The organism is Streptomyces mesophilus (genome assembly GCF_011044995.1).
Lineage (GTDB): Bacteria > Actinomycetota > Actinomycetes > Streptomycetales > Streptomycetaceae > Streptomyces > Streptomyces mesophilus.
Map to the genome: position 1 here is coordinate 1 of NZ_JAAKZW010000031.1, position 47,693 is coordinate 47,693.

The 47,693-nt window shown below is 69.2% G+C and carries 46 protein-coding genes, 4 tRNA genes and 1 pseudogene; 10 read left to right on the forward strand and 41 right to left on the reverse strand.

The features are described from left to right. Positions 1 to 387 precede the first annotated feature (387 nt). Positions 388 to 786 carry a M48 family metalloprotease gene (locus G6045_RS41390; protein ID WP_235967803.1) on the forward strand — a complete coding sequence of 133 codons (399 nt, stop codon included), beginning with the start codon at positions 388 to 390 and terminating at the stop codon, positions 784 to 786. Here the strand turns inward: G6045_RS41390 and G6045_RS11345 are convergent. The 10 genes from G6045_RS11345 to G6045_RS11395 form a co-directional block, all read right to left on the reverse strand. Then, positions 765 to 4,664: a DNA-directed RNA polymerase subunit beta' gene (locus tag G6045_RS11345; protein WP_165331758.1), complete on the reverse strand. Its 3,900-nt coding sequence runs from the start codon at positions 4,662 to 4,664 to the stop codon at positions 765 to 767. The two genes, G6045_RS41390 and G6045_RS11345, sit on opposite strands and share 22 nt — an antisense overlap. 97 nt (positions 4,665 to 4,761) lie before the next feature. Beyond that, positions 4,762 to 8,244 carry a DNA-directed RNA polymerase subunit beta gene (rpoB, locus tag G6045_RS11350; RefSeq protein WP_165331759.1) on the reverse strand — a complete coding sequence of 1,161 codons (3,483 nt, stop codon included), beginning with the start codon at positions 8,242 to 8,244 and terminating at the stop codon, positions 4,762 to 4,764. 579 nt (positions 8,245 to 8,823) lie between these two features. Next, positions 8,824 to 9,207: a 50S ribosomal protein L7/L12 gene (gene rplL / locus G6045_RS11360; protein WP_165331760.1), complete on the reverse strand. Its 384-nt coding sequence runs from the start codon at positions 9,205 to 9,207 to the stop codon at positions 8,824 to 8,826. A 114-nt stretch (positions 9,208 to 9,321) separates the two neighbouring features. Beyond that, on the reverse strand, positions 9,322 to 9,852 hold the full coding sequence (gene rplJ / locus G6045_RS11365) for a 50S ribosomal protein L10 (protein WP_165331761.1): 531 nt from the start codon (positions 9,850 to 9,852) through the stop codon (positions 9,322 to 9,324). Between the two features lie 371 nt (positions 9,853 to 10,223). Next, on the reverse strand, positions 10,224 to 11,171 hold the full coding sequence (locus G6045_RS11370; protein WP_165331762.1) for a hypothetical protein: 948 nt from the start codon (positions 11,169 to 11,171) through the stop codon (positions 10,224 to 10,226). Positions 11,172 to 11,310: 139 nt separating this feature from the next. Beyond that, entirely contained in the window at positions 11,311 to 12,039 is a 729-nt protein-coding gene (rplA, locus tag G6045_RS11375) for a 50S ribosomal protein L1 (protein ID WP_165331763.1), read from the reverse strand. An 86-nt stretch (positions 12,040 to 12,125) separates the two neighbouring features. Further along, entirely contained in the window at positions 12,126 to 12,560 is a 435-nt protein-coding gene (rplK, locus tag G6045_RS11380; RefSeq protein WP_165331764.1) for a 50S ribosomal protein L11, read from the reverse strand. 166 nt (positions 12,561 to 12,726) lie between these two features. Beyond that, complete coding sequence (nusG, locus tag G6045_RS11385) at positions 12,727 to 13,584, reverse strand: transcription termination/antitermination protein NusG (protein WP_165331765.1); 858 nt, start codon at positions 13,582 to 13,584, stop codon at positions 12,727 to 12,729. An 86-nt stretch (positions 13,585 to 13,670) separates the two neighbouring features. Further along, entirely contained in the window at positions 13,671 to 13,958 is a 288-nt protein-coding gene (gene secE, locus G6045_RS11390) for a preprotein translocase subunit SecE (protein WP_165331766.1), read from the reverse strand. Positions 13,959 to 14,065: 107 nt separating this feature from the next. Further along, positions 14,066 to 14,138, reverse strand: a tRNA-Trp gene (locus tag G6045_RS11395). 215 nt (positions 14,139 to 14,353) lie between these two features. Here G6045_RS11395 and G6045_RS11400 point away from each other — a divergent pair. Continuing rightward, positions 14,354 to 15,577, forward strand: a complete 1,224-nt coding sequence (locus G6045_RS11400) for a pyridoxal phosphate-dependent aminotransferase (protein WP_165331767.1) — start codon at positions 14,354 to 14,356, stop codon at positions 15,575 to 15,577. Positions 15,578 to 15,695: 118 nt separating this feature from the next. Next, the gene (locus G6045_RS11405) at positions 15,696 to 16,715 is read left to right on the forward strand and encodes an adenosine deaminase (protein ID WP_165331768.1); all 1,020 of its coding nucleotides are present in this window, start codon (positions 15,696 to 15,698) and stop codon (positions 16,713 to 16,715) included. Between the two features lie 51 nt (positions 16,716 to 16,766). Here G6045_RS11405 and G6045_RS11410 read toward each other — a convergent pair whose 3' ends face one another. After that, on the reverse strand, positions 16,767 to 17,357 hold the full coding sequence (locus tag G6045_RS11410; protein ID WP_165331769.1) for a TetR/AcrR family transcriptional regulator: 591 nt from the start codon (positions 17,355 to 17,357) through the stop codon (positions 16,767 to 16,769). 132 nt (positions 17,358 to 17,489) lie between these two features. Here G6045_RS11410 and G6045_RS11415 point away from each other — a divergent pair, with 132 nt between their 5' ends. Beyond that, the gene (locus G6045_RS11415) at positions 17,490 to 18,131 is read left to right on the forward strand and encodes an NAD(P)-dependent oxidoreductase (RefSeq protein ID WP_165331770.1); all 642 of its coding nucleotides are present in this window, start codon (positions 17,490 to 17,492) and stop codon (positions 18,129 to 18,131) included. A gap of 87 nt (positions 18,132 to 18,218) precedes the next feature. On the opposite strand, the gene G6045_RS11420 is transcribed toward G6045_RS11415, so the two are convergent. The 10 genes from G6045_RS11420 to G6045_RS11465 form a co-directional block, all read right to left on the reverse strand. After that, complete coding sequence (locus G6045_RS11420; protein ID WP_165331771.1) at positions 18,219 to 19,388, reverse strand: serine hydrolase domain-containing protein; 1,170 nt, start codon at positions 19,386 to 19,388, stop codon at positions 18,219 to 18,221. Positions 19,389 to 19,459: 71 nt separating this feature from the next. Then, a complete protein-coding gene (locus G6045_RS11425; protein ID WP_165331772.1) occupies positions 19,460 to 20,881 on the reverse strand; it encodes a tetratricopeptide repeat protein in 1,422 nt (473 codons plus the stop codon). Positions 20,882 to 20,976: 95 nt separating this feature from the next. Beyond that, entirely contained in the window at positions 20,977 to 22,032 is a 1,056-nt protein-coding gene (locus G6045_RS11430; protein ID WP_165331773.1) for a UDP-N-acetylmuramate dehydrogenase, read from the reverse strand. A 68-nt stretch (positions 22,033 to 22,100) separates the two neighbouring features. Then, entirely contained in the window at positions 22,101 to 23,555 is a 1,455-nt protein-coding gene (locus G6045_RS11435; RefSeq protein WP_165331774.1) for an MFS transporter, read from the reverse strand. A gap of 135 nt (positions 23,556 to 23,690) precedes the next feature. Then, positions 23,691 to 24,245: a TetR/AcrR family transcriptional regulator gene (locus G6045_RS11440; RefSeq protein ID WP_165331775.1), complete on the reverse strand. Its 555-nt coding sequence runs from the start codon at positions 24,243 to 24,245 to the stop codon at positions 23,691 to 23,693. 111 nt (positions 24,246 to 24,356) lie between these two features. After that, positions 24,357 to 24,785, reverse strand: coding sequence for a MaoC family dehydratase (locus G6045_RS11445; RefSeq protein WP_165331776.1), 429 nt, complete (start codon positions 24,783 to 24,785; stop codon positions 24,357 to 24,359). Positions 24,786 to 24,787: 2 nt separating this feature from the next. Next, on the reverse strand, positions 24,788 to 25,240 hold the full coding sequence (locus G6045_RS11450) for a MaoC family dehydratase N-terminal domain-containing protein (protein ID WP_165331777.1): 453 nt from the start codon (positions 25,238 to 25,240) through the stop codon (positions 24,788 to 24,790). 109 nt (positions 25,241 to 25,349) lie between these two features. After that, positions 25,350 to 25,514: a 50S ribosomal protein L33 gene (rpmG, locus tag G6045_RS11455; protein WP_003948671.1), complete on the reverse strand. Its 165-nt coding sequence runs from the start codon at positions 25,512 to 25,514 to the stop codon at positions 25,350 to 25,352. 85 nt (positions 25,515 to 25,599) lie between these two features. After that, positions 25,600 to 25,672 (reverse strand) — tRNA-Met (locus tag G6045_RS11460). A 32-nt stretch (positions 25,673 to 25,704) separates the two neighbouring features. Then, positions 25,705 to 25,777, reverse strand: a tRNA-Thr gene (locus G6045_RS11465). A 243-nt stretch (positions 25,778 to 26,020) separates the two neighbouring features. Between G6045_RS11465 and G6045_RS11470 the strand changes: the two genes are divergently transcribed. Both G6045_RS11470 and G6045_RS11475 read left to right on the forward strand, forming a co-directional pair. Beyond that, entirely contained in the window at positions 26,021 to 27,271 is a 1,251-nt protein-coding gene (locus G6045_RS11470; RefSeq protein WP_165331778.1) for an amidohydrolase family protein, read from the forward strand. A gap of 284 nt (positions 27,272 to 27,555) precedes the next feature. Further along, a complete protein-coding gene (locus G6045_RS11475; RefSeq protein WP_165331779.1) occupies positions 27,556 to 28,215 on the forward strand; it encodes an NAD(P)H-binding protein in 660 nt (219 codons plus the stop codon). A gap of 66 nt (positions 28,216 to 28,281) precedes the next feature. Here the strand turns inward: G6045_RS11475 and G6045_RS11480 are convergent, their stop codons facing one another. Genes G6045_RS11480 through G6045_RS11495 form a run of 4 tightly spaced genes read right to left on the reverse strand, consistent with a single transcriptional unit; the run spans position 28,282 to position 30,181 of the window. Continuing rightward, entirely contained in the window at positions 28,282 to 28,551 is a 270-nt protein-coding gene (locus G6045_RS11480; protein WP_165331780.1) for a DUF3817 domain-containing protein, read from the reverse strand. 2 nt (positions 28,552 to 28,553) lie between these two features. Next, positions 28,554 to 29,009 carry a hypothetical protein gene (locus G6045_RS11485; protein ID WP_165331781.1) on the reverse strand — a complete coding sequence of 152 codons (456 nt, stop codon included), beginning with the start codon at positions 29,007 to 29,009 and terminating at the stop codon, positions 28,554 to 28,556. Continuing rightward, positions 29,006 to 29,410, reverse strand: a complete 405-nt coding sequence (locus G6045_RS11490) for a hypothetical protein (RefSeq protein ID WP_235967801.1) — start codon at positions 29,408 to 29,410, stop codon at positions 29,006 to 29,008. The genes G6045_RS11485 and G6045_RS11490 overlap by 4 nt, the downstream gene beginning before the upstream one ends. Positions 29,411 to 29,452: 42 nt before the next feature. Further along, positions 29,453 to 30,181, reverse strand: a complete 729-nt coding sequence (locus tag G6045_RS11495; RefSeq protein WP_206343615.1) for a DJ-1/PfpI family protein — start codon at positions 30,179 to 30,181, stop codon at positions 29,453 to 29,455. A gap of 286 nt (positions 30,182 to 30,467) precedes the next feature. Between G6045_RS11495 and G6045_RS11500 the strand changes: the two genes are divergently transcribed. Further along, a complete protein-coding gene (locus G6045_RS11500; protein WP_165331782.1) occupies positions 30,468 to 31,406 on the forward strand; it encodes a GlxA family transcriptional regulator in 939 nt (312 codons plus the stop codon). A 59-nt stretch (positions 31,407 to 31,465) separates the two neighbouring features. Here the strand turns inward: G6045_RS11500 and G6045_RS11505 are convergent, their stop codons facing one another. Continuing rightward, positions 31,466 to 32,488, reverse strand: coding sequence for an NAD(P)-dependent alcohol dehydrogenase (locus G6045_RS11505; protein WP_165331783.1), 1,023 nt, complete (start codon positions 32,486 to 32,488; stop codon positions 31,466 to 31,468). 103 nt (positions 32,489 to 32,591) lie between these two features. Here G6045_RS11505 and G6045_RS11510 point away from each other — a divergent pair, with 103 nt between their 5' ends. After that, entirely contained in the window at positions 32,592 to 33,305 is a 714-nt protein-coding gene (locus G6045_RS11510; RefSeq protein ID WP_165331784.1) for a TetR/AcrR family transcriptional regulator, read from the forward strand. Between the two features lie 100 nt (positions 33,306 to 33,405). Here the strand turns inward: G6045_RS11510 and G6045_RS11515 are convergent, their stop codons facing one another. The 4 genes from G6045_RS11515 to G6045_RS11530 all read right to left on the reverse strand — a co-directional run bounded on the left by G6045_RS11515 (position 33,406) and on the right by G6045_RS11530 (position 35,558). After that, a complete protein-coding gene (locus G6045_RS11515) occupies positions 33,406 to 34,056 on the reverse strand; it encodes a DUF998 domain-containing protein (RefSeq protein ID WP_165331785.1) in 651 nt (216 codons plus the stop codon). A gap of 114 nt (positions 34,057 to 34,170) precedes the next feature. After that, positions 34,171 to 34,371 carry a hypothetical protein gene (locus tag G6045_RS11520; RefSeq protein ID WP_165331757.1) on the reverse strand — a complete coding sequence of 67 codons (201 nt, stop codon included), beginning with the start codon at positions 34,369 to 34,371 and terminating at the stop codon, positions 34,171 to 34,173. Between the two features lie 401 nt (positions 34,372 to 34,772). Next, positions 34,773 to 35,360, reverse strand: coding sequence for a hypothetical protein (locus G6045_RS11525; RefSeq protein ID WP_165331786.1), 588 nt, complete (start codon positions 35,358 to 35,360; stop codon positions 34,773 to 34,775). A 116-nt stretch (positions 35,361 to 35,476) separates the two neighbouring features. After that, positions 35,477 to 35,558 (reverse strand) — tRNA-Tyr (locus G6045_RS11530). Positions 35,559 to 35,771: 213 nt separating this feature from the next. Between G6045_RS11530 and G6045_RS11535 the strand changes: the two genes are divergently transcribed. After that, on the forward strand, positions 35,772 to 36,260 hold the full coding sequence (locus G6045_RS11535; RefSeq protein WP_165331787.1) for a YajQ family cyclic di-GMP-binding protein: 489 nt from the start codon (positions 35,772 to 35,774) through the stop codon (positions 36,258 to 36,260). A gap of 108 nt (positions 36,261 to 36,368) precedes the next feature. Here G6045_RS11535 and G6045_RS11540 read toward each other — a convergent pair whose 3' ends face one another. Then, positions 36,369 to 36,641, reverse strand: coding sequence for a GlsB/YeaQ/YmgE family stress response membrane protein (locus G6045_RS11540; RefSeq protein ID WP_165331788.1), 273 nt, complete (start codon positions 36,639 to 36,641; stop codon positions 36,369 to 36,371). A 139-nt stretch (positions 36,642 to 36,780) separates the two neighbouring features. Here G6045_RS11540 and G6045_RS11545 point away from each other — a divergent pair, with 139 nt between their 5' ends. Continuing rightward, positions 36,781 to 38,082, forward strand: coding sequence for an APC family permease (locus G6045_RS11545; protein ID WP_165331789.1), 1,302 nt, complete (start codon positions 36,781 to 36,783; stop codon positions 38,080 to 38,082). A 60-nt stretch (positions 38,083 to 38,142) separates the two neighbouring features. Here the strand turns inward: G6045_RS11545 and G6045_RS11550 are convergent, their stop codons facing one another. From G6045_RS11550 to G6045_RS40860, 10 genes and pseudogenes are all read right to left on the reverse strand, one after another. After that, entirely contained in the window at positions 38,143 to 38,544 is a 402-nt protein-coding gene (locus tag G6045_RS11550) for a YccF domain-containing protein (protein WP_165331790.1), read from the reverse strand. A gap of 195 nt (positions 38,545 to 38,739) precedes the next feature. After that, complete coding sequence (gene htpX / locus G6045_RS11555) at positions 38,740 to 39,603, reverse strand: zinc metalloprotease HtpX (RefSeq protein ID WP_165331791.1); 864 nt, start codon at positions 39,601 to 39,603, stop codon at positions 38,740 to 38,742. Positions 39,604 to 39,803: 200 nt separating this feature from the next. Further along, positions 39,804 to 41,348, reverse strand: a complete 1,545-nt coding sequence (locus G6045_RS11560) for an NADH-quinone oxidoreductase subunit N (protein ID WP_165331792.1) — start codon at positions 41,346 to 41,348, stop codon at positions 39,804 to 39,806. Continuing rightward, the gene (locus G6045_RS11565) at positions 41,345 to 42,943 is read right to left on the reverse strand and encodes a complex I subunit 4 family protein (RefSeq protein WP_165331793.1); all 1,599 of its coding nucleotides are present in this window, start codon (positions 42,941 to 42,943) and stop codon (positions 41,345 to 41,347) included. The genes G6045_RS11560 and G6045_RS11565 overlap by 4 nt, the downstream gene beginning before the upstream one ends. A 3-nt stretch (positions 42,944 to 42,946) precedes the next feature. Further along, positions 42,947 to 44,962, reverse strand: coding sequence for an NADH-quinone oxidoreductase subunit 5 family protein (locus G6045_RS11570; protein ID WP_165331794.1), 2,016 nt, complete (start codon positions 44,960 to 44,962; stop codon positions 42,947 to 42,949). Beyond that, positions 44,959 to 45,342 carry an NADH-quinone oxidoreductase subunit NuoK gene (gene nuoK / locus G6045_RS11575; RefSeq protein ID WP_165331795.1) on the reverse strand — a complete coding sequence of 128 codons (384 nt, stop codon included), beginning with the start codon at positions 45,340 to 45,342 and terminating at the stop codon, positions 44,959 to 44,961. The genes G6045_RS11570 and nuoK overlap by 4 nt, the downstream gene beginning before the upstream one ends. Continuing rightward, entirely contained in the window at positions 45,342 to 45,959 is a 618-nt protein-coding gene (locus G6045_RS11580) for an NADH-quinone oxidoreductase subunit J family protein (RefSeq protein WP_408056326.1), read from the reverse strand. The genes nuoK and G6045_RS11580 overlap by 1 nt, the downstream gene beginning before the upstream one ends. Then, positions 45,956 to 46,519 carry a NuoI/complex I 23 kDa subunit family protein gene (locus G6045_RS11585; RefSeq protein WP_165331796.1) on the reverse strand — a complete coding sequence of 188 codons (564 nt, stop codon included), beginning with the start codon at positions 46,517 to 46,519 and terminating at the stop codon, positions 45,956 to 45,958. The genes G6045_RS11580 and G6045_RS11585 overlap by 4 nt, the downstream gene beginning before the upstream one ends. Further along, entirely contained in the window at positions 46,519 to 47,487 is a 969-nt protein-coding gene (locus G6045_RS11590) for a complex I subunit 1/NuoH family protein (protein ID WP_165331797.1), read from the reverse strand. The genes G6045_RS11585 and G6045_RS11590 overlap by 1 nt, the downstream gene beginning before the upstream one ends. Then, positions 47,484 to 47,693, reverse strand: a pseudogene (locus G6045_RS40860) (NADH-quinone oxidoreductase subunit C); the annotation flags it as partial. The pseudogene G6045_RS40860 and the gene G6045_RS11590, both read right to left, overlap by 4 nt.

Here is a 47,693-nt window from a genome sequence, read left to right on the forward strand (position 1 = left end):
CCCCCGAGCCCCGGCCGCCCGCCGCACCCGACGACCAGGACTACCAGCACCAGCCCGGCAACCGGGTCCGCTACAAGACGTACCAGCGCGGCACCGACGCCACATCCGTCGGCCAACTGGCGCTCCACGTCCCGGGGTTCCTCATGAGCCTCATCGTGGTGGTGATGGTCTCCGCGATCCTGAACGCGCTCATCGGCCTCCCGTACTGGCTCCCGACCCTGGCCTGGCTCACCTCCGGCGCGCTGGTCTTCCACCGCCCCAGCGAGGACCGCTTCGCCCGCTGTCTCCTCAAGCTCAAGCGCCCTCTCCCCCAGGAACGCGCGCGCCTGGAACCGGTATGGCGCGAGGTGACGGTCCCGGGCAGGTGTCGACGGCCGCCGCTACGAACTGTGGACCGAGGAGAGCCAGGACCTCAACGCATACGCCGCGGCAGGCCATACCGTCGGCGTCTCCCGGTTCGCCCTGGAGAACCTGCCGAGCGCCCAGCTCGCCGCCGTACTGGCCCATGAACTCGGCCACCACACCGGCGGCCACGCCTGGTCCCTCACTGCTCGGCTACTGGTACTCGCCGGCCCTCAGCCGGCCACGGTGCTGCACACCATGCACGGCATGGACCAGCAGGCCCGCCACCAGGCCGCGCTCGCCGCCGGCAAACCAGTCGCCGAGCCCGGCGGACACCAAGCCCGGCGGACGCCGAGCCACAACGCCGAAGGGCGCCTACCCCGCCGAAGCGGGGTAGGCGCCCTTCAGTTCAGACGTACGCCTTACTGGTTGTACGGACCGTAGTCGTAGTCCTCCAGCGGAACGGCCTGGCCGGAGCCCGTGCCGAACGGCGAGTAGTCGATGTCGTCGTAGCCGACGGCCGAGTACATCGCGGCCTTGGCCTCTTCGGTCGGCTCGACCCGGATGTTGCGGTAGCGGGACAGACCCGTACCGGCCGGGATGAGCTTACCGATGATGACGTTCTCCTTGAGGCCGATGAGGCTGTCGGACTTGGCGTTGATCGCCGCATCCGTCAGGACTCGGGTCGTCTCCTGGAAGGAGGCGGCCGACAGCCAGGATTCCGTCGCCAGCGAGGCCTTGGTGATACCCATCAGCTGCGGACGGCCGGAGGCGGGGTGACCGCCCTCGGTGACCACACGACGGTTCTCGGTCTCGAACTTCGAGCGCTCGACGAGCTCGCCCGGCAGCAGCTCCGCGTCGCCGGACTCGATGATCGTCACGCGGCGCAGCATCTGCCGGATGATGATCTCGATGTGCTTGTCGTGGATCGACACACCCTGGCTGTTGTAGACCTTCTGGACTTCGCCGACCAGGTGGACCTGGACCGCGCGCTGACCGAGGATCCGCAGCACGTCGTGCGGGTTGGTGGCACCGACGGTGAGCTTCTGGCCCACCTCGACCGCGTCGCCCTCGCCCACGAGCAGACGGGCACGCTTGGAGATCGGGAATGCCGTCTCCTCGCTGCCGTCGTCCGGGGTGACCACGAGCTTCTTGGTCTTCTCGGTCTCCTCGATACGGACGCGACCCTTCGCCTCCGAGATCGGGGCGACACCCTTGGGCGTACGAGCCTCGAAGAGCTCGACGACACGGGGCAGACCCTGGGTGATGTCGTCACCGGCCACACCACCGGTGTGGAAGGTACGCATCGTCAGCTGGGTACCGGGCTCACCGATGGACTGGGCGGCGATGATGCCGACCGCCTCACCGATGTCGACCAGCTTGCCGGTGGCGAGCGAACGGCCGTAGCAGAAGGCACAGGTGCCGACCGCCGACTCACAGGTCAGGACCGAGCGGGTCTTGACCTCCTCGACGCCATTGGCGACCAGGGCGTCGATGAGCACGTCACCCAGGTCGACGTTGGCCGGCGCGATCACCTTGCCGTCGATGACGACGTCCTCGGCGAGCATGCGGGCGTAGACCGAGGTCTCCACGTCCTCCGTCTTGCGGAGCACGCCGTCCTCGCCCTTGACGGCGATCTTCAGCTTGAGGCCGCGGTCGGTGCCACAGTCCTCCTCGCGGATGATCACGTCCTGCGAGACGTCCACCAGACGACGGGTCAGGTAACCCGAGTCGGCGGTACGCAGGGCGGTGTCCGCCAGACCCTTACGGGCACCGTGAGTGGAGATGAAGTACTCCAGCACGGACAGGCCCTCACGGAACGACGCCTTAATCGGACGAGGAATGGTCTCGTTCTTGGCGTTGGACACCAGACCACGCATACCGGCGATCTGACGCATCTGCATCATGTTTCCTCGGGCACCCGAGTCAACCATCATGAAGATGGGGTTCGTCTTGGGGAAGTTCTCATTCATCGCCTCGGCAACCTCGTTGGTCGCCTTGGTCCAGATGGTGATGAGCTCCTGCGTGCGCTCCTGCTTGGTGATCAGGCCGCGCTCGTACTGCTTCTGGACCTTCTCGTCCTGCGCCTCGTAACCCGCGACGATGGCCTTCTTGGCCTCGGGGACGACGATGTCGGAGATGGCCACGGTGACACCGGAGCGGGTGCCCCAGTAGAAACCGGCCGACTTCAGGTTGTCGAGCGTCGCCGCCACGATGACCTTGGGGTAGCGCTCCGCGAGGTCGTTGACGATCTCGCCGAGCTGCTTCTTGCCCACCGAGTAGTCGACGAACGGGTAGTCCTCGGGCAGCAGCTCGTTGAAGAGCGCGCGGCCCAGGGTCGTCCGCAGCCGGAAGGTGTCACCGGCCTGGTACTCCGGCTCGCCTTCCTCGGCGACCGGCGGCACCCAGCCACGCGGCGGGATGGTGCCCACCGGGAAGCGGATGTCGATGGACGACTGCAGCGCGAGCTCGCCGGCGTCGAACGCCATGATCGCCTCGGCGACGGAGCCGAACGCACGGCCCTCGCCCTTGGTGTCACGGAGATCGCCGTCGGTGGTGAGGAAGAACAGACCCAGGACCATGTCCTGCGTCGGCATCGTCACCGGACGGCCGTCGGCGGGCTTGAGGATGTTGTTCGAGGAGAGCATCAGGATGCGCGCCTCGGCCTGCGCCTCCGCGGAGAGCGGCAGGTGCACGGCCATCTGGTCACCGTCGAAGTCCGCGTTGAACGCGGTGCAGACGAGCGGGTGGATCTGGATGGCCTTGCCCTCGACCAGCTGCGGCTCGAAGGCCTGGATGCCGAGGCGGTGCAGGGTGGGAGCACGGTTCAGGAGAACCGGGTGCTCGGCGATGACCTCTTCGAGGACGTCGTACACGACCGTGCGGCCGCGCTCCACCATGCGCTTGGCGCTCTTGATGTTCTGCGCGTGGTTCAGGTCGACCAGGCGCTTCATCACGAACGGCTTGAAGAGCTCAAGTGCCATGGCCTTGGGCAGACCGCACTGGTGCAGCTTCAGCTGCGGACCGACGACGATCACGGAACGCGCGGAGTAGTCCACACGCTTACCGAGAAGGTTCTGACGGAATCGACCCTGCTTACCCTTGAGCATGTCGCTCAGGGACTTCAGCGGGCGGTTACCGGGACCGGTGACCGGGCGACCACGACGACCGTTGTCGAAGAGGGCGTCAACAGCCTCCTGAAGCATGCGCTTCTCGTTGTTGACGATGATCTCCGGAGCGCCCAGGTCGAGCAGACGCTTCAGACGGTTGTTGCGGTTGATCACACGGCGGTACAGGTCGTTCAGGTCGGAGGTCGCGAAGCGGCCACCGTCCAGCTGCACCATCGGACGCAGGTCCGGCGGGATGACCGGGACGCAGTCCAGGACCATGCCCTTGGGGCTGTTGTTCGTGGTGAGGAACGCGGAGACGACCTTGAGGCGCTTGAGCGCACGGGTCTTCTTCTGGCCCTTGCCGGTACGGATGATCTCGCGGAGGCGCTCGGCCTCCTCGTCGAGGTCGAAGGTCTCGAGACGCTTCTGCAGCGCCGCGGCACCCATCGAACCGTCGAAGTACGTGCCGAAGCGGTCACGCAGCTCGCGGTAGAGCAGCTCGTCGCCCTCGAGGTCCTGGACCTTGAGGTTCTTGAAGCGGTTCCACACCTCGTCGAGACGGTCGATCTCGCGCTGCGCACGGTCACGCAGCTGCTTCATCTCGCGCTCGGCACCCTCGCGCACCTTGCGGCGCACGTCGGCCTTGGCACCCTCGGCCTCGAGCTCGGCCAGGTCGGTCTCGAGCTTCTTGGCACGCGCCTCGAGGTCCGAGTCACGACGCTGCTCGATCTGCTGACGCTCGACGGAGACGTGCGCCTCCAGGGACGGCAGGTCGCGGGTACGACGCTCCTCGTCCACGAACGTGATCATGTACGCGGCGAAGTAGATGACCTTCTCGAGGTCCTTCGGCGCGAGGTCGAGCAGGTAGCCAAGGCGCGAAGGAACGCCCTTGAAGTACCAGATGTGAGTGACGGGAGCGGCAAGCTCGATGTGGCCCATCCGCTCACGACGCACCTTGGCGCGAGTGACCTCGACGCCACAGCGCTCACAGATGATGCCCTTGAAGCGGACACGCTTGTACTTGCCGCAGTAGCACTCCCAGTCCCGGGTGGGACCGAAGATCTTCTCGCAGAAGAGCCCGTCCTTTTCCGGCTTGAGCGTGCGGTAGTTGATGGTCTCGGGCTTCTTGACCTCGCCGTGGCTCCACTGACGGATGTCGTCAGCGGTGGCCAGGCCGATCCGGAGCTCGTCGAAGAAGTTGACGTCGAGCACTATGCGTCAATCCCTCTCAGGGTTGTGTCTCAATCAATGGTCTGTACGGGGTCCGGGGTTCCGCCACCCGGCCGGCAGCCGGGTGGCGGGTGGCCCGTCAGACCTCTTCGACGCTGCTCGGCTCGCGCCGGGACAGGTCGATACCGAGCTCTTCCGCAGCGCGGAAGACGTCCTCGTCGGTGTCGCGCATCTCGATGGACATGCCGTCCGAGGACAGCACCTCCACGTTGAGGCAGAGCGACTGCATTTCCTTGATGAGCACCTTGAAGGACTCGGGAATGCCCGGCTCGGGGATGTTCTCGCCCTTGACGATGGCCTCGTAGACCTTCACGCGGCCGGTGACGTCGTCGGACTTGATCGTGAGCAGCTCCTGGAGGGCGTACGCGGCGCCATAAGCCTCAAGCGCCCACACCTCCATCTCACCGAAGCGCTGGCCACCGAACTGCGCCTTACCACCCAGCGGCTGCTGAGTGATCATCGAGTACGGTCCGGTCGAACGCGCGTGGAGCTTGTCGTCGACCAGGTGGTGCAGCTTCAGGATGTACATGTAGCCGACCGAGACCGGGTCCGGGAAAGGCTCTCCCGAACGACCGTCGAACAGCTGGGCCTTGCCGGACGGCTGCACCATGCGCACACCGTCACGGTTCGGGATGGTGTGCTCGAAGAGACCGGAGATCTCGTCCTCGCGGGCGCCGTCGAACACCGGGGTGGCGACGTTGGAGCCGGCGGTGACCTCGTCGGCGCCGATGGCCTTGAGGCGCTCCATCCACTCCTCGGAACCCTCGACCTTCCAGCCGCGGCTGGCGAGCCAGCCGAGGTGGATCTCGAGGACCTGGCCCGGGTTCATTCGGGACGGGACACCGAGCGGGTTGAGGATGATGTCGACCGGGGTGCCGTCCTCGAGGAACGGCATGTCCTCGACGGGCAGGATCTTGGAGATGACGCCCTTGTTGCCGTGACGGCCGGCGAGCTTGTCACCATCGGTGATCTTGCGCTTCTGCGCCACGTAGACACGAACCAGCTGGTTCACGCCCGGCGGCAGCTCGTCGCCCTCTTCACGGTCGAAGACGCGGACGCCGATGACCTTGCCGATCTCACCGTGCGGCACCTTCAGCGAGGTGTCACGGACCTCACGGGCCTTCTCACCGAAGATCGCGCGCAGCAGGCGCTCTTCCGGCGTCAGCTCGGTCTCACCCTTGGGCGTGACCTTGCCGACGAGGATGTCGCCGGCGACGACCTCGGCACCGATCCGGATGATGCCGCGCTCGTCGAGGTCCGAGAGGACCTCCTCGGAGACGTTCGGGATGTCCCGGGTGATCTCCTCCGGGCCGAGCTTGGTGTCACGGGCGTCGACCTCGTGCTCCTCGATGTGAATCGAGGAGAGGACGTCGTCCTGCACGAGGCGCTGCGACAGGATGATCGCGTCCTCGTAGTTGTGACCCTCCCACGGCATGAACGCCACGAGCAGGTTCTTGCCGAGGGCCATCTCGCCCTCTTCGGTCGAGGGACCGTCGGCGAGAACCTGGCCTTCGATGACGCGAGCGCCCTCGTCGACGACGACCTTCTGGTTGAAGGACGTGCCCTGGTTCGAGCGGGAGAACTTGGCGATGCGGTACGTGGTGTACGTGCCGTCGTCGTTGGCCACCGTCACGTAGTCGGCGGAGACCTCCTGGACGACACCGTCCTTCTCGGCCTTGATGACGTCACCGGCGTCGACCGCACAGCGGTACTCCATGCCGGTGCCGACCAGCGGCGCCTCCGCCTTAATCAGCGGGACGGCCTGGCGCATCATGTTGGAGCCCATGAGCGCGCGGTTGGCGTCGTCGTGCTCGAGGAACGGGATCATCGCGGTCGCGACCGACACCATCTGGCGCGGCGAGACGTCCATGTAGTCGACGTCGTCGCCCGGGATGTAGTCGATCTCGCCGCCACGACGGCGGACCAGAACGCGGGACTCCTCGAAGTGGAAGTCGTCCGTCAGCGGCGCATTGGCCTGCGCGATGACGAATCGGTCCTCCTCGTCGGCCGTGAGGTAGTCGACGTCGTCGGTGACGATGCCGTCGACAACCTTGCGGTACGGCGTCTCGATGAAACCGAACGGGTTGATGCGGCCGTACGAAGCGAGCGAGCCGATCAGGCCGATGTTCGGGCCTTCGGGCGTCTCGATCGGGCACATGCGGCCGTAGTGCGAGGGGTGCACGTCACGGACCTCGAAGCCGGCCCGCTCACGGGACAGACCACCGGGGCCGAGGGCGTTCAGACGACGCTTGTGCGTCAGCCCCGACAGCGGGTTCGTCTGGTCCATGAACTGGGACAGCTGCGACGTACCGAAGAATTCCTTGATCGACGCCACCACGGGGCGGATGTTGATCAGGGTCTGCGGCGTGATCGCCTCGACGTCCTGGGTCGTCATGCGCTCACGCACGACGCGCTCCATACGAGCCAGACCCGTACGGACCTGGTTCTGGATGAGCTCGCCGACGTTACGGATACGACGGTTGCCGAAGTGGTCGATGTCGTCGGTCTCGACGACGATCTCGCGGCCCGAGGCACCGACGGTCTCGGTCTCACCGGCGTGCAGCTTCACCAGGTACTTGATGGTGGCGATGACGTCGTCGGTGGTGAGTACGCCGGCGTCCAGCGGCTCTTCGGCGCCGAGCTTCTTGTTCACCTTGTAGCGGCCGACCTTCGCGAGGTCGTAGCGCTTCGGGTTGAAGTAGAGGTTCTCGAGCAGCGTCTGCGCAGCCTCACGCGTGGGCGGCTCGCCCGGACGCAGCTTGCGGTAGATGTCGAGCAGCGCGTCGTCCTGGCCCTGGGTGTGGTCCTTCTCCAGGGTGGCGCGCATCGACTCGTACTCGCCGAACTCCTCGAGGATCTGCTCGGTCGTCCAACCGAGAGCCTTGAGCAGGACGGTGACGGACTGCTTGCGCTTGCGGTCGATGCGGACACCGACCATGTCGCGCTTGTCGATCTCCATCTCCAGCCAGGCACCCCGGGACGGGATGATCTTGGCGGAGAAGATGTCCTTGTCGGACGTCTTGTCGATGGAGGAGTCGAAGTAGACACCCGGCGAGCGGACCAGCTGCGAGACGACGACACGCTCGGTGCCGTTGATGCAGAAGGTGCCCTTGCTCGTCATGAGCGGGAAGTCGCCCATGAAGACCGTCTGGGACTTGATCTCGCCGGTCTCGTTGTTGGTGAACTCGGCGGTGACGAAGAGCGGGGCCGCGTACGTGAAGTCGCGCTCCTTGCACTCGTCGATCGAGTTCTTCGGAGGCTCGAAGCGGTGGTCGCGGAAGGTCAGCGACATCGACCCGGAGAAGTCCTCGATCGGAGAGATCTCCTCGAAGATCTCCTCCAGACCGGACTTGGTGGGGACGTCCTGACCTGATTCCAGAGCGGCCTCGACCCGACTCTGCCAAGCGGTGTTGCCGAGCAGCCAGTCAAAGCTCTCGGTCTGCAGCGCGAGCAGGTTGGGAACCTCGAGGGGCTCCTTGATCTTTGCAAAGGAGATGCGCAGCGGGGCGGTGCTGGCGCCGTTGTTCGTAATCGCGGTCGAGGCAGTGCGCGAGGCGGCCAAGAGGGGGTCCTTCCGAGGGCTCGGACTCACTACGCGCGTACCGGTCCCAGGCTGAACGCGTCGACAGAAAACCCCAGGTCAGGGAAGGTCGGCCGACGAAGCTCAAGCATGGGCATGCCCCTGGTGACGGGCAGGAGGCAGCTAACAGGCAGCGCAAAGGGTCAGTGTAGCCACTAGGCCCACTGATGTCCAGTGCGGGTTTTCGACCGACCCACGAACACCTCGAATGCTGCTGTTGTGGCGCCCCCGGCAGACCCCTCGCCGGTGGACGCATATCCACACTGCCCAGTTCGTCTTCGATCCATGCCTCGGATCCGGATCGATGTGACGACGCGTCCTGAGAATTGCGCGCTGCGTGCGGTTCGTCAAGGCCCCCTGTCCCGTGGAGATCGTCACCGGGAGCCTTGGGGGGCCTGGGAGAGCACAACGAAGATCACCATACTCGGCCGCACCGCCAGCGCAAGGCAACCGTCACAGGAACGCCGAAGGGCGACCACCCATATGGGTGATCGCCCTTCAGTGTCTGCGCGTTACAGCCCTGGGGCCGTACTACGCGAAAGAGTCAGACGACTCGTGAAGTCACTTGACCTCGACGGAGGCGCCGGCAGCCTTGAGGGACTCGGCAGCCTTGTCAGCGGCCTCCTTGGCGACCTTCTCGAGGACCGGCTTCGGGGTGCCGTCGACGAGGTCCTTGGCCTCCTTGAGACCCAGCGAGGTCAGCTCACGCACGACCTTGATGACCTGGATCTTCTTGTCACCGGCGCCGGTGAGGATGACGTCGAACTCGTCCTGCTCGGCCTCGGCCTCGGCAGCGGCGGCCGGGCCCGCGGGGCCGGCAACGGCGACGGCCGCGGCGGCGGTGACGTCGAACTTCTCCTCGAAGGCCTTCACGAACTCGGAGAGCTCGATGAGGGTCATCTCTTCGAACTGCGCGAGGAGGTCGTCCTGGGACAGCTTCGCCATGATGGCGTCCTTCCACTAATTCGGCTGGTGCCGGAGTGTTGTTGAGTGGCGGGCGTACTTTCGGGCCCGCTGTGACCGCCGCCCTGATGGGCGTCAGTCATGACGCGAGCCGAATTACTCGGCACCGCCCTGCTCGGCCTGCTTGGCACGAAGCGCTTCCGCGGTGCGGACGAACTTCGACGGGAGCGCCTGGAAGACCTGAGCAGCCTGAGTCTGCTTGCCCTTCATGGCACCCGCCAGCTTGGCGAGCAGAACCTCGCGGGACTCGAGGTCCGCAAGCTTCTTGATCTCGTCGGCGGACAGCGCCTTGCCATCAAGGACACCGCCCTTGATGACGAGAGCGGGGTTGTCCTTGGCGAAGTCACGCAGACCCTTCGCCGCCTCGACCGGGTCACCGGTAACGAAGGCAACGGCCGTCGAGCCCTTGAGGTGCTCGTCCAGCGCAGAGAACCCGGCCTCCTGGGCCGCGATCTTGGTCAGCGTGTTCTTCACCACTCGGTACTGAGCGTTCTCGCCGAGAGAACGGCGGAGCTGCTTGAGCTGCGCCACGCTGAGTCCGGTGTACGAGGTGACAACAGCGGCGTTGGAGTTGCGCAGGTCGCGCGTGATCTCCTCGACAGCTGTGACCTTCTCGGTCGTCGCCATGAGCCTCGGCCTCCTTCCGGGGTGATGATCCTCGACTGACCTTCCGATCAGTCGCGTTCGCCGGACCGCCTGAATCAGGCACTTGGAGAAGGGGGCTCTGCACAAACAGGTCTGTACAAAACGAAACGCCCCGGCGCAGGCGCACGGGGCGTGAACTCAACCGGACGAAGTCCGGGAGTGCATTCCACAGTCACCTGCGCGGGTCGTCCGCTTACGCGGATCCTTCGGCCGCCGCACTCCCTGACGGGGGCACAGCAACGACCAGCGGTCTTTGGCTTCCTCGGAAGAGTACGCGAACGGATGCTTGTCGAGCAAATCGGGCCAGGAGCATCTACGATGCGCCCGGGCCGCTGCCTTACTGGAGCGTGGAATCAGCCTTCGAGGCCGCCCTCTTCCAGGCCGAGACCCTTGAGCTCCTCGAGCATCTTCAGGACATCGAAGGTCTGGGACGCCGGCGGCACCTCGACCTCGGCCTTGGCCCCGTAGTCGGAGAACGTCTGGTGGATCTCGACGGTGCCCTCCGGGGACTCCATCCCGACGTCCATCTTGACCGGGTAGCCGTCCTTGTTGACCCAGACCTCGGTGTCGTAACCCTCGATACCGGACTTCTCCATGTTCTTCAGGAGCTCCTCGCGGTCCTTGCCTTCGAGGAAGTCGAGGGAGTCGTTGGACTCCAGCATCTCCGCGACCGTCAGCTTGCCCTTGTAGTGGTCGGCCTTCTGGCCGGCCACCGTCTCGGTGCCGAGGTGCTTGAGGTTCTCGGACTCCAGGAGCAGGGCCATCTGCCGGGCCGGGTCCTGGTTCATGTTCTCCATGCCGCCCGTCAGCGCCTTCTGCAGCTGCGGGTCGGCGCCCTCTTCGGCCATCTTGTCGGCCATGGCGCCGAAGTCCATCTTCATCCAGCGCTTGCCGTCCATCTCGGCGAGCGCGGCTTTGCCCATGTCCATGTACATCACGTTGTCGCGCATGACCACGCGCATCTGCTCGGGCGCCTCCGGGTCCCCCGCGGTGAGCGCCGAGCCCGACATCGTCATGTCCAGGACGGTCGGGTCCCAGCCCATGACACCGGACATCTTCATGTCGCCCCCGCCGTCCAGGCCGGCCGGCATCGACATGGTCATCTCGACCTTGGCGGACTTCGCCTCGGCCGTCTTCTCGTACGCGGCCGTCAGCGTCTTGATCGCCGTCGTACGCGACTGGAACTTCGGCGCCTTGTCGGCGGCGGCCTTGCCGTCCGTCCCCGAGCTCTGGCAGCCGGCCACGGCGACCAGAGCGGCGGTGGATACGGCGGCCAGGCCTATGCGCTGGTACGTCCTCATCGGTGCAACCCCCCAGTGGTGCTTGTGAGTAGACAGTCAACGTAGCCGAGGCCACCGACACGTAGAAACGCAAAAACCCGGCACCGACAGCTCCGCAGAGCTGCCGATGCCGGGCAATGACCAGCTGTGAGCTTCAAGCTCAGACCGCGGCCGGGTCCTCCTCGGTGAGGAGGTTGCGGGTGCGGTTCGGGTCGACCGGAATGCCGGGGCCCATCGTGGTGGCGATGGCGGCCTTCTTGATGTAGCGACCCTTGGCGGCGGACGGCTTCAGACGGAGGATCTCCTCCAGGGCCGCGCCGTAGTTCTCCACCAGCTTGGTCTCGTCGAAGGAGACCTTGCCGATGATGAAGTGCAGGTTCGAGTGCTTGTCGACGCGGAACTCGATCTTGCCGCCCTTGATCTCGTTGACCGCCTTGGCGACGTCGGGCGTCACGGTGCCGGTCTTCGGGTTGGGCATGAGACCACGCGGGCCGAGGACGCGGCCGAGACGGCCGACCTTGCCCATGAGGTCCGGGGTGGCGACGACCGCGTCGAACTCGTTGAGGCGGTTGCCCGCCGCGATCTCGGCGATCAGCTCGTCGGAGCCGACGATGTCGGCGCCCGCGGCTTCCGCGGCCGCAGCACGGTCACCGGTCGCGAAGACCAGGACCCGGGCGGTCTTGCCGGTGCCGTGCGGGAGGTTCACGGTGCCACGGACCATCTGGTCGGCCTTGCGCGGGTCGACACCCAGGCGGAAGGCGACCTCGACGGTGCCGTCGAACTTGGTCGCGGAGGTCTCCTTGGCGAGACGGACGGCCTCGAGCGGGGCGTAGAGCTTCTCCCGGTCGATCTTGGCGTCCGCAGCGCGGAGAGTCTTGCTGCGCTTCACATCTACTCCTGAGGTTCAGGGTTGGAGTTCGTGGTGCGGACCAGCGCTGGCCCTACCACTACTTCAAAGGTCTTACGGGGGTGAGGTCAGCCCTCGACCGTGACGCCCATGGAACGGGCGGTGCCCGCGATGATCTTGGACGCGGCGTCCAGGTCGTTCGCGTTCAGGTCGGCCATCTTGGTCTCGGCGATCTCGCGGACCTGCGCCAGGGTGATCTTGGCGACCTTGGTCTTGTGGGGCTCGCCAGAGCCCTTCTCGATACCGGCGGCCTTGAGGATCATCTTCGCGGCCGGCGGCGTCTTGGTGATGAAGGTGAAGGAACGGTCTTCGTAGACCGTGATCTCCACCGGGATCACCCAGCCACGCTGCGACTCGGTCGCGGCGTTGTAGGCCTTGCAGAACTCCATGATGTTGACGCCGTGCTGGCCCAGCGCGGGGCCGACCGGCGGAGCCGGGTTGGCGGCACCGGCCTGGATCTGGAGCTTGATAAGCCCCGTGACCTTCTTCTTCTTGGGAGGCATTGCTCTCTCCGGGTCCTAGTGAGAGTGAACTGCCCACATCCGATCATCCGGATGGAGGCATACCGCACAACGATAACGGGTATCCATGCGCAGCTAAAAACCGAGCAGGTCAGACCGGCTTTGGCAGCCCGATCTGACCTGGTCGGAAGCGTGGGTCGAGAAGAAGCTAGTTCTTCTGGATCTGGTCGAAGCTCAGCTCGACCGGGGTCTCGCGGCCGAAGATCTCGACAAGGCCCTTGACCTTCTTCGAGTCGGCGTTGATCTCGTTGATCGTCGCCTGCAGCGTCGCGAACGGGCCGTCGGTGACGGTGACCGAGTCGCCGACCTCGAAGTCCAGAACCTGGACCTCGACCTTGCGCTGCGGAGCGGGCTTGCCCTCGGCCTCGGCGGCCTCGCGGGCGGCCTTCTCCTCGGCCTCCGGGGCGAGCATCTTGACGATCTCGTCCAGGGTCAGCGGGTACGGGTCGTAGGCGTTGCCCACGAAGCCGGTGACGCCGGGGGTGTTGCGGACGACGCCCCAGGACTCGTTGGTCAGGTCCATACGGACGAGCACGTAACCAGGCAGCTTGTTCTGCTTGATCGTCTTGCGCTCGCCGTTCTTGATCTGGGCGACCTCTTCCTGCGGCACCTCGGCCTGGAAGATGAAGTCCTCGACGTTGAGCGAGACGGCGCGCTGCTCGAGGTTGGTCTTCACGCGGTTCTCGTAACCGGCGTAGGTGTGGATCACGTACCACTCGCCGGGCAGCGTGCGCAGTTCCTCGCGCAGGGCGGCGATCGGGTCGACCGGCTCGACGGGCTCCTCGTCGGCGACGTCCTCGGCGGCGGCCTCGTCGGCCTCCGTCTCGGCGACGGCTTCGGCTTCGTCCTCGACGTGCACGGCCGCTTCTTCGGCGGACTCGCCGGCAGCGGCGTCGGCAGCTTCGGCCTGGTCCGGGTCCACGGAGTCCGCCGCCTCGACGATGTCGAGCTGGTCCTCTACGGACTCGATCGACTCGCTGGCGTCGTTCAGGTTCGGGTCAGACACGGTGGCTGCTTCTTCCTGGCTACAAAATGGGGGTGGAACGCGCGAAAGGGACGCCGAAGGTAACGGCGTCCTTGTCGCTGTGGCTTCTAACCGAAGATGTACTTGACGGCTTCGGAGAAGCCATAGTCAATCACGGTCACCAAGCCGATCATGATGACAACGAAGACAATCACCACTGTGGTGTATGTCGTCAGCTGGTTGCGAGTCGGCCAGACAACCTTGCGGAGTTCGGCGACGATCTGGCGGTAGAAGATCGCGAGACGGCCCAGGGGGCCCTTCTTGCCTCGCTTGCCGCCCTTACGAGCCTTCTTCTTGGACTCGGTCGCCTCGTCCGGGGCATCAGGCGTGTCGATGGAGCCCACGGCGTCCGTCACTCGTATTCACCTGATTCCGGGTCGTGGCCGTGCCGCGCCCGGGAGAGCCGCACGGCGGTGCTTTGCAGTACGTACATGCGCACACATCCTGGCGATGGAGTGTGTAGCAGGGCCGGAGGGACTTGAACCCCCAACCGCCGGTTTTGGAGACCGGTGCTCTACCAATTGAGCTACGACCCTTTGGGTTCCCCCCAACGTACCGCATCCCAACAGTCGCACGGGGTGCGGTAGGTGGGAGCGGCCTGTGAGGGCCAACGAGGGATGAGTGTACGTGGTCCGGGCCGTGCCGTCGAACAGGTACCTGTCCGCTGCCCATCAGACACCTGTCCAGGGGCGATGTCCGCTCCTCGGAACTCATGTGCTCGGGGCTGTGCGGGTCTGGAACGATGGGGCGCATGAGCGCTGCAACCCCACCCACCGAACGCCGTATCTCCCGCAGGATCGGAGCGATCTCCGAGTCCGCGACCCTCGCCGTCGACGCCAAGGCCAAGGCCCTCAAGGCCGCCGGCCGGCCGGTGATCGGCTTCGGCGCCGGTGAGCCGGACTTCCCGACGCCCGACTACATCGTCGAGGCCGCCATCGAGGCCTGCAAGAACCCGAAGTACCACCGGTACACGCCGGCCGGCGGGCTGCCCGAGCTCAAGGCCGCGATCGCCGCGAAGACGCTGCGCGACTCGGGTTACGAGGTCGAGGCCGCCAACGTACTGGTCACCAACGGTGGCAAGCAGGCGATCTACGAGGCCTTCGCGACGATCCTGGATCCGGGCGACGAGGTCATCGTGCCGACCCCGTACTGGACGACGTATCCCGAGTCGATCCAGCTCGCGGGCGGTGTCCCGGTGTTCGTGACCGCGGACGAGACGACCGGCTACCGGGTCTCCGTGGAGCAGCTGGAAGCGGCCGTCACCGAGAACACCAAGGTGCTGCTCTTCGTCTCCCCCTCCAACCCGACGGGCGCCGTCTACACCCGCGCGCAGGTCGAGGAGATCGGCCGCTGGGCCGCCGCCAAGGGCCTGTGGGTCCTGACCGACGAGATCTACGAGCACCTGGTGTACGGCGACGCCGAGTTCGCGTCCCTGCCGGTGGTCGTGCCCGAGCTGCGCGACAAGTGCATCATCGTCAACGGTGTGGCCAAGACGTACGCCATGACCGGCTGGCGCGTGGGATGGGTCATCGGCCCGAAGGACGTGGTCAAGGCCGCGTCCAACCTGCAGTCGCACGCCACCTCCAACGTCTCCAACGTCGCGCAGGTGGCCGCCATCGCCGCCGTCTCCGGTGACCTGTCGGCCGTCGACGAGATGAAGACCGCCTTCGACCGGCGCCGCCAGACCATCGTGCGGATGCTCAACGAGATCGACGGCGTCCTGTGCCCCGAGCCCGAGGGCGCCTTCTACGCGTACCCCTCGGTGAAGGGTCTGCTCGGCAAGGAGATCCGCGGCAAGCGCCCGGAGACCTCCGTCGAGCTCGCCGCGCTCATCCTGGACGAGGTCGAGGTCGCGGTGGTGCCGGGCGAGGCCTTCGGTACGCCGGGTTACCTGCGGCTTTCGTACGCGCTCGGTGACGAGGACCTCGTCGAGGGCGTCTCGCGGATCCAGAAGCTGCTCGCCGAGGCGCGCTGATCCACTCATGGCCTACGGGCCCCCGGCTTCGGCCGGGGGCCCGTTTGTTCGTTCGGGCAAGTACTCGTTGGTGGAAAGCGGCTACCGGGACGCCTGGTGCGTACGGCAGGATCTTCAGATGGAGCGTGTACGTGACGTACGGCTGTTGCCGAAGGCCCATCTGCATCTGCATTTCACCGGGTCGATGCGGCCCACGACCCTGCTCGAACTCGCCGACAAATACGGGGTGCATCTGCCCGAGGCGCTCACCGGCGGAGAGCCGCCGAAGCTGCGGGCGACCGATGAGCGCGGGTGGTTCCGGTTCCAGCGCCTCTACGACATGGCGCGGTCCTGTCTGCGGGAGCCCGAGGACATTCAGCGCCTGGTCAGAGAGGCCGCCGAGGAGGACATCCGGGACGGGTCCGGGTGGCTGGAGATCCAGGTCGACCCGACCTCGTACGCTCCGCGGCTCGGCGGTCTGATCCCGGCGCTCGAGGTCATCCTCGACGCGGTGGACACGGCTTCACGGGAGACCGGGCTCGGTATGCGTGTCCTGGTCGCCGCGAACCGGATGAAGCACCCGCTGGACGCGCGCACGCTGGCCCGGCTCGCGGTGCGGTACGCGGACCGGGGCATCGTCGGGTTCGGTTTGTCGAACGATGAACGCCGGGGCATGGCAAGGGATTTCGACCGCGCCTTCGCGATCGCGCGCGAGGGCGGTCTGCTCGCGGCGCCGCACGGCGGTGAGCTCACCGGTCCCGCGTCGGTACGGGACTGTCTCGACGATCTGCACGCCTCGCGGATCGGGCACGGGGTGCGGGCCGCCGAGGATCCGCGGCTGCTTAAGCGCCTTGCCGACAGGAGTGTGACCTGTGAGGTCTGTCCGTCGTCCAATGTCGCGCTCGGGGTCTACGAGAAGCCCGAGGACGTACCGCTGAGGAAGCTGTTCGAGGCCGGGGTGCCGATGGCGCTGGGGGCGGACGACCCGCTGCTCTTCGGGTCCCGGCTCGCGGCGCAGTACGAGCTGGCGCGGGCGTACCACGGATTCACGGACGCCGAACTGGCGGAGCTGGCGCGGCAGTCGGTGCGTGCGTCGGCCGCGTCCGACGACGTACGGGACAAGCTGCTCGCCGGGATCGACGACTGGATCGTCGGCTGACGTGGGTTGCGGGCTGACTCCCGGGCCGACTCGCGCCGGCCGAGGGGGCCGCTAGCCGATCCCCGCCAGGAGCGTGCGGACGAGGTCACGCGCGAACTCGTCCGCCGCAGGGGGCGGGAACTGGCCTGCCGCGTCGTACGCGAAGGCGCGCTGGGCGCAGGCGCCGAGGAGCAGGGACGCGGCCGCGTAGGTGTCTGCTTCCGGGCGGATACGGCCTGCCACCTGCTCGGCACGGAGATAGGCGTCCAGGCCGACGATCGGCATGTGAGGGCCCGTGCCCATCTCGCGCATGGCCGCTTCATGGCGGGTCTTGAGCTGGGTCTCGGCGTACAGGGAAGCGGCGATCGGGAAGCTCTGCTCGTAGAACAGCGCGGCCTCGTGGGCGATACGGACGAGGTTCTCCTCGATGGAGCGCGCGCTGGGGTTTCCGGCCAACTGGTCCAGGAGCGGGGCGAGCCGGGGCAGCCGCTCCTGCAGGACGGTCACGAAGAGCTCCTCCTTGCTGGTGAAGTGCTTGTAGAGGGCGGCCTCGGAGCAGCCGGCCTCCTTCGCGATGACCTTGGTGGTGGCGCGGGCCAGGCCGACGCTGAGCATCAGGTGATGGGCGGCGTCGAGGATGCGGGCTCTGGCCGGTTTTTGCATGAGGGCTCCTGTGGGGCTTGACGGGTGAGTGAATGCTTACCCACTCTAGGGGTGAGTGAATACTCACCCACCCCGGGTGGTGAGTGAGTGTTCACCGACCGAAGTGAGTACTTACCCACCCGAGGAGGGGCCATGAAGCTCACTGTTTTCGGTGCGACCGGCGGGATCGGGCAGGAGATCGTCCGGCAGGCGCTGGCGGCGGGACACCAGGTCACGGCGGTCGTACGGGATCCTGCCCGGCTGTCCGTGCAAGGGGAGCGCCTTGAGGTCTTCCGGGCCGACCTGTCGGATGCCGAGGGCCTGCGGGCTGCTGTCGCCGGGCGCGACGCCGTGCTTTCGGGGCTCGGGGCACGCGGCATGAAGGACGCACGCGACGGGGTAGCGGCCCGGCTCACGCGGCCGGTGCTGCGGGCCATGGAGGCGGAGGGCGTGCGGCGGCTGCTCGTGGTCAGCGCCGCGCCGCTCGCCGGTGCAGCGGCGGAGCGCGAGCCGGCGGTGGACCGGGTGATGTTCCGGGTGATCAGCCGGGTGCTCAAGCCGGTGTACGACGATCTGCGGGTGATGGAGGACGAGTTGGCCTCCAGCGCGACCGACTGGACCTCGGTGCGGCCGCCGAAGCTGGTCGACAAGCCGGTGACCGGCACGTATCGCACGCGGACCGGCGGCAATCCGCGCAGTGCGCGCACGATCGGGCGGGCGGATGTGGCGCACGCGATGCTGGCGCTGATCGACGACCCGGGGACCGTCAAGCAGGCGGTCGGTGTCGCGTACTGAGGTGGTGGTCGGCAGCTGCTGAGGGGGCGGTCGGCAGCTGCCGCGTCAGGCTGTGCGACTGCCGGGTCAGGCCGGGCGGCTGCCGCGTCAGGCCGGGCTCCTGCCAGACATGTTCGTCAGGTGCCAGAACTCCTCCAGGAGGGTCGGCGGGGTCGGTCCGCCCAGCTCGACCTGCGTGAGCAGGATGCCGACCGCGCCCGTGGCCGGGTGGAGATGGGCCGAGGTGCCGGTGCCGCCGACCCAGCCGTAGCGGCCGGGGGCGTTCCACGGGTGGGCCGCCGCGAGGTCGACTCCGGCGCCGTAACCCCAGCCCTGGCCTTCGAGGAACAGGTCGCTGCCCACCCGCTGAGCTTCGGTGAGCTGGTCGGTGACCATGGCGCGGACCGAGTCCGGGGACAGCAGACGGTGGCCCGCGTCCGAGGTGCCTTCGGCGAGCATCATGCGCGCGAAGGCGTGCCAGTCGTCGACGGTCGAGACCAGCCCGCCCGCGCCGGAGAGGAAGGCGGGCTCGCTGCTCCACTGCCCGTCGGGGGCGTCCACCAGCTCCAGGCCACCGCCGTCGGGGTTGTTGCGGTAGTGCGAGGTGAAGCGGTCCAACTCCGTTGCGGGGACGGAGAATCCGGTGTCCTGCATGCCCAGCGGCTCAAAGATCCGCTCGGCGAGGAAGTCGCCGAGCGACCGCCCCGAGACCCGGGCGATCAGCACGCCCTGGAGCTCGGAACAGGTGTTGTAGAGCCAGGTGTCCCCCGGCTGGTGCAGCAGCGGGACCCGGGCGAGGGCCGCCATCCACTCGTCGGTGGCGGCGACTTCCTGCGGCCTCGGCGGCCCCTGCTTGAGCTCGGTGAAGAGCGGGGCGAGGGCGGGCTTGGAGAAGTCGGACGTGAAGCCGTATCCGGCCGTGAAGTCGAGCAGATGGCGGACCGTGATGGGGCGGACGGCCGGGACGGTGTCGTCCACGGGCGCGTCCGGGGTACGGACGACCCGCGGCTTCTCCAGCTCGGGGAGCCAGGGTGCGACCGGATCGTCCAGACCGATGCGGCCGTCCTCGATGAGCATGAGGACGGCCGCGGCGACGATGGGCTTGGTGATGGAGGCGATACGGAAGATCGTGTCGCGGGCCATGGGGGTGCTGGAGCCGACACCTGCCGTACCGGCCGCCTGCACCTCCACGCGGCCACCGTGAGCGATCAGGGCCACGGCTCCGGGGACGGCACCTTCGTCCACGTATCGCTGGAGGAGGGTGTGCAGAGCGGTCATGGGTCTCCCTCTCGTCGGCTGTCGAAAGGGAGACCTCGGTGGGGCCTGAATCTCATCGGGCCCCACCGGACTCAGGCTGTGCCCCGGTCGGTGGGGTGGAGGGTGGCTTCGCGTAGTTCGCGGGTGAGGTGAGGCAGGGAGACGTGGTCCGCGACCGCGGGGGTCGCCACAATGCCCAGACTTCCCTTGTCGATCCAGATGCAGAGGGAAAGGGGCCTTTGGTCGAGGCGGTAGCGCATGCATTCCATGCGGCCACCGAGCGACCCCGGGTCCGCCTTCCAGAAGTCCTCCGGTTCGCCCAAGGCAGAGAAACCACTGCGCATGGCGGTGATCAGCTCGGCCGGGTCTTCGCTGTGCAGGTCGCCGGTCGCACCGAAGAGGAGGAAGGCCACGCCCTTCTCCTTGGACGAGTAGACACCGGAGAAGGAGCGGGCCCCGGGCGGCAGAGGCGTGCCGGCCACCCGCTCCTCCATGGCCGCGCTCACCTCATCCCCCGTGTGCAGCGGAAGGCCGAGAAACGACTCCGGCACCGACGCCTCATACCGCGGATACTCCGCCGCCCGCGCGGCGTACCACCCGACGGACCCGGTCACCGACCCGAAGGCCACAAGGACCGCGACCGCCCCGATCCACCGCTCACGCCGCGTGGCGGACGGAACGTCGGGGGCACCCGGTGCCGGCTCCCGGTAGTCGACGGGCAGCCGCGCTCGGGCCCGGACGCGGGCGCGGCGCAGCAGGTACTGCTGCTGCAGCGCGGGCAGCAGGACCAGAACGGCGGAGTACGCCAGCGGCGCGGGCAGGTGGAGCGCGGGCGCCCCGAGGGCGATGGCGGCCCCGAGCAGGGCCGCCAGCAGGGCGTATGTGTACGGCGTTCGCACCACGATGCGAGCGAGCAGGGCGCTGGGCCGGGCCAGGCCCACCAGCGTCTCCGCGCGCACCGCGAGGCGGCGGTCGTAGGGCCAGGCGGCTGCCGCCTGCTCCGCGTGCTCGGCGGCGGTCCGCACGTCCACGCCACCGGACAGGGCACTGCGTGCGTCGTAGCGCTGGACGGTGGCGGGCTCGGGCCACTTGGTACCGGTCTCCCCGGCCCGGTAGAGCTCGCGCGCCTGCGGCGAATCGGGCGCGAGTTCCTCGACCCGGGCCGCCGCGGCCCTGCCGCGTGACACCCGGCCCGGCTCGTCGAGGGCGTCGCCAGCCAGGCCGAACTCGGCGTAGGCGGCGAGCAGGTCCAGGTCGTCGGGGAAGGTGACCAAGCCCATCCGGAAGGCGCGCTCGGCCTGCTTGTCGTGATCGTCCTCGTCCTCGCCGGCATGAGCCCGGCCGAGGACCAGATACAGCCCCGGATACGGCCCGAACGCGTCGAGCCCGTCCTGCGCCTGCGTACGCGCCGCCTTGAACTCCCCCGCCCGCAGCAGCGCTTGAGCGCGCCCGATGGCGAGCTGCGCGGACTGGCCGTCCACGGGCAGCACGAACTGCCCGTCCTTCTCCTGCATCTGTGAGTCCCCACCCCTGATGTGCTGTCGCCGATCAAGTCGGCGCAGTCACTATCAGGGGCACCCCGCAGCGAGGTCAAGCATGAATCCCCAGCTCAGAGGGATACGCCGACCATCACCGGCTCGTTGACCAAGGTGACCCCGAAGGCCTCGTGGACACCGGCGACGACCTCGCGGGCCAGCGCGAGGAGGTCCTCCGTGGTGGCCGCGCCCCGGTTCGTCAGGGCCAGGGTGTGCTTGGTGGAGATACGGGCCGGGCCCGTGCCGTACCCCTTGGTAAAGCCGGCCTTGTCGATCAGCCAGGCGGCCGAGGTCTTCGTCCGCCCCTCCCCCGCCGGGTACGCGGGCGGGGTGACGTCGGCGCCGAGGCGCTCGTGGGCGCGCTCCAGGAACGCCTCGTACTCACCCGCCGTCAGGATCGGGTTGGTGAAGAACGAACCCGCCGACCACGTGTCGTGGTCCTCCGGGTCGAGCACCATGCCCTTGCCGGCGCGCAGCTTGAGCACCGTCTCGCGGGCCTGCCCGAGCGGGACGCGGTCACCGGCCTCGACGCCGAGGGCGCGGGCGGTCTCCGGGTACTTGAGGGGGGCGCTCAGACCGCCGGCGTCCTCGAGTGCGAAGCGGACGCGCAGGACGACGTAGCGCTCCGGGTCGGACTTGAAGCGGCTGTGGCGGTACGAGAAGGCGCATTCGGCGTTCGAGAGGGTGACCGTCTCGCCGGCTTCGCGGTCGTACGCGATCACCTCGGTGATGGTGCTGGAGACCTCCTGGCCGTACGCCCCCACGTTCTGGATCGGGGTCGCGCCCGCCGATCCTGGGATGCCGGCCAGGCACTCGATGCCCGCGAGGCCCGCCTCGACGGTGCGGGCCACGGCGTCGGTCCACACTTCGCCGGCCGCCAGCTCCAGCTGCGTACCGTCGAGTTCGAAGCCCTGGGTGGCGATCCGCAGGGCCGTACCGGCGAAGCCCTTGTCGGCGACGATCAGGTTCGAACCGCCGCCGACGACGAGGAGCGGGGTGCCCGACGCGTCGGCGGCGCGCACGGCGTCGACCACCTCGGCGTCGGTGGTCGCGGTGATCAGGCGGGCGGCCGGGCCGCCGAGCCGGAAGGTGGTCAGTGGGGCGAGCGGGGCTTCGTGGAGTTCCTGCACGCGCTCAAGGGTACGGTCCGGGGCCGACAGCTCCCGGACCGTACCCTCGTGCCTTCCGGCTCGGCGCCTCACGCACCAATCAGTTCGCGGCTCTCCTCATGGGCCTCACCGTCGAGCACGGCGGTCTTGCTCCGGCGCGGGATCGCCAGCGCGGCGAGGGCCGCCACGGCCACCGCCGCAGCGCCCGCCCACAGCGCGGGCTGCAGTCCGTCGACGAAGGTCTGCGCGGCCCCGTAACCGCCCTGCGCCGAGAAGACGGCCGCGAGGGTCGCGATGCCGAGGGCGCCGCCGACCTCGCGCAGCGCGTTGTTGGCGCCGGAGGCGATGCCCTGTTCGGAGGGGCGGACGCTGGACATGACCAGGTTCGCTGCGGGAGCGAAGAACAGCGCCATACCGATACCGCTGATGATCAGGGCAGGGAGCTGCGCCGCGTACGAGACATCGGGGCTGAGGATCATCGCGAACCAGGCGAGGCCGATCGCCTGAAGGGCCAGGCCCGCGGCCACCACCGGACGGCCGCCGATGCGGTCGGAGAGATAGCCCGCGATCGGCGCGACGATCATCGGCATCCCGGTCCAGGGCAGCATCCGCAGGCCGGCCTCGGTGGGCGAGTAGTGGAGTACGTCCTGCAGGAACTGGCTGAGCAGGAAGATCGAGCCGAACATCCCGAGGAACATCAGCAGGCTCGCCGCATTGATGCCGGCGAAGGCGCGGTTGCGGAACAGCCGCATGGGAAGCATCGGGTTCTCGGCGCGGATGCCGTGGCGTACGAAGGCGGCGAGCAGCAGTCCGCCGCCGATCAGGCCGGCGAGGACCTGGACGCTGGTCCAGCCGTCGATGTTGCCGCGGATCAGGCCGTAGACGATGCCGAACAGACCGCCGCTGGCGAGCACGGTGCCGGTGATGTCGAGCGGGGCGCCGTTGCCGTACGACTCCTTGAGGCGCAGCCGGGCGAGCGGCAGGAGGGCGAGGCCGAGCGGCACGTTCAGCCAGAAGATCCACTGCCAGGAGATGTGCTCGGTCAGACTGCCGCCGATGAGCGGACCGCTGGCGACCGCGAGGCCGTTGACCGCGCCCCAAATGCCGTACGCCATCCCGCGCTTGGCGGCCGGAACGGCGGCTGTGAGCAGGGTCAGCGTGAGCGGCATCATGATCGCGGCGCCGACGCCCTGGACGGCGCGGGCGGCGATCAGGGAGTCGATGCCGGGGGCGAGCGCGGCCGCCGCGGAGGCGCCGGTGAAGATTGCGAGACCGACGAGGAAGAGCTTGCGCCGGCCGAAGCGGTCACCCAGTGCGGCGCCGAACATCAGCAGGACGGCGAAGGTCAGGGTGTACGCGCTGACCGTCCACTCCAGGTCGTGCATCTCCCCGCCGAAGTCCGCGCGGATCGCGGGCAGGGCGGTCGTCACGACCAGGTTGTCCAGGGCCGCCATGAATCCCGCGACGCTGGTGATGACGAGGGCCCAGACGACTCCCCCGCGCCCTGTGGTGGTCTCGGTATCGGTCTCTGCTCGCTGTGACATTGCTTTCCCCTCCGGCCAGTTGATTAGTTATTGATGACTAACTTCTGCGGGCACAAAAGTGCGCACCCTTCTGATGCCGCGCCATGCCGTCGTGCCGTTGTGCCGTGCCGCTTCACGCTTGCCGTACGGCGCCGCCTACTTCGGCTGCACCTCTTCGTAGAACCCGGTCCACACCCGGTGCTCGGGCTGGAACCCCATCGACACCAGGACGTTGACGAGCATCCCGTACGCGAGGAACTGCGTCGTCTCGCCGACCTCCGCACCCATCGCCAGGTTGCAGACGTCGTACATCTCCATCCACTCGGCCCGCAGAGCCTCGCCGAACTCGCTGTCGCCCGCAGCCTCCGCGGACGCGACGGCCACGTACATCTGCATCTGCATGAGCAGCTTCTCGGGGTCGTCGGCGATGAGCGCCTGGTACGCCTCCCCCATGGCCTTCGTCGCCTCCTGACCCTGGAGCCCTTCGGACGCACGCCGGAAAACTTCGGTGACGTCCTGGCAGCAGCGCCGGGAGGCTTCGAGGAAGATCGCCTGCTTCCCGGCGAAGAGCCGGAAGAGATACGGCTGCGAGACGCCGACCCGCTTGGCGATCGTCTCGGTCGAGGTGCCGTGGTAGCCGCCCCGGGAGAACTCGGTGACCGCCGCCCGGATGACGCTCTCGCGCCGCTCGTCCGCACTCATTCTGACCATGCGGCTAAGTTAGTGGCCAATCACTATCTACGTCAAGAGGTACGAGAAAGGGCGCCCCCGGCGTGGGGCGCCCTCTACGTTCTCTCAGCCCAGACCGCCCTCGCGACCGTCTCAGACCAGCTGGACGACAGCCCGCGACATCCCGAGCACCTTCTGCCCGGCGCTCATCGCGAGCAGATCCACCCGCACCCGGTTGTCGTCGAGCTTGGCCGCGACCTTGGCACTGACCTCGATCTCGGCGCCCTTGCCGTCGTTCGGCACGACGACCGGCTTGGTGAAGCGCACGCCGTACTCGACGACCGCGGCCGGGTCCCCGGTCCAGTCGGTGACGACGCGGATCGCCTCGGCCATGGTGAACATGCCGTGCGCGATCACGTCCGGAAGCCCGACCTCGACCGCGAACTTCTCGTTCCAGTGGATCGGGTTGAAGTCACCGGAGGCGCCCGCGTACTGCACGAGCGTGGCGCGTGTCACGGGGAAGGTCTGGGCCGGCAGTTCGGTGCCGACCTCGACATCTGCGTACGAAATCTTCGCGCTCATCGTCACTCTCCGTCCGCAGCGCGCGCGACGAGCTTGGTCCACGCGGTCACGACATGCTCGCCGGCCTCGTCGTGGACCTCGCCGCGGATGTCCAGGATGTCGTTGCCCGCCATGGACTTGATCGCCTCGATGGTCGAGGTGACGGTGAGGCGGTCGCCCGCGCGCACGGGGCGCGTGTAGGCGAACTTCTGGTCGCCGTGCACGACGCGGCTGTAGTCCAGGCCGAGCTGCGGGTCCTCGATGACCTGGCCCGCCGCCTTGAACGTGATGGCGAACACGAAGGTCGGCGGCGCGATCACATCGCTGTGGCCGTACGCCTTGGCGGCCTCGGTATCGCGGTAGACGGGGTTGGCGTCGCCCACCGCCTCGGCGAACTCGCGGATCTTCTCCCGGCCGACCTCATAGGGGTCGGTGGGCGGGTAGGTCCGCCCGACGAAGGACTGGTCGAGCGCCATGGGCTCGGCACCTCCTGCAACAGATGGGGACGTACTGCTGGGTACTGCAGGTGAAAACGACGCGAGGCCGCCCCCAAATGAATGGGGACGGCCTCGTGTACGAGCCTTGTTATCGCGTCTCGCGGTGCGCGGTGTGCGCGTTGCAACGCGGGCAGTGCTTCTTCATCTCAAGACGGTCCGGGTTGTTACGCCGGTTCTTCTTGGTGATGTAGTTCCGCTCCTTGCACTCCACGCAGGCCAGCGTGATCTTCGGGCGGACATCGGTGGCAGCCACGTGAGTGCTCCTTGATGAACGGATGGTATTAACGCATAGAAGAGTAGCCGACCGGAGGACCGACCCCACAATCGGCTACTGTCAGTAGCGGTGACCGGACTTGAACCGGTGACACAGCGATTATGAGCCGCTTGCTCTACCGACTGAGCTACACCGCTGTGATGCAGGCCACGAGATGTGGTTGCACCAGAGCCCCAATGCGGAATCGAACCGCAGACCTTCTCCTTACCATGGAGACGCTCTACCGACTGAGCTATTGGGGCGAGCGATGAAGACATTACACGGTTGGTTGCCGATCGCCCAAATCCTTATGTCCTGCCTGGGCTGAGGCCCTCCCCGAGTGCCTCACGCGCCCCCTGCACCACACCGGTACGACTATTTCGCTCCTCCTCGAAGCGGGCCGTACGGCGCCCTAGGCTCGGAACACGCTGCGTGATCTTGATCGTCACGCTCTCCTGTTCCCCGCACTGTTCCCCCGCCCTCTCTTCCCCCGCCTCTGGAGCGCGATGCCCGACAGCCAGCCGCAGCCGCCGCACCGCGACGGCGCAGCCGAGGAGACCGCCTCGCTTCTGCTGTGCGGGGCGCGGCTCACCGACGGTCGCACGGTGGACGTACGCCTCGGGCGCGGGCGGATCGAAGCGGTCGGTACGGCGGGGTCGCTGGCCGCGCACTCCTCGCGCGTGGATCTGAGCGGCTATCTGCTGCTTCCGGCGCCGGCCGAGCCACACGCGCACAGCGACACCGCACTCGCCGCGGACGGTGACGGGCCGGTCTCGTACGACGTGACGGATGTTCAGCGGCGCACCACCGAGGCCGCGTTGCTGCAGCTCGGGCACGGTGCGACGGCGCTGCGCTCGCATGTGCGGATCGGTGATGTGCAGGGGCTCGGGCCGATGGAGGCGGTGCTTCAGGCGCGGCGTTCGCTGCGCGGGCTCGCCGAGTTGTCGGCGGTGGCGGTGCCGCGGCTGCTGACCGGGGTCGCCGGTGCGGACGGTCTGGCGATGCTGCGCGACGCCGTGAAGATGGGCGCCTCCGTGGTGGGCGGCTGCCCGGACCTCGACCCCGACCCCACCGGTTACGTGGAGGCGGTCCTCGAAGTGGCCGCCGAGCACGGCTGTCCCGTCGATCTGCACACCGACGGTCTCGACCCGGCCCGGCTCTCGCGCCTGGCGGCGATGGCGGGCGGGCTGCGGCCCGGCGTGACCATCGGCCCGCTCGGCGGGCTCGGGCGGGTGCCGCGCGAGGTGGCCGTGCGGTCCGCGGAGGCGCTGGCGGCGGCGGGCGTGCGGGTCAGCTGCCTGCCGCAGGGCGACTGCGGCGGACTCGGACGGCGCGGAAATACGACGGCTCCGGTACGGCTGCTGCGCACCGCGGGCGTACGGGTGGCGGCGGGCAGCGGGGCGCTCAGGGATCCCGCGAACCCGGTCGGCCGCGGGGACCCGCTGGAGGCCGCGTATCTGCTGGCCTCGCAGCACGGGCTCGACCCGGCCCTGGCCTACGACGCGGTCTGCGGTGAGGCACGGGCGGCGATGGCGCTGCCCGAGGTACGGGTCGAGGCGGGCTTTCCGGCCGAGCTCCTCGCGGTCCGCGGCGAGGGCCTCGCGGGCGCGCTGTCCCTCGCGTACAGCAGGATCGTGGTGCACCGCGGGCGGGTGGTGGCGCGCACCAGTGCCGTACGGGAGTACTGCGATTCGGCGGCGGCCGTCGCGCTGGATCTGCCGCGGCAGGGGCGGGCCAAGGGCAAGGAGCCTTCCTGACGTCCCTTGCGGGAGTGGGGAGTTGAGGGCCGGCCGCGATGCGCGGCGGGCTTCCTCTGCGCCTGGCGGGCGTCCGTACGCGAGGGCTTGAGGCGTATCGGGCGGGCGGCGGCGACCGTATGCGGAGCGTTGCGTACGGGCGGAGGCGACCGTAGGCGGAGCGTTGCGTACGGGCGGCATGGCGGGGAACATTCCGGGGCTCTCGCGGTGAACATTGAGCGGGCGCGCACGGCGCCCTTCTCGCCGAGGCGGCGGGTCAGGGCTGCTCGGCGTACGGTCGGAGCATGCGCATTGTCATCGCCGGGGGACACGGTCAGATCGCGCTGCGGCTCTCCAGGCTGCTGGACGCGCGCGGTGGATACGAGGTCGCGGGGCTCATCCGCAATCCCGCGCAGGGCGACGATCTGCGGGCGGCCGGCGCCGAGCCGGTGCTGTGCGATCTGGAGTCGGCCTCCGTCGAGGAGGTCGCGGCACACTTGCAGGGCGCCGGCGCGGCGGTCTTCGCCGCGGGCGCGGGCCCGGGCTCGGGTGCGGGGCGCAAGGACACGGTGGACCGGGCCGCGGCGGTGCTGTTCGCCGAGGCGGCCGAGCGGGCCGGGGTGCGCAGGCACATCGTGGTGTCGTCGATGGGTGCGGATCCCGCGCACCAGGGCGACGAGATCTTCGACGCGTATCTGCGGGCCAAGGGCGAGGCCGATGCGTACGTGCGCGGCTGCGAGGGTCTGGACTGGACGATCCTGAAGCCCGGGCGCCTGACCGACGGACCCGGTACGGGTCTGGTGCGGCTCGAGGCGTCGACCGGGCGCGGCGACATCGCGCGGGAGGATGTGGCGGCGGTGCTCGCGGAGCTGGTCGACTCCTCGGCGACGGCCGGGCTGACGCTGGAGCTGATCGACGGGACGACGCCGGTGGCCGTGGCGGTGAAGGACGTGGCGGGCAACTAGGGCCTGGGCCTGCCCCCTTTCCGTACGGAGCCTGGTGGGCGGCTTTGGGTCGTTCGGCCGCGTGGCTCACTGTCTTCGTGAGTGGCCCGCACCGGCGGTGAATTGACGGAGCGCCAGGAGACCGCCGATGCCGGGCAGGACGGCGGTGGCCTTGGTGGTCGCGCCGGCTCCTTCGATACGCCAGGTCGCGGCGATGACGACGAGGTAGGCGCAGCCGTGGGCCGGACCCATGAGGGAGGAGACCGGCTTCAGGTGGACGGTGGCGAGGTTGGCCAACAGGAGGATCAGGGAGACCAGTTCCGCGTTCGCGGCGAGGCGCAGGGGGCGGAGGTTCACGGTCAGGCACCCGTCGTGGAGCCGGGGCGGATGATCATCAGGACCGTGACGGTGGCCCAGAGCAGGTTGAAGATTCCGGTGAGCATCGACAGGCGGGCGGCCGCCCTCGTACCCGTACTCCCCGGCGCGGCGAGCGCCTGCTCCTGAGCCGGCAGAAGCAGCAGGGCAAGCACCGCGGCGGCGCCTGCGGTCAGCACGATCGAGGCGATCAGCCAGGCGTCGCCCAGGACCCCGAGGCTGCTCGCGGTGGCGAAGCCGAAGACCGGCACGGCGAGGCCGACGGCGGCGTACACGCGGCAGATGCGGTGGAGTGTGCGCAAGGTGGTGCGGCTGTCCTGGTCGTCCGGTGCGCTCTGCGCGCGGCGCAGGGCCGGCGGGAACATGCTGGCGGCGACGGTGACCGGGCCCACGGCCACGATGGCGGCCAGGACGTGAAGGGCGAGGAAGAACTTGGTCATGGTCGGCGGCCCGCATCGGTCTGCGGGGTGCGGCGCACGCCGGTGACCTTGGAGGCCGGGAGGCGGCCGGCGCGGGAGGTGCCGGTCAGGGTGTCGCCGTCGAGCGTGACGGCGAACTCCAGGTTCAGGCGCAGGGGCTTGGTGATGGCCTGCTTCCAGGTGAGCCGGTCGCCGTCCAGGACCAGCCCGGTGAGCGGGACCTCCTCGCCGGTACCGCGGGCTGTTCCGGTGAGGGCGCCGTCTCCGCGTACGAACTCGGCCTCGGCTTTGATCCGGCCGACGGGGGTGGCGATGGTGAGGTCCCAAGTGCCCTCGGGGTGGGGGTGGTTGGGGCTGCTGGGACTGTTGGGGTGGTTGGTGGCTTCGGGGTGGCTGCGGTTGGCGGGGTCTTCGGCCGGCATGCGTGGTTCCTTCGGTGAGGCGGGGGCAGTGCTGGGGTGCGGTCAGAAGGCGGCCGGTTCCGGGCCGGTGTTGCGCCAGACGGTGCCGCGCCGCTCGTACGCGAAGAGCGCCTCGACGGCATGGGCGATACGGGGGCCCAGCTCGCGCTCGAGGAGGTAGAGGGCCAGGTCGAGCCCCGAGGTGACGCCGGCGCCGGTGACCAGGTCGCCGTCGTCGACGATGCGAGCGTCGACCGCGTGGGTGCCGGTGGCGTCCAGGAGGTCGAGGCCCAGGTGGTGGGTGGTGGCGTGGCGTCCCTCGATGAGGCCGGCCATGGCGAGCAGGGCGGAGCCTCCGCAGACGGTGGTGACGGTGATCTCGGGGTTCTCCATCGCCGCCTTCAGGAGGGCGGGGAGGTCGGTGGTGAGGGTGCGTCCGAGGAGTACGGGGATGGGTTCGGGCTCCATAGGGCCGAGGGCGTCGATGGAATCGAGGTCGGCGTCGGCGTCCAGTTGAGGGCCTGCGTCGAGTTGAGGGTCTGCGTCGAGTGCGCCGATCCGGCCCGAGGCGCCGGGGAGCAGGATCAGCCCAGAACGCGTCGGATCCAGGGCGGCCGTGGTTCTGAGCGCCAGCCCGCCGGTCCCGCTGACGACCTCGCGCGGGCCTTCGGCGGAGACCAGCTCGACGGTCAGCTGTCCGCGGGCGGCGACCCCGCCCGCGGACAGGACCTCGAAGGGAGCGATGGCGTCGAGCGGATCGAAACCGTCGAACAGGACGATCTGGGCGTGCAGGGGCATGACTGTCCGGGGCATGAGCGTCCTGGGTCCTCACGGGTGCGGGCGGGTGCGGGCGGGTGCGATGCGCGGGAGTCGGGGGTTGCCGATCCGGGCACGCACCGAAGCTAATCCGCGCTCCCCTTCGCCTCCCAGTGGCGTTTGTGACAGGTCTCAACGGAATAGTGCCAACACGATTCCAGGGGAGTCCTCATGTGGCCGCACTCCTCTGAACTGCAGAGAAGGAAGCGCGTAGCTCTCCGCACCGGCTTGCGAGGATGCGGCGGGACGGTAGATTCCCGCCATGCACACCATCGCCGTGCTCGCGCTCGACCAGGTGATCCCGTTCGACCTCTCCACGCCGCTCGAGGTCTTCACCCGCACCCGCCTCCCGGACGGCCGGCCCGGCTACCAGGTCCGTGTCTGCGCCGCGACGCCGGAGACCGACGCCGGGGCCTTCGTGCTGCGCGCTCCCTGGGGGCTCGACACGCTCCAGGAGGCGGACACGATCATCGTGCCGGGCACGTCCACGGCCGGCGCCCCGATCCCCGCGGACGTACGGGAGGCGCTGTGCGGTGCGGCCGCGGCAGGGACCCGTATCGCATCGATCTGTTCCGGCACCTTCGTCCTTGCCGCCGCCGGGCTGCTCGACGGGCTGCGCGCCACCACCCACTGGCTCGCCGCCGGCGCCCTGGCCGCCGCGTACCCGGAGATCGATGTCGACCCGGACGTCCTCTACGTGGACAACGGGCAGATCCTCACCTCGGCCGGCGCCGCCGCCGGCCTCGACCTGTGTCTGCACCTGATCCGCCGCGACTACGGATCGGCGGTCGCCGCCGACGCGGCCCGGCTCTCGGTCATGCCGCTCGAACGGGAGGGCGGACAGGCGCAGTTCATCGTCCGGGACCACGCCCCGGCCCCGCAGGGCTCCACGCTCGAACCCCTGCTGCTGTGGCTCCAGGACAATCTGTCCCGCGAACTCACCCTCGCCGATATCGCCGCACAGGCCGGCGTCAGCACCCGCACCCTGATCCGCCGGTTCACGGAACAGACCGGCTCGACCCCGCTCCAGTGGCTGCACCGCGCCCGCATCCGCCAGGCGCAGCACCTCCTGGAAACCACCGCCCACCCCGTCGAACGCATCGCCACCCGGGTCGGCTTCGGCTCCCCCACGGCTTTCCGTGACCGCTTCAAGCGGACGACCGGGGTGAGTCCGCATGCCTATCGGCGGGCTTTCAGCTGACTTCGTACGTCCTCCGTACGGTGTTACGGGGTCACGCGCTTTTACGGGGTCAGGCGCTTTTACGGGGTCACACGCACCACGTACTTGCCCCGTACCCCGCCCGACTCCAGCGCTCTGTGGGCCGCCGCCGTCTCCTCCAAGGCGAAGACCTTGTCCACCGCCGGACGCAGTTTGCCCTCGGCCACGTGGCGGGCGAGGTCGTCGAAGTCCTCGCGCAGGGGGTTGCCGCTGAAGAAGCGCACCCGGCCGCGTCCGTGGACCGCGGTGGCCGCGATGGAGCCGAGCGACGCGACGGGCCGTGACAGATCGAAGGCGATGGTGACCATGCGTCCGCCGGGCGCGAGGAGGCGGCGGAAGGTCCGCAGGTCGCTCCCCACGGTGTCCAGAACCACGTCGAAGCGGCCCAGCTCCGCCGGTTGCACGGCCCGGTGGTCCACGGCCTTGTGGGCGCCCAACTCCCGTACGAAATCGAGGTTGGCGGCGCGGGCGAGGGCCGTGACCTCCGCGCCGTACGCCCGTCCCAGCTGTACGGCGGCGCTGCCGACGCCGCCGGCGGCTCCCCGTACGAGCAGACGCTCCCCGGGCCGCAGCCCGGCCTTGTCCCGCAGGGCGGTGACGGCCGTGGTGGCCACGGGCAGCGCGGCGGCGTCCACCGGATCGAGGCCCTCGGGTACCCGGCCCAGGCGCTTGACCGGCACGGACACGTACTCGGCGGCGCTTCCGAAGCCGGAGGAGCGCCCCAGGACACCCCAGACACGGTCCCCGACCGCCGGTTCCGTCATGCCCTCGCCGAGCGCCGGTTCCGTCACACCTTCGCCGGCCCCTGGCTCCGTCACACCTTCGCCGAGCGCGGCGAGCTCGCCGGTGAAGTCCAGGCCGACCCGCTGGGGGAACTTCCGTCCGGTCAGGAGGCGGATGCGGCCGGAACGGGCCGCCAGTTCACCGCCGTTGACGCTGAACGCGTGCACCCGTACGAGCACCTCGCCGGGAGCCGGTTCGGGGCGTGGCACCCGGCCCACATGGAGCACCTCCGGGCCGCCGTAGCGGTCGTAGAGCACTGCCTTCATCGTGCGGTCGTTCATCGTTCTCACCTTTGGTCGCGGGGCCGTCGGGAGGGGCCCGTCATCGACCGTAGGCTCGTAAGTGGACGACATCGTCCGTTTGAGCCGGAGGTGAGAGACAGTGGTGGCGGAATCGTCTCGGATGAGGGGTGCGGAGGCAGGCGGGCTGCGCGCGGACGCGCGGCGCAATCGGGAGCGCATCCTGGTCGCCGCCCGCGCGGTCTTCGCCGAGCACGGCATCGAAGCGCCCATGGCGACCGTGGCCCGCAGGGCCGGGGTCGGGGTGGCGACGCTGTACCGGCGGTTCGAGACCCGGGACGCCCTGGTGCGGGCCGCCTTCGCGCAGCAGATGGAGACCTGCGCGCGGGCGCTGACCGAGGCACTCGCCGACGCCGATCCCTGGCGGGGGTTCCGGCGGCTCGTCGAGACGGCCTGTGCGCTGCAGCGGGAGGAGCGGGGGTTCCCGGCCGCGTTCGTCGCCGCCTTCCCGGACGGCACGTCGGAGCACGCACCGACACGGGACCGGGCCGAGCGCGACCTCAGGACCCTGATCCGCAAGGCCCAGGACGCGGGCGCGCTGCGGACCGACTTCCACCCGTCCGACCTCGCCGTCGCCCTGCTGGCCCACTGCGGCCTGGTGACCGCGCTGCCGGGCGATGAAGCCGCGTCCCGGCGCCTGGTCGCGTATCTGCTCGAGTCGTTTCGCGCCGGACCGTCCAACGGGCCGCTGCCGGACCCGAGTTCGCTGTCCCTGCACCACTTTCCTGTCGCGGCCGACAATGTCCGGGGCGGCACCTCCGGGCGGCCTAGTCCGCCGCGGGGAGCTCGCCGGGCGTGACGCCGGGTGCCTAACGCCGGGCGCCTGACGACGGGCGCCTGACGCCGGGTGCCTGCCGACTGTGTAGCTCCGCGGTCGCGGCATGGCCGGCCGCCCCGCATCAGGCGGCGAGACGCAGCTCGGAGGTCGGCGTCCACCGCTGCACATACCGTCCGAGTACGCCGACCATCGCGACCTCGCAGCCCAGGAGCCCCCGCTCCACCAGGCCGATGAGTTCACGCCCGCCCGGTCCGGCCACGTAGGCCATGAGCACCGCACCGGCCAGCGCGGCCAAGGACAGGGCACGCAGCCGCAGAACCGCTCCCGTAGCACCCGGCAGAGCACGCGTCCGCCGGTCCAGCAGCAGCCCGGCGAGGGGCAGCGCGACGAACGCCGCGATGGAGGCGTACCGGTGGACGTAAGCAGGCGCGCCGAGGTCGGAGGTCAGCGGATCGGTGGGCACCACGGCCGCGACCAGCAGCCCCACCCCCCAGACGGTCAGCAGAACGGACGGCAGCCCGCGTACGGGCAGTCGGCGCGCCCTGGCCACCAGCAACAGCACCAGCGAGACGGCGCCGAGCAGCCCCATCGTCATCTCGATCGGACCTCCGCGGTCCAGCGCGGCGAAGTCGCTGACGGTCAACTGCAACGGGCTGAGCCCCGGATCGTTGACCGACGGCGCCCACAGGGCGGCGGTCACGGCGAGGACGACGGTGATCCACACGGTGGGAGCGAGCAGGTGGCGGTGACGACGGAACCTCGACGCGATCATGTCCTCAGCGTGCCGCCGCACAGGCCCACGGGACATCGGGGCATACCCCGACTGTCTCCCTACCGCGACCCTTAAGTACCGCCGTAAGTCGTAAGCCGTAAGCCGTAAGGGCGGTCAGTCGCGGGCGCGACGCCAGTTCGGCGGGATCAGCACATGCCGTCCCGTGAACGATGCCTCGCACGACGGGTCGCCTTCACGGTCAACCACCGTGGTCCTGCTGCCCGCTTCCCACTGCAGGCCGGCGTCACAGACATGGCAGTAACCGGCGAACCGCCGGTACGGCGGGGGCACTTCATGCGGCTTCGGCTTCCCCATGGAGCCAGCGTAGAAGCACGCCTGGTCAGGCGCCGGGTTCCTCCTGGAGGGCGCGGACCTCGATCCTGCCGCGCAGCGCTCGCGAGGCCTGCTTGGTCGCGGTTGGCGTCATCCCCCTCGGCCAGACCGAAAGCGCAACGCAGCGCCGTCGCCTGGGGATGGGGCAGCGCGTCCAGCCGATCCAGGTGGGGAAACAGGAGTTGGTGCAGACCGCCGTACGCCGGCTCGTAGTCGGACTCGATCCCCGCCACGGCCGTTGGGCGTTGGGCGTTGGGCGTTGGGCGTTGGGCTCGGGTGAGGCCGCGGCGGTCTTCGGGTCGGTCGGGGCGGGTCGGGTCGGTCGGGCCGGGTCGGTCGGGCCGGGCCGGGTCGACGAACGGCGAGCTTCGGCGCCTGTCCTGTCAGAGCTTGCCGGCGAGCAGTACGGTCCGGTGGCCACCGAGACGGCGTGAGAAGTCCGCGACGAACTCGGGGCGCAGGGTGGGCCAGTTCCAGAACGTGAAGCCGAGATGGCCGAACGCGAAGTACTCGTCGGCCCAGAGCCACGTGTGCACGGGAGCTGCCCGGCCGCAGGACGGGCACGCGACGGGCTCATCGTCACCGTCGGCCCAGGAGCCCACCGCGTCCGCGAACAGGGCCCACGCTTCCTCGATGGGCGACCAGCGCTCGTCGACGAGGGGCATCTGCACCGCGCAGTGCGGGCAGGTGACGGCCGAGGGTTCGCCCTGCCCGGCATCGAAGACCGTACGCCCCACGGTGACGTGCAGACCGTTGCTCCACACACCGGCCAGCCCGGGATCCGGTTCCTCGACGGCTTCGCCGTAACCCGCCCCTGGCGCGTGCCCGGCGTCGGCGCCGAGGACGCAGTCGGTACGTTCCGCGGAGACGAAGCCGTCCGCGATCAGCCAGTCGAGAATGTTCGCCGCGAGCCCCTCCGCCTCCCCTGGCGTGGCCTCGGTGTCGACGATCGTCTGAAACCAGTCGCCCATGACTTCCCCTCCAGTGCTCGCGCGTCCAGCGTGTCCGGTCGGCTTGCCGGATGAGGCCATGAAGAAACCCCCTCCGCCCTGCGTTTCCGCAGTTCGGAGGGGGTTTCACCTTCATGTGGCGGCGCCAGGATTCGAACCTGGGAAGGCTGAGCCGGCAGATTTACAGTCTGCTCCCTTTGGCCGCTCGGGCACACCGCCGGGGATGCCGCCTCGGAGGTCTCGCTTGCGCGGTGCTCCGTGGCAACGACGTAAACGATACCTGATGACCGGGGGTGCTCCGCCACCCGATTGATCTGCGTCCGGGCCCGGGCCGGGTGGCTAGGCTTTGCGTATATCCGTAGCCGTATCCGTAGCCCGTATCCGCAGCCCGATTCCGTAACCCGTACGCATCCACGCAAGGAGCCACAGGACATGGCCGACTCCAGTTTCGACATCGTCTCGAAGGTCGAGCGGCAGGAGGTCGACAACGCCCTCAACCAGGCCGCCAAGGAGATCTCGCAGCGCTACGACTTCAAGAACGTCGGTGCGTCCATCGACTGGTCCGGCGAGAAGATCCTGATGCAGGCGAACTCCGAGGACCGCGTCGCCGCCATCCTCGACGTCTTCCAGTCCAAGCTGGTCAAGCGCGGTATCTCGCTGAAGGCGCTGGACGCCGGTGAGCCGCAGCTGTCCGGCAAGGAGTACAAGATCTTCGCCTCCATCCAGGAGGGCATCACGCAGGACAACGCCAAGAAGGTCGCGAAGATCATTCGCGACGAGGGTCCCAAGGGCGTCAAGGCTCAGGTACAGGGCGAGGAGCTGCGGGTCAGCTCCAAGAGCCGTGATGACCTGCAGGCCGTGCAGACGCTGCTCAAGCAGCAGGACTTCGACTTCGCGCTGCAGTTCGTCAACTACCGGTGAGCCACCGCTGACGGCGCACTGCTGACGGCGCACCGCTGACGACGCACCGCTGACGACGCACTGACGACTGGGGCGGTACGAGACTCTCGTACCGCCCCAGTCGTCATGTCAGCGGCGCGACCGTGAGTGGCCGAACAAGATGCGGTACGCGATCAGCAGGGCCAGGGAGCCCGCGATCGCCGAGATCCATGTGGCCGTGTCGTAGAAGTCCGTGGCGATCGGGCGGTCCAGGAAGCGGGACGAGGCCCAGCCGCCGAGGAACGCGCCGGCGATGCCGATGAAGGTCGTGCCGATCAGGCCGCCCGGGTCGCGGCCGGGGAGCAGGATCTTGGCGATGACGCCGGCGAAGAGCCCGAGGACGAGCCACGCGATGATGCCCATGGGGTGAGCTGCCTTTCCGCGGTGGAGCGCCGCGGAAGAGAACAGTCCGAGGCACCCGCGCAATGTCCGGGTTGCGGTCCTGTGAAGAGGGACGGGCGGGGCCGGTGACCTGGTTGCGGGCGTCAGTAGGGTGCGGCGTATGACACACGGGCAGGCCGGCGGACAGGCGGGCGGAAAGCCGCACGCGCAGCCGCAGGAGTCGGCGAGCGCCCCGGCTCAGACGCTGCGTCGGACGCTCGGGTTGTTCGACGCCGTCACCATCGGGCTCGGGGCCATGATCGGGGCGGGGATCTTCGCGTCGCTCGGGCCGGCCGCGGATGCTGCCGGGTCCGGGCTGTTCTACGGCCTCGCGATCGCCGGTTTCGTCGCGTACTGCAATGCCATGGCGTCGGCGAGGCTCGCGGCGCTCTATCCCGTCGCAGGCGGGACGTATGTCTACGGGCGGGAGCGGCTCGGGGAGTTCTGGGGCTATCTCGCCGGGTGGGCGTTCGTCGTCGGCAAGACCGCCTCGTGTGCGGCGATGGCGCTGACCGTGGGGACCTATGTGTGGCCCGGGCAGGCGCATGCGGTGGCCGTCGGGGCGGTGGCGATGCTGACGGCCCTGAACTGTCTGGGAGTTCAGAAGGCCGCCTGGATGAATCGCGTGATCGTCGCTCTGGTGCTCAGTGTCCTCGCGGCCGTGGTCGTGGTCTGCGTGGGGAGTTCACAGAGCGGTACGGAGGGGGCTCCGGCGGGCGTGACCGGTGTTCTGCAGAGTGCTGGCCTGCTGTTCTTCGCCTTCGCCGGGTACGCGCGGATCGCCACGCTCGGCGAGGAGGTACGGGATCCGGCGCGGACCATCCCGCGCGCGATCCCGCTCGCGCTCGGCATCACGCTCGTCGTGTACGCCGCCGTGGCCCTGGCCGTCGTCTCCGTGCTCGGCACGGGCGGGCTGGCCACGGCGAGCGCCCCACTGGCCGACGCGGTGCGGGCCGCGGGCGCGTCCGGCCTCGCCCCCGTCGTACGGGCCGGGGCGGCCGTCGCCGCGCTGGGGGCGCTGCTCGCGCTGATCCTCGGGGTGTCGCGCACGACGCTCGCCATGGCGCGGGACCGGCATCTACCCGGCGTACTCGCCGCTGTGCACCCGCGATTCCAAGTGCCGCAGCGGGCCGAGATCGCGGTGGGTGTGGTGGTCGCGGTGCTCGCCGCGACGGCCGATCTGCGGGCCGCCATCGGGTTCTCGTCGTTCGGGGTGCTGCTCTATTACGCGATCGCCAATGCCTCGGCGTGGACGCTGAGTTCGCGGCTTCGTGCCCGGGCGCTGCCCGCGCTGGGGCTCGTGGGGTGCCTGGTGCTCGCGGCCACGCTTCCGGCGTCGTCGGTGCTGTGGGGCGCCGTGGTGATCGCGGTGGGCGCGGGGGTGTTCTTCGTACGGCGGACGCTCATCCCCGTACGGAAATGATCAACACCCCCGACAGTGGCCACCCTTCCCACAGTGGCCGACACCCCACGCGCTCCCGCTCTACCAGCGACCCGTGGCCGCGAACGCCTCGTCCGTGCGCACGATGTCGCGGCCGAGCGGCATCAGCGAGATCGGGATCAGCTTGAAGTTGGCGAGGCCCAGCGGGATGCCGATGATCGTGATGCACTGCAGGACGCCCGTGACGATATGGGCGAGGGCGAGCCACCAGCCGGCCAGGACCAGCCACAGGACGTTGCCCACGCAGGACGGTGCGCCGGCGTCGCGCTTCTCCACGGTCGTGTAGCCGAACGGCCAGAGCGCATAGACGCCGATACGGAACGCGGCTATGCCGAACGGGATACCGATGATGGTGATGCAGAGGATCACGCCCGCGAGCAGATAGCCCAGGAAGAGCCAGAAACCGCTCAGGACGAGCCAGATGATGTTCAGGATGGTCTTCACTTCGGGCGACCTGCCTCGCTATCGGCGTCATACGGCATACGCGACGTCGTACGGCGTTGTACGGCGTCCCTTACGTGATCTGAGACGCGAACGGGCCGCTGCCGGATCCCGGTTCCGACCCTGACTCGACCCTGATCGTGGACGAGGACTCGCCCCTGACCGCGGACGAGCACTCGACCCTGACCGCGGCCGAGCTCACCGCTGGCGGCCGGCCATCTGTTCCAGGCGGGCGATGCGCTCGGCCATCGGCGGGTGCGTCGAGAACATCTTGGACATGCCCTGCCCCGGACGGAAGGGGTTGGCGATCATCATGTGGCTGGCTGCCTCGATCTTGGGCTCGGGCGGCAGCGGCAGCTGCTTGGTGCCGGCATCGAGCTTGCGCAGGGCGTCGGCGAGCGCGAGCGGATCGCCGGTGAGCTGAGCGCCGGAGGCGTCCGCCTCGTACTCGCGCGAGCGGCTGATCGCCAGGCGGATCACGGAGGCGGCGATGGGGCCGAGCAGCATGATCAGGAGCATCCCGAAGATGCCCGGGCCTTCGCGGTTGCTGGAGCCGCCGGAGGGGATCAGCCAGGCGAAGTTGACCAGGAACATGATCACGGAGGCCAGGGCGCCGGCCACCGAGGAGATCAGGATGTCGCGGTTGTAGACGTGGCTGAGCTCATGGCCGATGACGCCGCGCAGCTCGCGCTCGTCGAGGATCCGCAGGATGCCCTCGGTGCAGCAGACCGCGGCGTTACGGGGATTGCGGCCGGTCGCGAAGGCGTTCGGAGCCTCCGTCGGTGAGATGTACAGCCGCGGCATGGGCTGGCGGGCCTGGGTGGAGAGCTCGCGGACCATCCGGTAGAGCTGGGGCGCCTCGAACTCGCTGACCGGGCGGGCGCGCATCGCCTTGAGGGCCAGCTTGTCGCTGTTCCAGTACGCATAGGCGTTGGTGCCCAGGGCCACGAAGAGCGCGACGATCAGTCCCGTACGCCCGAAGAAGCTGCCGATGACGAGGATGAGTGCGGACAGGCCCCCGAGCAAAGCGGCGGTCTTGAGACCGTTGTTACGGCGGTGCACGACTGCGCCCTCCTGGTGGTGCGGCAGGGGAACCCTTTGCTGACTGGCTTCCACTTTCCAGTGGACCCTCCCTGCCTGGTCAACGCCAGGCGGGAAGGCTGAGTTCCCCGGCCGCGGGCCGGGAGGGCTGGACCGATCGGGTGAGGGGCCCGGTGGGGGCGACGAAGAATTGCCTGCTCAGGGGACGAAGACTCCCCTGCTCAGAAGAGGACGGACTCCGAGAAGCGCAGCACCATCTGGGGCGCGCCGGACAGGACGATGCCCACGAGCGCGGTGACGGCGATGGCGGCCGTGAGCGGCAGCGGGAGCGACGCGGTGCGGGCGGGAACATCGCCCTCGCGTACGGGAGCCTCGCCCTCGGGTGTACGGAACAGCAGCGCCGTCCAGCGCAGGTAGTAGTAGAGCGCGATCACGACGTTGAGGGCCATGACGACCGCGAGCCAGCCGAGCCCCGCGTCGACCGCCGCCTGGAAGACCGTGACCTTGGCGAACAGGCCGATGATGCCCGGCGGCAGTCCGGCCAGGCAGAGCAGGAAGAAGCCGAGGGCGAGCGCGGCCAGGGGATGGCGGGCGTACAGGCCGCGGTAGTCGGTGAGGCGGTTCTCGGGTGTGCTGCGGGCGACCAGGGCGGCCACGGCGAAGGCGCCGAGGTTCACGGCGGCGTACATCAGGGCGTACGCGACGGTGGCGCCGATGGCGTCGGCCGGATCGTCCACATAGCCGGCGGCCGCGATCGGGACGAGCAGATAGCCGGCCTGGCCGACCGAGGACCAGGCGAGCAGGCGTACGGCGCTGAAGGCGCGGCCCGCCTGCTGGCGCAGGGCCGCGACGTTGCCCGCCGTCATGGTGAGGGCGGCGAGCACCGCGAGCGCGGGGGCCCAGACATCCGCGTACGAGGGGAAGGCGACGACCGTGACCAGGATGAGGCCGGTGAAGCCGACGGCCTTGCCGACCACCGAGAGGTACGCGGCGACCGGCAGCGGGGCGCCGATGTAGGTGTCGGGGACCCAGAAGTGGAAGGGGACGGCGGCCGTCTTGAAGGCGAAGCCGACCAGGGTGAGGGCCACACCGGTGCGGGCGAGGGTCTGCAAGTCGCCGTCGACCTCCGTGAGCTTCACGGCGATCTCGGTCAGGTGCAGGGTGCCGGTCGCCGCGTACACGAAGCTGCCGCCGAGGAGCGTGACGGCGGTGGCGGTGACCGAGGACAGGAAGAACTTCAGGGCCGCTTCGGAGGAGCGGCGGTCCCCGCGGCGCAGGCCGACCAGCGCGAACGCCGGGAGCGAGGCGACCTCGAGGGCCACGACGAGCGTGGCGAGGTCGCGGGATGCGGGGAGCAGGGCGGCGCCGGCGGCGGAGGACAGGAGCAGGAACCAGTACTCGCCCGCGGGGAGTTCCTTGTCCTTCAGGGGGCTTACGGAGAGCAGCGCGGTCAGCAGCGCGCCGCCCAGGACCAGGAGCTGGATGACGACGGTGAAGCGGTCGGCGGTGTACGAGCACACGCCGGCGTCGCCGGTCAGGCAGAAGGTCTCGCGGTCGCCGTCGAGGAGCAGGAGCAGCGAGGCGAGGGCGGCGGCCAGGCCGGCCAGGGAGATCCAGCCGAGCAGGGGCTTCCGGTTCTCGGGCACGAACAGGTCGGCCACGAGGACGGCCAGGCCGACGACCGCGGCGATGGTGGGCGGGGCGATGGCCGTCCAGTCGACGGACTGGACGAGGCTCACGCCGGCTGCGCCTTCGGCGACGTTCATGCCTTGCCTCCTGCGAGGAGCTTCTGCACGGCCGGGTCGGTGAGGCCGAGCAGCAGCGCGGGCCAGAGTCCGGCGAGGACGGTGAGGGCGACGAGCGGGGTCCAGGCAGCGAACTCGTAACCCTGGATATCGGCGAGTGCCTGGGGCTTCTCCTGCGGATCGCCCATGCAGATCCGGCGTACGACGAGGAGCATGTACGCGGCCGTCAGGAGCGTGCCGAACGCGGCGATCGCCATGAAGGTGAGGAAGGCCGGGCGGCTGAGGTCCTCGGCGGGCCTGAACGCGCCGAACAGGGCGAGCATTTCGCCCCAGAAGCCCGCGAGTCCGGGGAGCCCGAGCGAGGCGACGGCGCCGAAGGCGAGCAGGGCGCCGAAGCGGGGGGCCTTGCCGTAGAGGGCCTGGCCGGTCTGGCCCGCGAGGGCGTCGAGGTCGGTGCTGCCGGTGCGGTCCTTCAGCGCGCCGACCAGGAAGAACAGCAGGCCGGTGATGAGGCCGTGGGCGATGTTGGCGAAGAGCGCGCCGTTGACGCCGGTCGGGGTCATGGTCGCGATGCCGAGGAGCACGAAGCCCATATGGCCGACGGAGGAGTACGCGATGAGGCGCTTGAGATCGCCCTTCGCGCCCTTGCGGGCCAGGGCCAGGCAGGCGAGCGATCCGTAGATGATGCCGACGACCGCGAAGGCGGCCAGGTAGGGCGCGAACTCCCGCATGCCGTCAGGAGTGATGGGGAGCAGGATCCGCACGAACCCGTACGTGCCCATCTTGAGCAGGACGCCCGCGAGGAGCACCGAGCCGACGGTCGGTGCGGCGGTGTGGGCGTCGGGAAGCCAGCTGTGCAGAGGCCACATCGGGGTCTTCACGGCGAGGCCGATGCCGATCGCCAATACGGCGATGAGCTGCACGGACGTGGTGAGTTCGCGGCCGTTGTCAGTGGCGAGTGCGAGCATGTCGAAGGTGCCGGACTTCAGCCCGATCAGCAGGAGTCCGAGCAGCATCACGACGGAGCCGAGCAGTGTGTAGAGGATGAACTTCCAGGCAGCTTGCGTGCGTTGGGCGCCGCCCCAGCGTGCGATGAGGAAGTACATCGGGATGAGCACCATCTCGAACGCGAGGAAGAACAGGAGCAGATCGAGGACGGCGAAGGTGGCGAGGGTGCCCGACTCCAGGACCAGGATGAGGGCGATGAATGCCTTGGGGGACGGGCCTGTTGCCCGCGGCGCCAGCCGCTGATGTTGCTGCTTGAAGTAGCTGTAGAGCGCGCAGAGGAAGGTCAGGAGCGCGGTCAGTACGAGGAGGGGGAGCGAGATGCCGTCGACACCGAGGTGGATCCGCACGTCCAGTGCCGGGATCCAGCTGATGTCGGTCGTGGCCTGCATCGTGGCCGGGTGGTCGTGGTCGAAGCCGAGGGCGAGGACCACGGCCGCGATGAGGATGACACCGGTGACGGTCACGCCGTGGCGCAGTACGGCCTGGTCCGGGGACTTCCCCTTCAGCCCGGGCGGGGCGGGCAGCAGTGCCGCGGCGGCGCCCAGGAGCGGTCCTGCCACGATCAATGCCAGAAGGAACTGCATCACGGACTCGCTGATATCGATCACGGCTCAGGCTCCCGCTGCGACGAGGACGGCGGCGACGGCGAGGACGACCGAGCCGGCGAGCAGGGCGCTCAAGTAGGTCTGCACGTTGCCGGTCTGGGCTCTTCTGACCAGGGTGCCGAGGAGGTTGGCCGTGTTGCCCGCGCCGCGTACGTAGGTGTCGACGACCTCGCGGTCGAGGAAGCGGACGAGGCGGGCGGCGGCCTGGGTGGGGCGGACGAACAGGGCGGTGTAGAGGGCGTCCAGGTGGAAGCCGTTGGCCGCGGCGTGGTGGAGCGGGCCGAGCAGGAGACGGCCGGGGTCGGCCGAGTCGGGTGCTTCCGCGATCGAGCCGTAGACGGGGGTGTGCGCGGTGATGGCTTCCGCCTCGGTGGCGGCGGGGCCTTCCTCGGGGTGCGCGGCGACGGCGCCGAGCGGCTCGCGTCCGTCGACGGCCAGCGGTGCGCGGGCGGCCATCGCCGAGCTGTGGCGCCAGGCTCCGTAGGTGACGATCACGCCGACCAGGGCGAGGCCCGTGGCCAGGACCGAGGTGGTGAGCGTCGGGGTCAGGTCGTGGCCGTCGAACCAGTCGGGGAGCACACCGAAGCTCAGGCCCGCCGTGAGGGAGGGGATGGCGAGGACCCACAGGACCGAGGTCATGGCGAGCGGCTGCCTGCCGTGGTCGGGAGCCGCGGGGCCGGAGCCGCGGAAGGCGAGGAGCCAGAGGCGGGTGGCGTACGCGGCCGTGAGCAGGGCCGTGACCAGGCCGGCGACGAGGACGATCCAGCCGGCGGTGGCGGGGGCGAGCTCGCTGTGTCCGGTGGCGGTGTGCTCGGCGGCGCCGAGGACGGCCTCCTTGGAGAAGAAGCCGCTGAAGGGCGGGATCGCGGCGAGCGCGAGCAGCGCCACGCTCATCGTCCAGAAGGCGTCGGGGACGCGGTCGCGCAGATTGCCCATACGGGACATCGCGGCAAGGGAGTTGGTGCCCGCGGCGTGGATGATCACGCCGGCGGCGAGGAAAAGGAGCGCCTTGAAGGCGCCGTGCGACAGGAGGTGGAAGACGCCGGCGCCGCGGTCACCGACGGCGAGCGCGCCGGTCATGTAGCCGAGCTGGCCGATCGTCGAGTACGCGAGGACGCGCTTGATGTCGTCCTGCGCGAGCGCGGCGAGCGCCGAACCGGCCATGGTCACGGCGGCCATGACCGCGAGCACGATCAGGGCTGCCGCGGAGGCGGCGAACACCGGGAGGAGCCGGGCCACGAAGTAGACACCGGCGGCGACCATCGTCGCGGCGTGGATCAGCGCGGAGACCGGCGTGGGGCCGGCCATCGCGTCGGGCAGCCATGTGTGCAGCGGGAACTGCGCCGACTTGCCGGCCACACCGGCGAGCAGGAGCAGGGCGATCAGGGTGGGGTGGTCGAGCCCGCCGGCGGCGACCTTGTCCAGGATCGTCGTGATCCGGAACGAGCCGGCGTCCGCGGCGAGCGCGAACAGACCGATCAGGAAGGGGACATCGCCGAGCTTGGTGACCAGGAAGGCCTTGAGGGACGCGGCGCGCGCCTCGGGGGTCTCCCAGTAGTGGCCGACCAGGAAGTACGAGCAGATGCCCATGATCTCCCAGCCGACCAGGAGCACCATCAGGTCGCCCGAGAAGACGACGAGCAGCATCGCGGAGGTGAAGAGCGAGACCAGGGCGGCGTACGAGGGGTAGCGCGGGTCGTCGCGCAGATACGCCGTCGAGTAGATCTGTACGCACGAGGCGACCACCCCCACGAGGACGGCGGTGAGGACCGCGAACCCGTCCAGGTGGAGGGCGAGTTCGATCGGGACCGAGCCGGTCGGGGTGAGTTCGGTGGCCGCGTCGATCGCGCGGTCGCCGCCCTGGCGCAGGGCCACGACGACGGCGAGGCCGAGCGCGGTCAGCGTGGGCAGGATCGCCAGCGGGCGGACGAACCCGGGGGCCTTGCGTCCCAGGAGCAGACCGGCGACGGCGCCGAGGAACGGAAGGAGGGGTACGAGAACGGCGAGGGTCGTGGTCGTCACGCGGCGGCCTCTGTGGTGTGTGCCGGTGCTGCGGCTTCTTCGGGTGCGTCGTGGTCGCCGTCGTCGGGGCCGTGGCCTTCGGCGGTGTCGCGGAGTCTGTCGACGTCCGAGGTGCCGCGGTTGCGGTACACCATCAGCACGATCGCGAGGCCGATGCCGATCTCGGCGGCGGCGATGGCGATCGTGAAGAGGGTGAGCGCCTGGCCCGCGTGCAGGGCGTCACGCAGCCAGACGTCGAACGCGACGAGGTTGAGGTTGACCGCGTTGAGCATCAGCTCGACGGACATCAGGACCAGGATCGCGTTGCGGCGGGCGAGCACCCCGTACAGGCCGACGCAGAAGAGGAGCACTGCGAGCACGGCGGGATAGGCGAGGTGCATCAGCGCTGCTCCTTGTCCGTGGCCGAAGTGGGCGTGCCAGCGGCTTCGGCGGTCTCGGCGTCGCCGTTCTTGCGGGAGAGGACGATCGCGCCGACCAGGGCGGCGAGGAGCAGGACGGACAGGGCCTCGAAGGGCAGCACCCAGTGCCGGAACAGGATCGTGCCGGTGACCTCGGTGGAGCCCTGGGCCGCACCGTCGAGGTCGATCCACTGCGTACGGAAGGCGTCGACGACGACCCAGACCAGGGCGCCCGCTGAGGCGATCGCGACCGCGAGGGCGACCCAGCGGTTGCCCGAATCGGCGTCCGGGGAGCGGCCGATGGGGGCCTTGGTGAGCATCAGACCGAACAGGAGGAGGACGACCACGGAGCCGACGTAGATCAGCACCTGTACCCAGGCGATGAACTCGGCGGTGAGCAGGAGGTACTCGACGGCGAGCCCGCCGAGCGCGACCACCAGCCACAGGGCGGCGTGCACCAGCTGCTTGGTGGTGACGGTGATGACCGCGGCGCCGAGCGTCGCCATGCCCACGAGCAGGAAGGCGATCTCGACACCGGTCGGTGAGAGGAAGCCCTGGGGGGCGGTGGCGGCGAGGGTCACTGGGGGTCCGAGGGTCACTGGGGGTCCTCCCCCGGCTGGGGCGCGGCGGCGGCCTGTTCGGCGGCGAGCTTCTCGGCGGCCTTGCGGGCGGCGGCGAGCTCCTTGGGCTCCTCCGCCGCCTCGTCCAGCGCCGGCGGCGCGGGCACGGTCCACATCCACTCGCGGAGCTTGTCGCGCTCGTGGGTGAGTTCGTGGATGTCCGTCTCCGCGTACTCGAACTCCGGTGACCAGAACAGCGCGTCGAAAGGACAGACCTCGATGCAGATACCGCAGTACATGCAGAGCGAGAAGTCGATGGCGAAGCGGTCGAGGACGTTGCGGCTGCGCTCGCGGCCGCCCTCGACTGCCGGTGGCACCGTCTCCTTGTGGGAGTCGATGTAGATGCACCAGTCGGGGCACTCGCGGGCGCAGAGCATGCAGACCGTGCAGTTCTCCTCGAACAGGCCGATCACTCCGCGCGTACGGGGCGGGAGTTCGGGCTGTACGTCGGGGTACTGCGCGGTGACGGTCTTCTTCGTCATCGTGCGGAGGGTCACGGCCAGGCCCTTGGCGAGGCCCGAACCCGGGATGGGAGCCACTAGTTGATCGCCACCTTCACGATGCCGGTGAGCGCGATCTGCGCGAGCGCGAGCGGGACGAGGACGGTCCAGGCGAGCTTTTGCAGCTGGTCCTCGCGAAGGCGCGGATAGCTCACGCGGAGCCAGATCACGAGGAAGGCGAGGATGCCGGTCTTCGCCAGGGTCCACAGCCAGCCGAGACCGTCGGCGCCCCACGGGCCGTGCCAGCCGCCGAGGAAGAGGACGGTGGTCAGGCCGCACAGGACGACGATGCCCGCGTACTCGGCGAGCAGGAAGAGGGCGAAGCGCAGACCGGTGTACTCGGTGTACGCGCCGAAGATGATCTCGGAGTCGGCGACCGGCATGTCGAAGGGCGGGCGCTGCAGTTCGGCGAGCCCGGCCACGAAGAAGACCAGGGCGCCGACGATCTGCCAGGGCAGCCACCACCACTCGAAGGCGTTCAGGATCCCGGGCAGCGAGACCGTGCCGGCCGCCATCGCGACGGAGGCGGCGGCGAGCAGCATCGGGAGTTCGTACGCGAGGAGCTGGGCGGCGGTGCGCAGGCCGCCGAGGAGGGAGTACTTGTTGGCGGAGGCCCAGCCGGCCATCAGCGAACCGAGGACGCCGACGCCCATGACGGCGAGCACGAAGAAGATGCCGGCGTCGACGACCTGACCGACCGCGCCCTCGCCCGGGCCGATGGGGATCGCGACCAGGACGAGGAGGTACGGCAGGAGGGCGACGGCGGGGGCGAGTTGGAAGACCCGTCGGTCGGCGTTGGCCGGGACGATGTCCTCCTTCTGCGCGAACTTGACCCCGTCGGCGACCAGCTGGGCCCAGCCGTGGAAGCCGCCCGCGTACATCGGGCCGAGGCGGCCCTGCATATGGGCCATCACCTTGTGCTCGGTCTGCCCGACGATCAGCGGGAAGGTCAGGAACACGACGAAGACGACGAGCAGTCGCAGGGCGACGTCGAGTACGTCGTTCATGCGCGGTCGCCTCCGGCGGGGGGTTCAGGGTCGGGGTCCGCGTCGCGGTCCGGGTCCGGGGCGGGCTCGGGTGTCGGGTCGGGTTCGGGCTTGGGAGCCGGGGCGGACTCGGGGGTCGGGTCCGAGGCAGGCTCCTCGCCGGCGAAAGCCGGGCGCGGGTTGTGCCAGGGAGCGTCGGACGGCGTCGCCGCCTGGCCGGCCGAGCC

Excerpts from the sequence above, each read along its gene's own strand:
- rplL (WP_165331760.1), bottom strand. The coding sequence starts at position 9,207 with ATGGCGAAGCTGTCCCAGGACGACCTCCTCGCGCAGTTCGAAGAGATG.
- rplJ (WP_165331761.1), bottom strand. The coding sequence starts at position 9,852 with ATGGCGACGACCGAGAAGGTCACAGCTGTCGAGGAGATCACGCGCGAC.
- G6045_RS11370 (WP_165331762.1), bottom strand. The coding sequence starts at position 11,171 with ATGAGGACGTACCAGCGCATAGGCCTGGCCGCCGTATCCACCGCCGCT.
- rplK (WP_165331764.1), bottom strand. The coding sequence starts at position 12,560 with ATGCCTCCCAAGAAGAAGAAGGTCACGGGGCTTATCAAGCTCCAGATC.
- G6045_RS11400 (WP_165331767.1), top strand. The coding sequence starts at position 14,354 with ATGAGCGCTGCAACCCCACCCACCGAACGCCGTATCTCCCGCAGGATC.
- G6045_RS11405 (WP_165331768.1), top strand. The coding sequence starts at position 15,696 with ATGGAGCGTGTACGTGACGTACGGCTGTTGCCGAAGGCCCATCTGCAT.
- G6045_RS11410 (WP_165331769.1), bottom strand. The coding sequence starts at position 17,357 with ATGCAAAAACCGGCCAGAGCCCGCATCCTCGACGCCGCCCATCACCTG.
- G6045_RS11415 (WP_165331770.1), top strand. The coding sequence starts at position 17,490 with ATGAAGCTCACTGTTTTCGGTGCGACCGGCGGGATCGGGCAGGAGATC.
- G6045_RS11420 (WP_165331771.1), bottom strand. The coding sequence starts at position 19,388 with ATGACCGCTCTGCACACCCTCCTCCAGCGATACGTGGACGAAGGTGCC.
- G6045_RS11425 (WP_165331772.1), bottom strand. The coding sequence starts at position 20,881 with ATGCAGGAGAAGGACGGGCAGTTCGTGCTGCCCGTGGACGGCCAGTCC.
- G6045_RS11435 (WP_165331774.1), bottom strand. The coding sequence starts at position 23,555 with ATGTCACAGCGAGCAGAGACCGATACCGAGACCACCACAGGGCGCGGG.
- G6045_RS11440 (WP_165331775.1), bottom strand. The coding sequence starts at position 24,245 with ATGGTCAGAATGAGTGCGGACGAGCGGCGCGAGAGCGTCATCCGGGCG.
- G6045_RS11445 (WP_165331776.1), bottom strand. The coding sequence starts at position 24,785 with ATGAGCGCGAAGATTTCGTACGCAGATGTCGAGGTCGGCACCGAACTG.
- G6045_RS11450 (WP_165331777.1), bottom strand. The coding sequence starts at position 25,240 with ATGGCGCTCGACCAGTCCTTCGTCGGGCGGACCTACCCGCCCACCGAC.
- G6045_RS11470 (WP_165331778.1), top strand. The coding sequence starts at position 26,021 with ATGCCCGACAGCCAGCCGCAGCCGCCGCACCGCGACGGCGCAGCCGAG.
- G6045_RS11475 (WP_165331779.1), top strand. The coding sequence starts at position 27,556 with ATGCGCATTGTCATCGCCGGGGGACACGGTCAGATCGCGCTGCGGCTC.
- G6045_RS11485 (WP_165331781.1), bottom strand. The coding sequence starts at position 29,009 with ATGACCAAGTTCTTCCTCGCCCTTCACGTCCTGGCCGCCATCGTGGCC.
- G6045_RS11490 (WP_235967801.1), bottom strand. The coding sequence starts at position 29,410 with ATGCCGGCCGAAGACCCCGCCAACCGCAGCCACCCCGAAGCCACCAAC.
- G6045_RS11500 (WP_165331782.1), top strand. The coding sequence starts at position 30,468 with ATGCACACCATCGCCGTGCTCGCGCTCGACCAGGTGATCCCGTTCGAC.
- G6045_RS11505 (WP_165331783.1), bottom strand. The coding sequence starts at position 32,488 with ATGAACGACCGCACGATGAAGGCAGTGCTCTACGACCGCTACGGCGGC.
- G6045_RS11515 (WP_165331785.1), bottom strand. The coding sequence starts at position 34,056 with ATGATCGCGTCGAGGTTCCGTCGTCACCGCCACCTGCTCGCTCCCACC.
- G6045_RS11520 (WP_165331757.1), bottom strand. The coding sequence starts at position 34,371 with ATGGGGAAGCCGAAGCCGCATGAAGTGCCCCCGCCGTACCGGCGGTTC.
- G6045_RS11525 (WP_165331786.1), bottom strand. The coding sequence starts at position 35,360 with ATGGGCGACTGGTTTCAGACGATCGTCGACACCGAGGCCACGCCAGGG.
- G6045_RS11535 (WP_165331787.1), top strand. The coding sequence starts at position 35,772 with ATGGCCGACTCCAGTTTCGACATCGTCTCGAAGGTCGAGCGGCAGGAG.
- G6045_RS11540 (WP_165331788.1), bottom strand. The coding sequence starts at position 36,641 with ATGGGCATCATCGCGTGGCTCGTCCTCGGGCTCTTCGCCGGCGTCATC.
- G6045_RS11545 (WP_165331789.1), top strand. The coding sequence starts at position 36,781 with ATGACACACGGGCAGGCCGGCGGACAGGCGGGCGGAAAGCCGCACGCG.
- G6045_RS11560 (WP_165331792.1), bottom strand. The coding sequence starts at position 41,348 with ATGAACGTCGCCGAAGGCGCAGCCGGCGTGAGCCTCGTCCAGTCCGTC.
- nuoK (WP_165331795.1), bottom strand. The coding sequence starts at position 45,342 with ATGCACCTCGCCTATCCCGCCGTGCTCGCAGTGCTCCTCTTCTGCGTC.
- G6045_RS11590 (WP_165331797.1), bottom strand. The coding sequence starts at position 47,487 with ATGAACGACGTACTCGACGTCGCCCTGCGACTGCTCGTCGTCTTCGTC.